The organism is Pseudonocardia adelaidensis (assembly GCF_039543345.1).
GTDB lineage: Bacteria > Actinomycetota > Actinomycetes > Mycobacteriales > Pseudonocardiaceae > Pseudonocardia > Pseudonocardia adelaidensis.
This window is the reverse complement of record NZ_BAABJO010000014.1, coordinates 114,328-171,824: the sequence shown is the minus strand read 5'-3', so window position 1 is coordinate 171,824 and position 57,497 is coordinate 114,328. Positions and strand designations below refer to the sequence as shown.

The 57,497-nt window shown below is 69.8% G+C and carries 52 protein-coding genes and 6 pseudogenes (2 of these 58 only partly in view); 22 read left to right on the top strand and 36 right to left on the bottom strand.

What is annotated here, in order from left to right; translation table 11 throughout:
* A protein-coding gene (locus ABEA81_RS20440; RefSeq protein WP_345606814.1) for an FAD-binding oxidoreductase crosses the window boundary here: on the bottom strand, positions 1–1,110 show its 5' portion. The gene continues 273 nt to the left of window position 1, outside the view; only the first 1,110 of its 1,383 coding nucleotides appear in the window; it begins with the start codon at positions 1,108–1,110; its stop codon lies off the left edge, out of view.
* A gap of 609 nt (positions 1,111–1,719) precedes the next feature.
* Between ABEA81_RS20440 and ABEA81_RS20435 the strand changes: the two genes are divergently transcribed.
* Positions 1,720–2,544 carry an AfsR/SARP family transcriptional regulator gene (locus tag ABEA81_RS20435; RefSeq protein ID WP_345606813.1) on the top strand — a complete coding sequence of 275 codons (825 nt, stop codon included), beginning with the start codon at positions 1,720–1,722 and terminating at the stop codon, positions 2,542–2,544.
* A 218-nt stretch (positions 2,545–2,762) separates the two neighbouring features.
* Here the strand turns inward: ABEA81_RS20435 and ABEA81_RS20430 are convergent, their stop codons facing one another.
* From ABEA81_RS20430 to ABEA81_RS42720, 5 genes are all read right to left on the bottom strand, one after another.
* Positions 2,763–4,019 (bottom strand): cytochrome P450, encoded by a 1,257-nt coding sequence (locus ABEA81_RS20430; RefSeq protein WP_345606812.1) that lies wholly within the window; start codon positions 4,017–4,019, stop codon positions 2,763–2,765.
* On the bottom strand, positions 4,016–5,233 hold the full coding sequence (locus ABEA81_RS20425; protein ID WP_345606811.1) for a cytochrome P450: 1,218 nt from the start codon (positions 5,231–5,233) through the stop codon (positions 4,016–4,018). Before ABEA81_RS20425 ends, ABEA81_RS20430 begins: the two co-directional genes overlap by 4 nt.
* 103 nt (positions 5,234–5,336) lie before the next feature.
* Positions 5,337–6,524 carry a cytochrome P450 gene (locus ABEA81_RS20420; RefSeq protein ID WP_345606810.1) on the bottom strand — a complete coding sequence of 396 codons (1,188 nt, stop codon included), beginning with the start codon at positions 6,522–6,524 and terminating at the stop codon, positions 5,337–5,339.
* The gene (locus ABEA81_RS20415; RefSeq protein ID WP_425570613.1) at positions 6,524–8,116 is read right to left on the bottom strand and encodes an FAD-dependent monooxygenase; all 1,593 of its coding nucleotides are present in this window, start codon (positions 8,114–8,116) and stop codon (positions 6,524–6,526) included. The genes ABEA81_RS20420 and ABEA81_RS20415 overlap by 1 nt, the downstream gene beginning before the upstream one ends.
* On the bottom strand, positions 8,113–8,595 hold the full coding sequence (locus tag ABEA81_RS42720) for a zinc-binding dehydrogenase (RefSeq protein ID WP_425570612.1): 483 nt from the start codon (positions 8,593–8,595) through the stop codon (positions 8,113–8,115). The genes ABEA81_RS20415 and ABEA81_RS42720 overlap by 4 nt, the downstream gene beginning before the upstream one ends.
* Before the next feature lie 1,894 nt (positions 8,596–10,489).
* Here ABEA81_RS42720 and ABEA81_RS20405 point away from each other — a divergent pair.
* The 4 genes from ABEA81_RS20405 to ABEA81_RS20390 all read left to right on the top strand — a co-directional run bounded on the left by ABEA81_RS20405 (position 10,490) and on the right by ABEA81_RS20390 (position 15,608).
* Positions 10,490–11,545, top strand: coding sequence for a PEP/pyruvate-binding domain-containing protein (locus tag ABEA81_RS20405; protein WP_345606838.1), 1,056 nt, complete (start codon positions 10,490–10,492; stop codon positions 11,543–11,545).
* 46 nt (positions 11,546–11,591) lie between these two features.
* The gene (locus tag ABEA81_RS20400) at positions 11,592–13,415 is read left to right on the top strand and encodes a PEP-utilizing enzyme (protein WP_345606808.1); all 1,824 of its coding nucleotides are present in this window, start codon (positions 11,592–11,594) and stop codon (positions 13,413–13,415) included.
* A 381-nt stretch (positions 13,416–13,796) separates the two neighbouring features.
* On the top strand, positions 13,797–14,999 hold the full coding sequence (locus tag ABEA81_RS20395; protein WP_345606806.1) for an amidohydrolase family protein: 1,203 nt from the start codon (positions 13,797–13,799) through the stop codon (positions 14,997–14,999).
* A 360-nt stretch (positions 15,000–15,359) separates the two neighbouring features.
* Positions 15,360–15,608: a hypothetical protein gene (locus ABEA81_RS20390; protein WP_345606805.1), complete on the top strand. Its 249-nt coding sequence runs from the start codon at positions 15,360–15,362 to the stop codon at positions 15,606–15,608.
* 22 nt (positions 15,609–15,630) lie between these two features.
* Here the strand turns inward: ABEA81_RS20390 and ABEA81_RS20385 are convergent, their stop codons facing one another.
* The 11 genes and pseudogenes from ABEA81_RS20385 to ABEA81_RS42715 all read right to left on the bottom strand — a co-directional run.
* Positions 15,631–15,804 (bottom strand): hypothetical protein, encoded by a 174-nt coding sequence (locus ABEA81_RS20385; protein WP_345606804.1) that lies wholly within the window; start codon positions 15,802–15,804, stop codon positions 15,631–15,633.
* Between the two features lie 28 nt (positions 15,805–15,832).
* The gene (locus ABEA81_RS20380; RefSeq protein WP_345606803.1) at positions 15,833–17,311 is read right to left on the bottom strand and encodes a ketol-acid reductoisomerase; all 1,479 of its coding nucleotides are present in this window, start codon (positions 17,309–17,311) and stop codon (positions 15,833–15,835) included.
* Between the two features lie 37 nt (positions 17,312–17,348).
* A complete protein-coding gene (locus tag ABEA81_RS20375; protein WP_345606802.1) occupies positions 17,349–17,813 on the bottom strand; it encodes an MEKHLA domain-containing protein in 465 nt (154 codons plus the stop codon).
* A gap of 15 nt (positions 17,814–17,828) precedes the next feature.
* Positions 17,829–18,017 carry a hypothetical protein gene (locus ABEA81_RS20370; RefSeq protein ID WP_345606801.1) on the bottom strand — a complete coding sequence of 63 codons (189 nt, stop codon included), beginning with the start codon at positions 18,015–18,017 and terminating at the stop codon, positions 17,829–17,831.
* Between the two features lie 199 nt (positions 18,018–18,216).
* A pseudogene (locus ABEA81_RS20365) lies at positions 18,217–18,537 on the bottom strand (transposase); the annotation flags it as partial.
* A gap of 397 nt (positions 18,538–18,934) precedes the next feature.
* Entirely contained in the window at positions 18,935–19,237 is a 303-nt protein-coding gene (locus ABEA81_RS20360; protein ID WP_345606800.1) for a maleylpyruvate isomerase N-terminal domain-containing protein, read from the bottom strand.
* Between the two features lie 36 nt (positions 19,238–19,273).
* Positions 19,274–20,860, bottom strand: a complete 1,587-nt coding sequence (locus tag ABEA81_RS20355) for an AMP-binding protein (RefSeq protein ID WP_345606799.1) — start codon at positions 20,858–20,860, stop codon at positions 19,274–19,276.
* A gap of 213 nt (positions 20,861–21,073) precedes the next feature.
* Positions 21,074–21,334 (bottom strand): aldo/keto reductase, encoded by a 261-nt coding sequence (locus tag ABEA81_RS20350; protein WP_345606798.1) that lies wholly within the window; start codon positions 21,332–21,334, stop codon positions 21,074–21,076.
* A 1,203-nt stretch (positions 21,335–22,537) separates the two neighbouring features.
* Complete coding sequence (locus ABEA81_RS20345) at positions 22,538–22,777, bottom strand: methyltransferase domain-containing protein (protein ID WP_345606797.1); 240 nt, start codon at positions 22,775–22,777, stop codon at positions 22,538–22,540.
* A 47-nt stretch (positions 22,778–22,824) separates the two neighbouring features.
* Positions 22,825–23,034: pseudogene (locus ABEA81_RS20340) on the bottom strand (methyltransferase domain-containing protein); the annotation flags it as partial.
* Between the two features lie 602 nt (positions 23,035–23,636).
* Positions 23,637–23,771, bottom strand: a pseudogene (locus tag ABEA81_RS42715) (fumarylacetoacetate hydrolase family protein); the annotation flags it as partial.
* A 65-nt stretch (positions 23,772–23,836) separates the two neighbouring features.
* Between ABEA81_RS42715 and ABEA81_RS20335 the strand changes: the two are divergent.
* The 3 genes from ABEA81_RS20335 (at position 23,837) to ABEA81_RS20325 (ending at position 27,102) form a co-directional block, all read left to right on the top strand.
* A complete protein-coding gene (locus ABEA81_RS20335) occupies positions 23,837–25,264 on the top strand; it encodes an MFS transporter (protein ID WP_345606796.1) in 1,428 nt (475 codons plus the stop codon).
* Positions 25,265–25,704: 440 nt separating this feature from the next.
* The gene (locus ABEA81_RS20330; RefSeq protein ID WP_345606795.1) at positions 25,705–25,968 is read left to right on the top strand and encodes a hypothetical protein; all 264 of its coding nucleotides are present in this window, start codon (positions 25,705–25,707) and stop codon (positions 25,966–25,968) included.
* Between the two features lie 408 nt (positions 25,969–26,376).
* Positions 26,377–27,102 carry a YwaF family protein gene (locus tag ABEA81_RS20325; protein WP_345606794.1) on the top strand — a complete coding sequence of 242 codons (726 nt, stop codon included), beginning with the start codon at positions 26,377–26,379 and terminating at the stop codon, positions 27,100–27,102.
* Here ABEA81_RS20325 and ABEA81_RS20320 read toward each other — a convergent pair.
* Genes ABEA81_RS20320 through ABEA81_RS20295 form a run of 6 tightly spaced genes read right to left on the bottom strand, consistent with a single transcriptional unit; the run spans position 27,099 to position 33,410 of the window.
* Complete coding sequence (locus ABEA81_RS20320; protein WP_345606836.1) at positions 27,099–27,470, bottom strand: AMP-binding protein; 372 nt, start codon at positions 27,468–27,470, stop codon at positions 27,099–27,101. The genes ABEA81_RS20325 and ABEA81_RS20320 overlap by 4 nt on opposite strands.
* A 33-nt stretch (positions 27,471–27,503) precedes the next feature.
* Positions 27,504–28,988, bottom strand: coding sequence for a tripartite tricarboxylate transporter permease (locus ABEA81_RS20315; protein WP_345606793.1), 1,485 nt, complete (start codon positions 28,986–28,988; stop codon positions 27,504–27,506).
* A 25-nt stretch (positions 28,989–29,013) separates the two neighbouring features.
* Positions 29,014–29,559 (bottom strand): hypothetical protein, encoded by a 546-nt coding sequence (locus ABEA81_RS20310; RefSeq protein WP_345606792.1) that lies wholly within the window; start codon positions 29,557–29,559, stop codon positions 29,014–29,016.
* Positions 29,556–31,001, bottom strand: coding sequence for an MmgE/PrpD family protein (locus tag ABEA81_RS20305; protein WP_345606791.1), 1,446 nt, complete (start codon positions 30,999–31,001; stop codon positions 29,556–29,558). Before ABEA81_RS20305 ends, ABEA81_RS20310 begins: the two co-directional genes overlap by 4 nt.
* Entirely contained in the window at positions 30,998–32,368 is a 1,371-nt protein-coding gene (locus ABEA81_RS20300; protein ID WP_345606790.1) for an MmgE/PrpD family protein, read from the bottom strand. The genes ABEA81_RS20305 and ABEA81_RS20300 overlap by 4 nt, the downstream gene beginning before the upstream one ends.
* A gap of 13 nt (positions 32,369–32,381) precedes the next feature.
* Complete coding sequence (locus ABEA81_RS20295; RefSeq protein ID WP_345606789.1) at positions 32,382–33,410, bottom strand: Bug family tripartite tricarboxylate transporter substrate binding protein; 1,029 nt, start codon at positions 33,408–33,410, stop codon at positions 32,382–32,384.
* A gap of 252 nt (positions 33,411–33,662) precedes the next feature.
* Between ABEA81_RS20295 and ABEA81_RS20290 the strand changes: the two genes are divergently transcribed.
* The 7 genes from ABEA81_RS20290 (at position 33,663) to ABEA81_RS20260 (ending at position 39,927) form a co-directional block, all read left to right on the top strand.
* A complete protein-coding gene (locus ABEA81_RS20290) occupies positions 33,663–34,859 on the top strand; it encodes a CaiB/BaiF CoA transferase family protein (protein ID WP_345606788.1) in 1,197 nt (398 codons plus the stop codon).
* Positions 34,856–35,401 (top strand): FAS1-like dehydratase domain-containing protein, encoded by a 546-nt coding sequence (locus tag ABEA81_RS20285; protein WP_345606786.1) that lies wholly within the window; start codon positions 34,856–34,858, stop codon positions 35,399–35,401. Before ABEA81_RS20290 ends, ABEA81_RS20285 begins: the two co-directional genes overlap by 4 nt.
* Positions 35,398–35,838 carry a MaoC/PaaZ C-terminal domain-containing protein gene (locus ABEA81_RS20280; RefSeq protein ID WP_345606785.1) on the top strand — a complete coding sequence of 147 codons (441 nt, stop codon included), beginning with the start codon at positions 35,398–35,400 and terminating at the stop codon, positions 35,836–35,838. Before ABEA81_RS20285 ends, ABEA81_RS20280 begins: the two co-directional genes overlap by 4 nt.
* Positions 35,835–36,182, top strand: a complete 348-nt coding sequence (locus ABEA81_RS20275) for a DUF7508 domain-containing protein (RefSeq protein ID WP_345606784.1) — start codon at positions 35,835–35,837, stop codon at positions 36,180–36,182. Before ABEA81_RS20280 ends, ABEA81_RS20275 begins: the two co-directional genes overlap by 4 nt.
* Positions 36,179–37,339 (top strand): acyl-CoA dehydrogenase family protein, encoded by a 1,161-nt coding sequence (locus tag ABEA81_RS20270; protein WP_345606783.1) that lies wholly within the window; start codon positions 36,179–36,181, stop codon positions 37,337–37,339. Before ABEA81_RS20275 ends, ABEA81_RS20270 begins: the two co-directional genes overlap by 4 nt.
* The gene (locus tag ABEA81_RS20265; protein ID WP_345606782.1) at positions 37,336–39,117 is read left to right on the top strand and encodes an acyclic terpene utilization AtuA family protein; all 1,782 of its coding nucleotides are present in this window, start codon (positions 37,336–37,338) and stop codon (positions 39,115–39,117) included. The genes ABEA81_RS20270 and ABEA81_RS20265 overlap by 4 nt, the downstream gene beginning before the upstream one ends.
* An 84-nt stretch (positions 39,118–39,201) precedes the next feature.
* Positions 39,202–39,927 carry an IclR family transcriptional regulator gene (locus ABEA81_RS20260; protein WP_345606781.1) on the top strand — a complete coding sequence of 242 codons (726 nt, stop codon included), beginning with the start codon at positions 39,202–39,204 and terminating at the stop codon, positions 39,925–39,927.
* Between the two features lie 285 nt (positions 39,928–40,212).
* Here the strand turns inward: ABEA81_RS20260 and ABEA81_RS20255 are convergent, their stop codons facing one another.
* On the bottom strand, positions 40,213–41,169 hold the full coding sequence (locus ABEA81_RS20255; protein WP_345606780.1) for a LysR family transcriptional regulator: 957 nt from the start codon (positions 41,167–41,169) through the stop codon (positions 40,213–40,215).
* 144 nt (positions 41,170–41,313) lie between these two features.
* Here ABEA81_RS20255 and ABEA81_RS20250 point away from each other — a divergent pair, with 144 nt between their 5' ends.
* From ABEA81_RS20250 to ABEA81_RS20235, 4 genes are read left to right on the top strand one after another with little or no spacing between them, the layout of a single operon-like run.
* Positions 41,314–42,297, top strand: coding sequence for a Bug family tripartite tricarboxylate transporter substrate binding protein (locus tag ABEA81_RS20250; RefSeq protein ID WP_345606778.1), 984 nt, complete (start codon positions 41,314–41,316; stop codon positions 42,295–42,297).
* Positions 42,294–42,809 (top strand): tripartite tricarboxylate transporter TctB family protein, encoded by a 516-nt coding sequence (locus ABEA81_RS20245; protein WP_345606777.1) that lies wholly within the window; start codon positions 42,294–42,296, stop codon positions 42,807–42,809. Before ABEA81_RS20250 ends, ABEA81_RS20245 begins: the two co-directional genes overlap by 4 nt.
* Positions 42,810–42,849: 40 nt before the next feature.
* A complete protein-coding gene (locus tag ABEA81_RS20240; RefSeq protein ID WP_345606776.1) occupies positions 42,850–44,388 on the top strand; it encodes a tripartite tricarboxylate transporter permease in 1,539 nt (512 codons plus the stop codon).
* A 51-nt stretch (positions 44,389–44,439) separates the two neighbouring features.
* Positions 44,440–45,846 carry an MmgE/PrpD family protein gene (locus tag ABEA81_RS20235; protein WP_345606775.1) on the top strand — a complete coding sequence of 469 codons (1,407 nt, stop codon included), beginning with the start codon at positions 44,440–44,442 and terminating at the stop codon, positions 45,844–45,846.
* A gap of 336 nt (positions 45,847–46,182) precedes the next feature.
* Here the strand turns inward: ABEA81_RS20235 and ABEA81_RS20230 are convergent.
* From ABEA81_RS20230 to ABEA81_RS20200, 7 genes and pseudogenes are all read right to left on the bottom strand, one after another.
* A pseudogene (locus tag ABEA81_RS20230) lies at positions 46,183–46,449 on the bottom strand (IS701 family transposase); the annotation flags it as partial.
* Positions 46,450–46,504: 55 nt separating this feature from the next.
* Positions 46,505–47,049: pseudogene (locus ABEA81_RS20225) on the bottom strand (transposase); the annotation flags it as partial.
* Between the two features lie 3 nt (positions 47,050–47,052).
* Positions 47,053–47,350: pseudogene (locus tag ABEA81_RS20220) on the bottom strand (transposase); the annotation flags it as partial.
* Positions 47,325–47,492 (bottom strand): hypothetical protein, encoded by a 168-nt coding sequence (locus ABEA81_RS20215; RefSeq protein WP_345606840.1) that lies wholly within the window; start codon positions 47,490–47,492, stop codon positions 47,325–47,327. The pseudogene ABEA81_RS20220 and the gene ABEA81_RS20215, both read right to left, overlap by 26 nt.
* 133 nt (positions 47,493–47,625) lie before the next feature.
* Positions 47,626–47,958 (bottom strand): hypothetical protein, encoded by a 333-nt coding sequence (locus ABEA81_RS20210; RefSeq protein ID WP_345606774.1) that lies wholly within the window; start codon positions 47,956–47,958, stop codon positions 47,626–47,628.
* A gap of 8 nt (positions 47,959–47,966) precedes the next feature.
* A complete protein-coding gene (locus tag ABEA81_RS20205; protein ID WP_345606773.1) occupies positions 47,967–48,290 on the bottom strand; it encodes a hypothetical protein in 324 nt (107 codons plus the stop codon).
* Entirely contained in the window at positions 48,287–49,228 is a 942-nt protein-coding gene (locus tag ABEA81_RS20200; protein WP_345606772.1) for a TetR/AcrR family transcriptional regulator, read from the bottom strand. Before ABEA81_RS20200 ends, ABEA81_RS20205 begins: the two co-directional genes overlap by 4 nt.
* Positions 49,229–49,418: 190 nt before the next feature.
* Here ABEA81_RS20200 and ABEA81_RS20195 point away from each other — a divergent pair, with 190 nt between their 5' ends.
* Entirely contained in the window at positions 49,419–50,219 is an 801-nt protein-coding gene (locus ABEA81_RS20195; RefSeq protein WP_345606771.1) for an SDR family oxidoreductase, read from the top strand.
* 242 nt (positions 50,220–50,461) lie between these two features.
* Here the strand turns inward: ABEA81_RS20195 and ABEA81_RS20190 are convergent, their stop codons facing one another.
* Positions 50,462–50,647, bottom strand: a complete 186-nt coding sequence (locus ABEA81_RS20190) for a hypothetical protein (RefSeq protein ID WP_345606770.1) — start codon at positions 50,645–50,647, stop codon at positions 50,462–50,464.
* Positions 50,648–50,712: 65 nt separating this feature from the next.
* Positions 50,713–53,742, bottom strand: coding sequence for a DUF2232 domain-containing protein (locus ABEA81_RS20185; RefSeq protein WP_345606769.1), 3,030 nt, complete (start codon positions 53,740–53,742; stop codon positions 50,713–50,715).
* A gap of 541 nt (positions 53,743–54,283) precedes the next feature.
* On the opposite strand from ABEA81_RS20185, the gene ABEA81_RS20180 reads away from it, so the two are divergent.
* Positions 54,284–54,514: a hypothetical protein gene (locus tag ABEA81_RS20180; RefSeq protein WP_345606768.1), complete on the top strand. Its 231-nt coding sequence runs from the start codon at positions 54,284–54,286 to the stop codon at positions 54,512–54,514.
* A 166-nt stretch (positions 54,515–54,680) separates the two neighbouring features.
* Here ABEA81_RS20180 and ABEA81_RS20175 read toward each other — a convergent pair whose 3' ends face one another.
* The 3 genes from ABEA81_RS20175 to ABEA81_RS20165 all read right to left on the bottom strand — a co-directional run bounded on the left by ABEA81_RS20175 (position 54,681) and on the right by ABEA81_RS20165 (position 56,773).
* The gene (locus ABEA81_RS20175) at positions 54,681–55,271 is read right to left on the bottom strand and encodes a DsbA family oxidoreductase (RefSeq protein ID WP_345606767.1); all 591 of its coding nucleotides are present in this window, start codon (positions 55,269–55,271) and stop codon (positions 54,681–54,683) included.
* Positions 55,272–55,352: 81 nt separating this feature from the next.
* Positions 55,353–56,177 carry an alpha/beta hydrolase gene (locus ABEA81_RS20170; protein ID WP_345606766.1) on the bottom strand — a complete coding sequence of 275 codons (825 nt, stop codon included), beginning with the start codon at positions 56,175–56,177 and terminating at the stop codon, positions 55,353–55,355.
* A complete protein-coding gene (locus ABEA81_RS20165; protein ID WP_345606765.1) occupies positions 56,174–56,773 on the bottom strand; it encodes an NADPH-dependent FMN reductase in 600 nt (199 codons plus the stop codon). Before ABEA81_RS20165 ends, ABEA81_RS20170 begins: the two co-directional genes overlap by 4 nt.
* A 130-nt stretch (positions 56,774–56,903) precedes the next feature.
* On the opposite strand from ABEA81_RS20165, the gene ABEA81_RS20160 reads away from it, so the two are divergent.
* A protein-coding gene (locus ABEA81_RS20160; RefSeq protein ID WP_345606763.1) for a TetR/AcrR family transcriptional regulator crosses the window boundary here: on the top strand, positions 56,904–57,497 show its 5' portion. It continues 87 nt past the right edge of the window; only the first 594 of its 681 coding nucleotides appear in the window; the start codon lies at positions 56,904–56,906; its stop codon lies beyond the right edge, outside the window.

Below are 57,497 nucleotides of genomic sequence, written 5' to 3'. Positions count from 1 at the left end.
CACGGGGGAATCATACCGCTGGGCGATCTCGGCCGAGATGCGCAGGTACTCCGGAACGGAAGCTCTGGGCACCACCACATCGACGCTGTCATCTGCGCCGGCCGCCTTGGCGGCCCAAAACGCCTTTTCCCTCGCCTCGAGCAATCGGCGCGCGGCGGACCCGGGCAGCACGTACATGTCGACCGCGCCTAGTTCCGTGAGCAGCGTGCAGAGCCGCCCGGTGTCCTCCTCCAGCCGCTCGGTGCAGCTACCCTCCAGCATCACCAGCAGGTACGCCTTCGCGCTGTCCTTGATCTCGGCCGAAATACCCAGGTCCAACTGCTGAGACTGGGTAATTGCGGCCATCATGAACTCGTCGATGTACTCCAGGATCAGCGGGGCAAGACCGCTGGCCAACACCGGTGGCACCGCCCTGGCCACCTCTTCCACAGTGCGGAACGGGGCCAGCACGGTGGCCTGGTGCGGCAGCTGCGGGGAGAGCCGCAGGGTTGCTTCGGTGACCACCGCGAGGGTGCCCTCCGATCCGATGATCAGCTGGGCAAGGTCGTAGCCAGAGCTGGCCTTGGCCAGCTTGCCGCCGAGGCGGATGACCTCGCCGGTGGGCAACACCGCTTCCAGCCCGAGCACCTGGTGGCGGGTCACGCCGTAGCGCACGGCGCGCATCCCGCCCGCGTTGGTAGCCATGTTGCCGCCCACGCTGGAGCTCTGCTCGCCCGGGTACACCGGGTAAGTCAGCCGATGCGCCGACGCCGCCTCGTCCAGCTCGGTGAGCGTGACCCCTGGCTGGACCACCGCGACGTGGTTGTCTACGTCGATCTCCAGCACTCGGCTCATCCGCTCGAACGAGATCACCAGCCCGGCCGGCTCCGGGATTGCGGCACCGGACAACCCGGTGCCGCTGCCACGCGCCGTGACCGGCACATCCCACGCCGTGGCGATTCGGAGCACCTCCGAGACCTCCGCCGAACTGACCGGACGCACCACCACGGCGGGCGGCTCGGAGAGCATGGACAGTGCCTCGTCGTGCCCGAAGTCCTCGCTGATTCGCTCACCGGTAAGCACATGTTCCGCGCCGACCACCTCGGTCAGAGCCGTCACGAACTCGCTCATCGCCACTCCTCCCGTACCCCGGATCGGCAAGCCTCTCCCCAGGTTCGGTCGCGGGTGCCAACGTCGCGTAAATGGTTGATGAGCGGCAACTGCGTCCGTACGCCGGCACGGCGGTCCGGCTCGTGATCAACGTGCCGAAGGCGGGGCCTCTGCTCGACGGACCCGCCCCCCGTGTCGATCTCGGTCAACGATGATCCTTCGTGGCCAGAGCCATACTCCGGCTTGCCGGATCACCATCTCTCACACGATCTCGACCTGTGCCCAGACATGGAGCGGGCCGCGAGTTCGCTGCATGATTCGCCGCGTTCCGGTACCGCCGTCCGACGTCGAGCCTGGACCCGCTGGCGCGGTGCGCCCGCCGGCGGGCCGGCGGGTCGGGAGAGCCCAGCGCTGTTGGCGGTACTAGAACCAGAAGCACCCCCCCGGCGCCCGTCCCGCCAGGAGAGTGGTGGGTATGCAGGTGCCGCGTTGGAGTCCTACCGCTACGAAGGCGCGCGGAGATGTCCGCACCCCGCCTCAGTGGTCGAAATGCTTCCCGGCCGGAGGTGCCGGGGACGGGAGTCCGCACGTCGTACCGACGGGCCCGCCGCCTTCGAGCCAGGGACGGGTGTGATTTCTGTGACCTTCCGGTTTGAGCTGTTGGGGCCTATTCAGGCTCGCAACAACGATCGGGAACTGAACTTGGGAACCCCGCAGCAGTGTGCGGTGCTGGGCTTGTTGTTACTCGCCGAGGGCCGGTGGGTTTCTTTGGAGCGGATGATCGAGGCCCTCTGGGGGATGTCTCCTCCGGAGACGGCTTCGTCGGCCGTGCGGACGTACGTGTCGCGCTTGCGGGGATTACTGTCGGTGTGCGGCGATGAGTGTCGCATCAGGTCGGGCGGTGGCGGCTACCAATTGCCGGTGCCGTCCGACGCGTTGGATCTGGTTGAGTTCGACCGACGAGTCCGGCGCGGACGCGCGTTGCGTGAATCCGGCGACCGGCGCGCCGCGGTGGCGGAGTTGCGTCGGGCGCTCGCGCTGTGGCGAGGGGAGGCGCTGGGCGGGGCCCGTGGGGAATATGTCGAGGCCGAGCGGGACCGGCTGGAACGGCTGCGGCTGCTGTCGTTGCAGGAGCGGATCGAGCTCGATATCGAGCTTGGTCGGCATGCCGAAGTCCTACCGGATCTGGCGATGCTGACGCGGTCGCACCCGCTGCAGGAGCGGTTGCGTGAGCTGCAGATGCTCGCGCTGTATCGGGCAGGGCGGCAGGCCGAGGCGTTGCGGGTGTATCGGGACGTGTGGGAACTGCTCAATTCTCAGCTCGGTGTGGAACCGGACGCGGACTTGCGCAGGCTGCATGCCCAGGTGTTGCGTGCCGACCCGGCGTTGCGGCCCTGCGAGTCGTTGGCGGGGCGGTTGGAAATGGCCCGCCAGGACGGGGTTGGTGGGCCGTGAGCGGAAGCGGGCGCGGTTCGCAACCACGTTGCGCGACGGTTGTTCTCGCACGGCTCGGCCAGCATCGGCAGATCGACACTGCTGCGTCGGTTGGCCGAAAATGCGGCAGCGGTTGGGCGGCGCGTCGTCGCGGTGTCGTGTCCGCTCGTGGGCTCCTCTCCGGCGCTGGTCGGCGAACTCGCGCGGGTGCGGGCGCGAGCGGGGCGGTCGTCATCCTCCTACTGCCCTGCCGTTCCCATGCGAATGGGCAGGTGGTCGACGCCGCGGATGCCGTTGGCGGTGCCGATGGCCTCGGTCCAGACCGGTTCGCCTGCCGCCACCAGGTCCGGAAACCTGTCGTGGATCATGGTCAGCACGATGCTCATCTCGGCCCGCACCAGCGCCGCACCATTGCAGTAGTACGGGCCGTACCCCATGCTCAGCGTCGGCCTGTTGTCCCGCGACGGATCGAAACGATCCGGATCCGGGAAAACCGAAGGATCCCTGTTCGCCGCCGCGATCACCATCCGCGCCATCGCCCCCGCAGGCAACATCCGATCCCCGAACTCGATGTCGCGGGCCGCGATCCGCGGAATCGGCGTCAAGAGGATCACACTGTCGTACCGCAACACCTCCTCGACGAAAGCAGCCGCCTGCTGGTCGTCGCCACGCAACCAGTGCAGCTGGTCCGGATGATCCAGTATCGCCTGCATGCCACGGTCCAGCCCCGCCGCTGAACTGTCGAAACCGGTCATCCAGAGCACCCACAACAGCCCGAGGATCAACTTGTCGTCCGGACGCTCCAGATCGGTGTCGTGTGCGGCCACCAATGCCGTCATCAGATCGTCTCGAGGCGACCGGCGGCGATCAGCGATCACTCCGCGGAAGTAGGACTCCACCCGCTCGCTCGCTGCATCCGCCGCCTTCAACGCCTCCTCATCGACCGCCTCCAGGCCGCCCGCCACCTCGAGCACGTCCCGAGAGACACCGTGACGCTCGTCGCCATCCACCCCGAAGAGCTCCGCGAACACCTCGAACGTCAGGGGTCGCGACACCTCCTGGTGGAAGTCGACCGCTTCGCCGTCGTGCAACCGCTCGGCCATACCATCGATCAGCTGGGCGCACCTCAGCCGGATGCTCTCGCCCACCTGTGCAACGCGAGTGCGCGCCAGATCCCGGCTCATCATCCGACGCAACGAGGTGTAGCCGGGCTTGCTCTTGGCGGCGAAGCCGTCGAGCGCGACCTCCATCGCCGGATGACTCGCGGCCGCAGGGAACTGCCGCGCCAGATCCTCTCGGTCGGGGACCACGAGCGCATCCCCCGTGTTCCCGAGCGCCCAGTGCGCATCGGCATGCCGGCTGACCAGGAAGAATCCAGCCTCCGTTCGATGCACCGGCTCGTTCTCCCGCAACCAGCGCAACAACGGATACGGATTCCTGCGCGACTCCGGCGCCGCCAACCGTTCCAGAACATTCACTCCCGACGACTCGCTCACCGCGTGCCACCCATCCGGATCGGAAACCGGTCGAGCCCGCGGATGCCGTTGGCGGTGCCGATGGCCTCGGTCCAGACCGGTTCGCCTGCCGCCACCAGGTCCGGAAACCTGTCGTGGATCATGGTCAGCACGATGCTCATCTCGGCCCGCACCAGCGCCGCACCATTGCAGTAGTACGGGCCGTACCCCATGCTCAGCGTCGGCCTGTTGTCCCGCGACGGATCGAAACGATCCGGATCCGGGAAAACCGAAGGATCCCTGTTCGCCGCCGCGATCACCATCCGCGCCATCGCCCCCGCAGGCAACATCCGATCCCCGAACTCGATGTCGCGGGCCGCGATCCGCGGAATCGGCGTCAAGAGGATCACACTGTCGTACCGCAACACCTCCTCGACGAAAGCAGCCGCCTGCTGGTCGTCGCCACGCAACCAGTGCAGCTGGTCCGGATGATCCAGTATCGCCTGCATGCCACGGTCCAGCCCCGCCGCTGAACTGTCGAAACCGGTCAACCAGAGCACCCACAACAGCCCGAGGATCAACCGGTCGCCCCGACGGTCCACGTCTTCGTCATGAGCCGCCACCAACGCCGTCATCAGATCATCCCGAGGAGAACGTCGACGATCAGCGATCAACAGGCGGAAGTAGGACTCCACCCGCTCGCTCGCTGCATCCGCCGCCTCCAGCGCCTCCGTACTCACGGCTTCCAATGCACAGGCGGTCGCCAGCACGTCAGTCGCGACACAATCGCGTTCGACCTCGTCGATACCGAACAGCTCGGCAAACACCGCCAACGTCAGTGGCCGCGATACCTCCTGGTGGAAGTCGACCGCCTCGCCGTCGTGCAACCGCTCGGCCATACCATCGATCAATTGGGCGCCCTTGACCAGGATGCTCTCTCCTACCCGCGCAACTCGCGAGCGGGCCAGATCTCGACTCATCATCCGACGCAGCGCCGCATAACCCGGCCTGAGCATCGCACCGAAGATCTCGAGCGCGGTCCCGATCGCCGCATGGTCGCCAGCCGCGGGGAACTGCCGCGCCATTTCCTCCCGGTCCGGAACGACGAGTGCATCACCCGTCCGACTCAACGCCCATTGCACATCGGCGTGGCGACTGATCAGGAAGAACCCCGCCTCCGTACGATGCACCGGCTCGTTCTCCCGCAACCAACGCAACAACGGATACGGATTCCCCCGCAACTCCGGGGCCGCCAACCGCTCAAGAACATCTCTATCTGACGTCTCATTCATCTGATCCGCACCCCTCCACTCTTTCGATGCCACCCGCGGGAGCAGTCGCCACACCCATTGCTCACCGCTATACCCGCACCCGCGCCCGCAGTGGAAATCGAACTGGGCCGTGGAAGATGATGTCATTGCCGTAACACACCGGTTCATCGGCGCGACTCATCTCGGGCATTGCTTTCAACAGTGCCGCCAGCCCGATCTCCGCCTCGGTCCTCGCCAGATTCGCGCCGAGGCAGTAGTGGATGCCGGCTCCGAACCCGCTGTGCCGGCCGACCGCACGATCGAGACGGAGCTCGTCGGGATCCGGAAAACGCAGTGGGTCACGGTTGGCCGAGCCAATGACCGGCACCACCTTGTCGCCCGGGCGGATGGTCTTGCCACCGAGCGAGAAGTCCCGGTATGCCCACCGGCTGACCATCTGCACCGGGGGGTCGTATCGCACGAGTTCGTCGACCACCACCGGTAGCAACTCCGGCTCTGAGCGCAGTCGGTCGACGAGGTCGCGGGCGTCCAGCAGGATCAGTACCGATTTGCTGATGAGGTTGGTAGTCGTCTCGTGACCCGCGGTCAGCAGGTGCACGCACGTGCCGACGATCTCCTCGGTCGTCGCCTCGCCGCGCTGCTGCGCTCCCGCCATCAGCGAGACCAGGTCTTCGCGCGGGTCGCCCCTGCGCGCCTCGAGTTGCTCGCCGAAGTACTCCTCGAGATCGTGAGCCGCCTGGTCGGCCCGATCGACACCATCGGCCCGATGGCCGATACGGGCCGAGCTCGCCTCCTGCAGCCACATCGCGCGCTGCCGCAACCACATCCGATGTTCCGCCGGCACGCCAAGCAGCTCGGAGATCACCAGAACCGGGAACGGGGCCGCGAACTCTTCGACGAAGTCGACCATCGGTGTGCTGCTTATGTGAGCGACCAGTTCGGCGGCGATTGCGGCGATCCGACCCCGCAGGCCCGCGACGACCGCTGGCGCGAACTCCGCGCTGACCATTCTTCGCAGCTCGGTGTGTCGCGGCGGGTCCAGGAACACCAGCCAGTTCTGCACGATCCGATGCAAAGCTGCTCGCTCCGGATTGACCGGCGCACCGGGGCCACGTCCGAAATCCGGACTCCGTAGGACGGTGTCGACGTCATCGAAGCCGAAGACGTACCAAGCGTCGCCGTCCCCGCGTTGAACCGGGTCTTGATCGCGATAACGCCGATACACCGGGTACGGGTCGGCCAGATCATGTGGCTGCCACCCCCGAATGCTGAACATCAGGCTGCCCCGCGCACCACATCGGCCAGCTTCCCGGGGTCATCCGGCGCACGGTCACCGCGCCACGCCACGTGCCCGTCCGGCCGCACGAGGACGAAAGGAAAGCGGTATAGTTTCGCGATCTCCGCGTCCTCGCACCTGGTGACCTCCAGCGGAACCCGACGTTCGGCGAACGCGCGCTCGACGCCGTCGAGGCGGTCGCTGCCGTCGAAGCACAGCAGCACGAACCCACGACCGAACAGATCGAGCGTGGAGACCCCCGGCCGAACCCAAGCATGGGCGGCGCGGAACCCAGGATCGCTGCCCGGCCGCCAATCTGCCGAGATGTCGACGCTCTCACCGACCACGAGAGGCGAGGAGTAGCCGTGCCCGAAATGCACGTTCGGCGCGTCGAACTCGCTGCGCGCGCCACCTTTCTGCAGTCGGCTGGCCATTTCCGCGCGGGCCTGTTCCCCTTCCGGGGTTGCCGCCCGCAGATCGGCTGGAAGCTCACGATTCATCGTCCGGCGCAGGTTCGTGTTGGCCGCCTCCAGGCTCCTGAGCGCGACGGGCCGGCGCTCGGTCTCGTAGCTGGCCAACATCCCGCTCCCAGCCCAGCCTGACAGCTCGGCGCCGAGCTTCCAGCCCAGGTCGGCGGCGTCACCGATACCCGTGTTCAGGCCGAATCCCCCGGAGGGGGAGAGCGTGTGCGCCGCGTCACCGGCGAGGAGGACCCGACCGTGTCGATAGCGGTCGGCCACTCGATGGGTGAGGTGCCAGGTGCTGTCGGACAGCAACTCGGTCGGTGTGTCGAACGCGATCGCATCCTCGACGAGGGACGCGGGGTCGTCGTCGCCGGAGACCACCATGTTGAAGGTGTCCCTGCCGTCGAGAGAGCGCAGTGTGTAGCGCAGGGCGGCCGACAGCATCAAGAAATAGACCATCGCGGGCCGGCGGCCCTGCGCGGCCAACTGCCTCGGCAGTTCGGGCGCGCGGAAGAGGATGTTCCGGAACACCTGCGCCTCGTGCCGCGCCGGAGCGTCAATACCGCATGCCGTGCGTATCGGCGAGGCCGCACCGTCACAGGCGACGAGGTAGCTGGCGCGGACGGTGAACGACTCGGCGGTCGTCATGTCGGTGATCGACGCGGTGACTCCGTCGTCGTCCTGCTCGAAGCCACCCACCCGGTGACCCAGTCGTAACGGACCGTCGGGATACGTCCCGACAGCCCTCATCAGAAGAGGGTTGAGCCAGTGCGCCGGACAGATCTGGTCAGGCTCCGGGGTGTGCCTGAGCTCCGGCCGAGTGTCCGCGGTGCCCCGTTCGAACCGATAGATCTCGTACCCGCCGACCTGGGTCACCCAGGCGACGTCCAGCGGGTGGTCGCCCGGCCAACCGGCACTGCGGATCTCACCGGCGAGACCCCAGCGGCGGAACAGCTCCATCGATCGCGGGCCGACCGTGCTCACCTTCGGGTGGCGCACCTTCCCGTCGCTGGCGTCGACAACCATGCAGTCGACATTCCGCTGCGCGAGGTCGAGTGCGAGCGCCATCCCCACCGGGCCGCCGCCGACGACCAGAACCTGGGTTGTCTCCTGGCGTAGGCCTGTCAATCCATTCCCCTTTCCTCGGCATCCGCTCGGAAGTAGTCCGGTTTCCCGCCGAAGTGCTGAACCATCAGCTGCCGCATCATTGAATAGCAGTCGTTGAACAGATCGTGCGGTTCGCGCGCACGATCTCGATGACCACATCCCTGCCCCGCGCCCGTAACCAGGTCGAGCTCCCTGATGTATCTCAAGGTGTACCGATGCCTGGTCGATATGCGCATGGCACCTGGCTCGGCATAGGGCGCCGACGACCCTGATCCGAACCGATGGGTATGAATACGGCCGCCGCGCCCCGGGTCCGTGAAGGTGTGCGTCGCTCCCAACTCCCGGGCCTTCTCCAGCTTGAACGGCACGGGGTCGACCACGACGACGTTCTGCGCCCCGGCAGAGAACGCACCCTGCACCGGGTTGGCTCCGACGCCCCCGCAGAACCGGAAGCTGTCGTCCAGCAGCATGCCACTGAACGCCGTTGCGGCCTGCGTCACAGAGATTCTGGCGGCCTTCCCCCGTGAGACCGGCGGAGCACGACGGCCTCGCCCAGCTCCTGACCCGCCAGACGCCAGCGGAGGTCCGGATGCGCCCGGAGGATCCGGGGTCCAGAACTCACCGGCGACGTCTTTTAGCTCCTCGCCGGAGAAATCGTGAACCTGCACGACCCTCTCCTGCGCTGCCATGCCGCCACGATTCATTCCGCGTCACCGGGGGCGAAAGACGGCGCTGCCACTAGCAGCCGCACCACCAGGCCGTGTTCCAGCCTGCGAGCTGCCTTTTTACTGGACCAGGCGTGCGAGCGTGGCTGGATGAGTTCGGGCCCGCGGACCCGGACGACCTCCCGCCCAATCCACGAAGAGCCCTGACGAGGAGCGATCGATGCTCGCCCGCACGAGCGATTTCAAGTAGTCGCGCTCGGCGCCGGTCCCCGTGACCCGGACAACTTGATCGGCCCGCACACCCGCGTGCTCGGCGGCTTGGGGACCACCGTCCTCCCTGCGTTCGTCAACAGCACGATCACCTGATGATCACCGACCGCACACGCGCTCCCCGTGCCGGTCTCACCTGCCCCTACGACCGGCGAGCTCGTCGCGGCCGTCCGGGAGCGCGCCCGGCCGACGCCCCGGGCGAACGGCTCGTCATCGCCGGTGACGGGCACGAAGCACACCTCGTCGAGTGTCGGATGCCGACCGGGGTGAACTCGACGCGGCGACAAGCGACCCTTCCGTGCCAGCCATCCGCAGCCCGTAGTGCGCAAACCCCTCCGGCCGGTATGTGACCTGGGGTTCAGGTGCGGTTCAGCGGCTCGTCGGTACTCGTTGATCATCCGCCGCCGTCGGCAAGCAGTACCGCGCAATTGGTCAGGACCCGGCCCGGCACTTTCGCGCATTCAGGACCGTGTTTGCCAAAATCAAGTCCCTACTGGGACAGCCGGGCCAACCATACGGGTTCAGCTGTGGTCACGGAACGAGCTCTGATCGGAGGCTGGGTGCGGCGGGTCAGATCATTGTGCGCACCTGCACGGCGTGAATGGCCAGCTGATATGCGGACTGGCCCCGACGACCGACTGCCACTTCCGAGTGACCTGCACGTCTCGCTCGACCGCGACCTGGGGATCGCCGACACCTACCCGTCGTCCTCGTCGCACCGGATGAGATCGAATGAACGGGAGGAGGAACTCGCGCGCCGCTGGTAGCGCGGCTACTAGTGGCGGCGCCAACTTCGACCTCGGCCGTCAGGGATGGACAGTGAGTGCATGAAAAGAAGTGGGATCACGAGGACGCTGACGGAGGACGCGGTACTACGGGCGGCTGCATGCCGGCAGTGATCGCTGCCGTGGGTGCAATCAGGGCGCGTCGCCAATCCGGTCCCACCATGTGCGCCCGCACATCGTTCACCTGTGGCTCGCCCACGAATCGAAAGCCGGTGCGATGACAACGTTTGACCTCGAACTGATCGAGAACCTGGAGCGCGCGTCCGCGCTCGTCCTCTCGACCTAGGGCGAACATGACGAAAGCGGAAGGCTGAGCCCGTTCGACTCGGTGATCCATCAGCCCGGACTTTTATCCGCGGCCCGCGCTCTCCCCGCTCGCACCCCCGAGGACGTGCCGGCACTCAGGCCGTGACCGCGAAGTAGCCGCCTGTCATTTTTTGAGATTTACCTGACCTGCGAAAAGGTGATTCTGACTGCCGTTCGACACCGACGACGAGGCCGTCGCGCTCGCCAACGACTCCGTGCACTGCCTGGCCGCCACATTGTGGACCAACAACGTGGACCGGGCCCACCGGGTCGCCCAGAGTCTCGACGTCGGGTTTGCCTGGGGTGAACACCTGGAGGCCGCGCGACCTGACCAAGACGACCGATCCAACGATCAACCGGAGCCGCACGTGACCGCCCCGTACATCGTCCGCATCGACAACGCCGGGGGCGCCGACGCCGACCTGCTTGGCGGGAAGGGCGCGAGCCTGGCCCGGCTCACCGACGCCGGCCTGCGGGTACCGCCTGGTTTCGTCGTCTCGACCCAGGCCTACCGGCACGCGGTTCTCGACGGTATCCGCGACCAGCTCGATGCGGCCGTCGCGGCCGTCCCGGCCCACGCGTCCTCGGACGAGATGGACGCCGCGTGCGCCCGGGTCCGCGCGCTCGTCGCGGCCGTCGAGCTCGACGAGGCGGTCGCCGAGAGCATCCACGAGGCGTACCTGGCGCTCGGCGACGACGTCGCCGTCGCCGTGCGGTCGTCGTCAGCTGTCGAGGACTCCGTCGAGCACAGCTTCGCCGGCGAGCACGACACCTACCTGTGGGTGCGCGGCGTCGACGAGGTCATCGCGCGGGTGCTCGACTGCTGGGCCAGCATGTTCACCACGCGCGCGATGGAGTATCGGCGCAAGGCGGGCCTGTCCGGCGGTGGCGACGCGATGGCCGTCGTCGTCCAGGAGATGGTCGAGGCCCGCGCGGCCGGCGTGTTCATGACGCTCGACCCCGAGAACGGCGACCGCTCCAAGATCGCGGTCGAGGCGATCTGGGGCCTCGGGGAACCCCTGGTCTCCGGCACCGCGACGCCCGACAGCTTCAAGATCGACAAGGTCACCGGCGAGGTCGTGCACCGGTCGGTCGTCGACAAGCCGATCGAGATGGTGCGCGCCGAGCACGGCACCGGGACGGCGACCGTCGAGGTCGCGGCCGACCGCCGCGAGACCCAGTCGCTCACCGAGGACGAGCTCGCCGAGCTGCTGCGGCTGGCCCGGATCGTCGAGAAGCACTTCGGCTGCCCGCAGGACGGCGAGTTCGCGATCAAACAGGGCGGCGGCGCGGACAGCGTCTATCTGGTCCAGTCCCGCCCGGAGACGGTCTGGTCACATCGTTCCGTGGAAAAGGCGTCGACGGGGGCGACTCTCATGGATTCGATCCTGTCCCACCTCGTTCCCGACCGCGACGCGAAGTAGGGCTTCGCGAGTTATCCCACCTCTCCCGCCTCACAGGAGCCGAACGATGAGCGACAACAAGTTCCCGAGCCCGTTCGAGATCGAGACACCGCCCGGTGCCGAGGGCTGGCAGAAGATGTACAACTGGTACCACCTCTTCGGCGAGGAGCGCCGGGAGCTCGACGAGAACCGATTCTGGTTCGCCGACCGGCTGCACCACCCGGACGTCATGCACCCGTACGACGAGATCCAGTGCGAGTGTTGGTGGCAGGCACTGGGTGCGTTCAACACCCGCATCTTCGCGATGCCTCCGGCGCACGGTGTCGACCAGCGGATCCTCAACGGCCGGCTCTTCATCACCGCGGTCGCGGCGCCCGCGGAGGACATCCCGGCCCGCGCCGAGGAGTTCGCCGGCCGCGCGTCGCACTACTACGAGAACTGGGAGTCCATCTACATCGGGTGGAAGGCGAAGGTCACCGCCAAGCTCCACGAGATCCGCGCGATCGAGTTCGCTCCGCTGCCGAACCTCGAGCCGGTCGAGACCGTCGAGCAGCACGTCGGCCACAGCGCCGGTTTCCGCATGGTACGTGATTTCGAGCGTCTCGTTACCACGATGTACGAGACGTACCAGTACCACTTCGAGATGCTGAACATCGGCTACGCCGCCTACCTGAACTTCTTCCAGCTCTGCAAGTCCGCGTTCCCGGGAATCGGCGACCAGTCGATCGCCCAGATGGTCGGCGGTCTGCAAGTCGACCTCTACCGACCGGACGACGAGCTGCGCCGATTGGCCAAGGAGGCCGAGCGGCTGGGCATCGCCGAGACGGTGCTCGACGGGTCGATGAACGTCGAGCAGCTGTTCGAGCGGCTGTCGGACGACCCGAACGGCAAGGCGTGGGTCGCCGACTGGAACGCCACGTCCGACCCGTGGTTCGTCATCAACACCGACCCTGGTCACCCCGGCGGCTACCACACGTACGACACCTGGGCCGACATTCCCGACATCCCGATGGTGTCGGTGCGGGAGTACCTGCGTCGGTTCCGCGGCGGCCAGAACATCGACCGCGACACCGCGGGCGTGCTGCGCGAGCGTGACCGCATCACGGCCGAGTACCGCGACCTGATGTCGACCGAGGACCACGCGGCGTTCGACCAGGCCGTTGCGCTCGCCCGGCTCGTGTTCCGCTACATCGAGGAGCACGTCCTCTACATCGAGCACTGGATGTGGGCGACGTTCTGGCGGAAGTCGAAGCAGCTCGCCCGCACGATGGCCGCGATGGGCTACTTCGACGAGGCGGAGGACATGTTCTTCCTGCGCCGCGGCGAGGTCACCGAGGCCATCTACGACCTCGTCGTCGGCTGGTCGGTCGGCACCGCCCCGCGCGGGCCGGGCTACTGGCGGCCGATCATCGAGGAGCGCAAGGGCATCTTCGAGGCGCTCAAGGCCTGGGAGCCGCCGCCCGCCCTGGGCCCGCCGCCGGAGGAGGTCAACGAGCCCCTGACCGTCATGCTGTGGGGCATCAACAGTGACCTGGTCCGCGAGTGGGGCCAGAACGACGAGGGCGACGGCAAGACCCTGCGCGGTGTGGGCGCCTCGACGGGTGTCGTCGAGGGCCGGGCGCGCGTGCTCAAGCACGTCAGCGAGATGAGCTCGGTGCAGTCGGGTGAGATCCTGGTGTGTCCCGCGACCTCGCCGGCCTGGGCGCCGATCTTCACCCGGATCGCGGCCACGGTCTCCGACGTCGGCGGGATCATGAGCCACACCGCGATCGTCTGCCGCGAGTACGGGATACCCGCCGTCGTCGGCACCGGCAACGCGGTCGCGACCATCACCACCGGCCAGCGCCTGCGGGTGGACGGCAACTCCGGGGTCGTCACGCTTCTGGACTGATGCCCCCGGACCGGCCACACGGGCCCGAACGCCTGCACCACGTGGACCGACCCCGACTGACGTTTGCCGGCGAGATGCTGCTCGCCTCGGTGTCGGACTCGACTCAACCCGACAAAGCACTACTGGCGATCCGGACCAGCCCACGGTCGACTAGCCCCCGTGGTTATCGCACCCATGAGGTCTCCGGTGGTGATGGTCAGCTCGCCGACTAGTAGCGCCGCCGCTCTGGTAGCAGCACTGCTAGTTGCAACGCCCTCTTGGTCCGCGGCCATACGGCGCGGAGGATCGAACGTGGACACCAGCCCGTTCACGCTATCCTCCGATCAGCGGGTGCAGCAGACATAAGCATTTCGGGTGGCGGGCAGGCGTGCGGAGGACAGAATGAGTCGAACCGTGATCGCCGGGGCCCGGGTCTTCGACGGCCAGGACATTCTCGGAACAGTCGACATCCATGTGGAGAACGGAATAGTCACCGCAGTCGGGGACGCGGGCCATGAAGGCTCCGAAGTCGTTGATGCCGCTTGCGCGACCCTTCTTCCGGGCTTGATCGACAGCCACAGCCATACCGCCGATGATCAGTCGCTGCGTCAGGCCATCCACTTCGGAGTCACGACCGAACTCGACCTGGGAGCTCTCCCCGAGCTCATGGTCGCGCTGCGCCGCCGAGCGGCCCGGAACACCGAGATGGCCGATGTCAGGAGCGCGCTCATCCCGCTGACGCCGCCCGGCAGACATCCACACCGGCTCCGGAAGAACCTGGACGATCCCGATTGGCCGACGGCCACGACGGCCGCGGCCGTGCCCCGATTCGTCAGCGAGCGGGTCGCCGAAGGCGCCGACTACATCAAAGCCGTCGTCGAGGACGGTCATGCGCTGAATACGCCCGTTCCCGCCCTGCCCGAGGAACTGATCAAGGCGGCCGTCGTGGCAGCCCACGAGCAGGACCGGATCGTCATTGCGCACGCACTTGCCCTCCACGCCGCCGTCCGAGCGGTGAACGCCGGAGTCGACGGGTTGTCGCACCTCTTCCTCGACCGACCGCACACACCCGAGCTGATCGCAGAGATCGCATCACGGGACATCTTCGTCATCCCAACCATGACGGCACTCGCCTCGATCGCCGGGGTGCCCGCAGGAGCGGAGCTGGCAGCACACGAGCGGGTCCACCCCCATCTGACCGCGCCGCTGCTGGAGAACCTCAAAGGCGCTCGGAACGCCCTGCCGAAAAAGCACTTCGATTACGCGCTCGCCAGCCTCGCCGCACTGCGAGAAGCCGGGGTCGACGTGCTGGCCGGAACGGATGCGGCCAACGCCGAGGTCCCCGGTACAGCGCACGGCGCCAGCATGCACGACGAGTTGAGGCTGCTCGTCCTCGCGGGATTCTCCACCATCGAGGCCCTGCGCGCGGCAACGTCCTTGCCTGCGCATCGGTTCGGGTTGGACGATCGAGGACGCATCGCCCCTGGCATGCGCGCCGACCTGCTCCTCGTCGACGGCGACCCCGTGACGAGCATCGGGGACACCTTGACAGTGCGGCGCGTCTGGCGGGAGGGCGTGGCACTGTCAACCCGGGCCGGACGGTGAGGGGCGATCCCGTTGAACGGCACGTGGCGCGTCACCGCCAGCCGCACCGCCAGCCGCGTCACCGATCTCCGTGGAACTGACAGCTAGTGGCTCGACACGCGGTGTGTCGACAGGCAATTGATCTGGCCTGCTGGTCTCGGGAGGCTGCCGCACGTCGAGTGCGGGAGGTGGTCGTGGCGCGCAGACCGAGCGTGGTCGCGCGGCCGTTGTCGATGGACGAGGGCCGCAAGCGCTGGATCGAATTCCTCGACCTGCTCAAGGCGCTGCGCGCCCGCCGGCCGGGCGAGACGCTCTACGTGGTCTGCGACAACTCTCCCCGCACCGCCACGCCCGTGTCCGCGACTCCTGCGTCCGCGACTGGTGCGCCGCGAACGCGGTCGAATTGGTGTTCCTGCCAACCACGGCTCGTGGTCGAACTGGACCGAGGCCCAGTTCGCCGCGCTGCGCTACTTCGCCCTCGACGGCACCGACCACCGCGGCCACCAGGAGCAGAACGCCGCCGTCGCCAGCTACGTCCGCCGGCGCAACGCCCGCGCACAACCCAAGACCGGCTTCGCCGTCAACTCACCAATCCGGGCCTGGACGAGTTACCCGGTCAAGGCTGCGTGACAAGCCACTAGCTCGACGCGCGCTACTCGTCCCGGGTGCCGTCGGCTTCGTCCTCAATTCCAATCAACCGCCGCAGGAGTCCCTTCGGCTGCGCTTGCTCACTCGGAGTGAGGCGGGCGAATACGATCTCTTCGGCGAGACGCGCCTCGGACATCGTTTCGCGGACGAGCCCCAGGCCTTCGTTGGTGATCGTCATCAGTTTGCGGCGACGGTTGTGCCGTTCGTCATCCCACGTAGATGTCGACGGAGGGCCGTAGTTCAGCACACACGCGCAGCACGTCGTGCAGGACGTGGCCCTCGAAGGCGTCGAAGGAGGTGCGGTCGACCGGCTCCTTGCTGTCGATCGCGGGGTAAGCCTGCTGGGTGAGCAGGTAGTCGAAACGCGGTGCCCATTTGCGGGCGCCGAGCCGTGCGGTGGTCGAACAGTTGTCGACCATGTAGGCCACACCGCGCGCATGCATGTACGGGTTGAGTGAGTCCACGGCCTCGATGACCGATTCGTTCGCGATCTCCGAGTAGGGGTGACCGAACTCGATCAGGGTGTCGACCTGGGCCATCATCACCCCGCAGAACACTCCCGCGGTGAACGGGTCGAGCGGTATCTCCGAGGGCACCCGGTCGGCCCTGACCTTCTGGCCGACCTGCCACATGGTGGCATCGTCGATCTTGCCCATCGGGAATCGGGCCAGTCGCCGGCCGGCCATGACGACGCCGCTGATCTCGTTCCCGGATCGCACCTCGTCGTAGATCTCGTGGGTCAGCTCGAGCCCGACCGGGTAGGCCGCCGAGTAGGCGTCGGCGAAGACCTCTCGCCCGTCGGCGTCGAGACTGCGGTACAGCCCGTCCAGGCCGCTCTTGGAGATGAGGGACGAGATCGGCCCGGTGACCGACTCGGCGGAGTGCCGGAACGCGTCGTGCTCGCTGAGGCCCTGGTCCCGGTACCGGCGGTAGAGGCTCTCCACGATGCCGTGCACGCCGGCGAGCAGGACCGCGCGTTCACCCGAGAGGTCGGACAGGTACTCGGAATGCAGGGTGGTCTGGAACGTGTACGGAGCGCCCAGCGCGACCGACCAGCCCAGTGCCCGGTCGGTCGCGTGCCCGGTGCGGTCCTGGTGCACCGCGAAGCTGGCGTTGATCCCGGCGCCGTTCACGTCGGCCCCCTGCACGTACAGTGCGCGGACCGACGCGCCCATGCCCTTCGGGCAGACGGCGATGACATCGACGTCGGTCGGGAAACCGGCACCGATCTGGGAGAGGTGGCCGAGCAGGAACCCGTGCGAGAGCCCCAGCGTGGTACCGGGTCGCAGCGCGGCGAACACCTGCTCGTACAGCGTGGCGAGCGCGGAGTCTGCGATCAGTAGGAGCACCATGTCGGAGGCGGCGATGACCTCGTACATCTCGCCCAGGGTGCCGTCCTGCTCGCAGAACCCGGCGGCGCGCGCCTCCTGCATCGAGCTCGACCCCTCGCGCAGGCCGACGGTCACCCTGACGGTGTTCCCGAGCGAGTCGCGCAGGTTCTGCGCCTGCGCGGAGCCCTGCGGGCCCCACCCGATCACGCCGATCTGGCGGACGCCGTCGAACGCCTGAGGAAGCCGTTCGAACAGGTGCCGACCGCCGCGCACGATGGCCTCGCGGCGGTCACCGAGCGTGATGTACTCCTTGTCGAAGACCGAGGTCTCGAAATCCAGCGTCTGGTCCTGCATCGTGCTTGCTCCACTCGGTTGTGCGCGAGAGCGCCGGTCACAGGTCGGTCCATCCGCCGAACATGGCGGCCTGGCCATGGATGTTGGTGTCGCGGTCGAGCACGTTCCAGACGACCGCCTGCTCGATCCGGAAACGCCTTCCAGATTTCGTCACCCGCACTCCTGAGTAATCCTCGGAGAACCCGTAGCGCCGCACGCGCTGCATGAATGTGTGCCGTTCGTCTCGGTTCGGCGCCTCGGCCGACAGTCGTGAGGGCATTCCGACGAACTCGTCCCAGCTGTACTCGAACCGCCGCTGGGCGGCGCGATTCGCGTAGCAGAAGAGGGGATCCGGCGACGTGTCATGGGCGAGCAGACAGAACGGTGCATCCTCATACAACCAGCGGCTCGCGGCATGGCCGCTGAGACCGGCCGTCGGCAACGGTGTGCCGAGCAGCCGAAGGTAGCTGCCGCTCAGCATCTCGAGGAACCGCAGGTCATGCGGTGAGCGGACCAGAATCACAGTGCCATGTCCGCATCAAGCGGTCGTGGATGGGCGAAGCGTTCGACATTCTCCCCAGCGCGACCGATAGAGCGGCACGGCCTGGCCCAGCCCCTGAACCGCCACCCGCCCGCCGAGGTCCGGATGCGGCCAGACGATCTGTGGCGTGAAGAACTCACTGGCGACGTCTTCCAGCTCCTCACCGGAAAAATCGTGGATCTGCACGACCCCGATGTTAGCTCCGGCCATCCACCCAGGTGGGGTGCTCTGAGCACCAGGTGGTGACACGGCCGCCGCGACGGGCAGAGGCTCGGCCGCAGACGAGCAGCCCCCATCACGTCCAACGGTGCTACCCGCCGACGCGCCCGATGGCCACCTCCGCGGAGGTGGTGTACAAGATCCTTCCCGCGTGATCTTGGGAAGGTCATGCGGGGATTGCCTCGGTTGTCACGGGCAGCTCGCTGGCGGCGGGGTCGGGTTCGGTGGCGACGATGCGGATGCGGGACTTGGCCAGCAGTTCCATGCCCGAGTAGCGGCGGCCTTCGGTCCACTCATAGCTCTGCTCGGCCAGCACGGCGCCGACGAGGCGGATCGGGGCGTCGCGGCCGGGGAAGATCCCGACGACATCGGTGCGGCGGCGGATCTCCTTGTTCAACCGCTCCTGCGGATTGTTGGACCAGATCTGGCGCCAGATCTCACGCGGGTAGGCGGTGGAGGCGAGCAGCTCGCCGCGGGCGGCCTCGAGATACCCGGCTGGGCCAGGTCCGCGACCGGATCGGCGAGCGACGTGGCCGCAGCATCGGCGTGGTCGCCGCCGCCCGCGACCCGACCACGCTGGTGTTCCACGGCCTACGCGATCACCACATCCGCTGCCTGCCCGCCCGAACCGCGTGAGCGGCCCGCAGACCTCGCGCTGGACGCAGATCGTGCTGGTCATGACCCTCGGTGCCGACACCGGACCGGCGCGGTCGTCGCTTCTGATCGATCTCGTTCACCGCGAACCCTGTCGCAGCCCACCATGCCGGCCACCACACGCGGCGAAGGGATGATCGACACCCCCCGCAACGGGCCTGTCCACCAGCCGGAACGACATGGCACTGGAACAGCCACCACGCCCACAGCCGGCCAAACACCGGAGCCGCTCACCCGTCTTGATCCTCCGCCCGTGAACAGCATGCGCCGACCGGCGTCGGCGTCACGGACCAAGCGATCGCGGCCCACGCCGCCCTCGCCTCGATCTGCTCCAGCGCGGCCCGGAACGCGTCCGGTTCCACCGCGGACTGCACGGCCGCCGCGTCCAAGTGGGCGAGGTGCGAGGCCTGGTCGGCGATCGTCCACCCTGCGGCCGGGGTGGCACGCCGCCTCGCCAGCTCGTCGAGTCCGACCAGGATCTCGCGGAGAACGGCCGACTGGTCCTCGGCCAGCACCGTCATCGACACCGGCACGGCTGAATCCTCGTCCTGGCCGAACCGCCGCCAGACTCACCGCGAGCCGCGGCGCCGCCGGCCACTATCCCAGGTGGACGCGCTTCGGCCCCGCGCGCGCAGCGCTCCTTTGCGGACCTTCTCCGTTGACGTCTTGGGAAGCTCCGAGAGGATCTCCACGAAGCGCGGCACGGCGAAGTAGGCGAGGCGCGGTGCCACAAACTCGATCAGCTCGGCGGGCTCGAGTGGCTCGGGACCCTCGACGACGACGGCGGCCATGATGTCGTCCTCGCCCATCTCGCTCGGCACCGCGTACACCGCGGCCTCCGCGACGCGCGGATGCGCGAGGAGAACCTGCTCGACCTCGAACGCCGAGACGTTCTCACCGGAGACGCGCATCGCGTCCTTGACCCGGTCCACGAAGTGAAACCAGCCGTCGGCGTCCTGAGCCAAGAGGTCGCCGGTGTGGAACCAGCAGTTGCGGTGTGCCTCCCACGTATTGTCGGGCTGACGCCAGTACCCGAGCTGCCCGACGAACGGTTCCAGCGGCCGGGTCACGAGCTCGCCGGACACGTCCGCCGCCACTGGTTCATCGTGCTCGTCGACGAGGGCTGCCTGCCAACCGGGCGCCGGGACGCCGCACGAGCCAGGGTGGCGCTCACCGTGCGGGACGCCGAGGGGGATGCCGGTGTCGGTCGACCCGTAGAGCTCCGTGATGCGGCAACCGAACCGCCCCTCGAACTCCTCGTGGTAGTCGTTCGGGAACGGGACCAGCATGGCGAGCCTCAGTCGGTGCGCCTGCTCCGCCGGGGAGCGTTGCTGCTTCCAGAGGATCGCGCTCATCGCACCGAGCATGTTGGTGACAGTCGCACCCGACTCCCCGACCTCCTTCCAGTAGCCGGCGGCGTTGAACCGCGCCGACACGACGATCGACGCACCCTCCTGCAGCCCGGCGAGGAAGGCGGTGAAGAGCGCGTTGATGTGGAACAGCGGCAGGCAGGTGTAGACGACGTCCTCGGCGTCGTAGCCCATGACCCAGGTGGCGTTGTCGGCGAACCACCCGGCCATCTTGTGGCTCCACATGACGCCCTTCGACCGTCCGGTAGTGCCCGAGGTGAACAGGATCGATGCCAGGTCCCATGGCTGCGACGGGTGGTCTGCGTCCAGCGCCGGACCGGGCAGCAACTCCTCGAACCGAACGGCCCCGTCCGGAGTGGGCACCGATCCGGTGGGCACGCACCACAGCCGTTGCATTCCGCCGGCCGCGGCGACCGAGGGGACGACATCCGCCGCCAGGCCACTCTCGAACACGAGCGTGGCCGGGCCCACCGCCTCGAGCATGTAGGTGAGCACGTCGCCCCGCAGGGCGGTGTTGAGCGGCACCGAGACCGCCCCGAGCATCGAGACTGCGAGGTACGTGGTCAGGAACTCCGGGCGGTTACCGAGGATCATCACGACCCGGTCGCCGGGACGAACGCCCGCGCGGCGAAGGCCGCCCGCGACCGTGCGCGCCTGTGCGAGCAGTTCGCTCCGCGAGAAGGCCGCGCCGCCTACGAAGGAGACTGCTCGGGCGTTGGGGTCGTCTGCCGCAGCGGCCTCCAGGACTCCGTGGATGGTGGCGGAGCGGAAGGAGCGGTATTCCATCTGGTGTGGCGTCCTTTCGTTCAACCGGCAACAGGTCTCACCGGGCGGATTCCGGCGGATTTCTCGCGCTCTCCGAAGGCCAGGACGAGAGCCTGCAGCCAGGCCGGGTAGATGCTGCTGCGCACGGGGAGCATCGGCGCGAGCCTGTCGAGTTCGGAACCCTTCTCGATCCCGGGGTGCCGCCGACCACTGCCGGACTGAGCGCGACGAATCTCAACTCCCACGGGCGGTCGATGGCTCGTTCGCCCCTGGGGTGAACTCGGCACGAGAGATTCGGCCGGCTCTGGCCGGAGACCGGCAGGTGGCCCCTATCGCCCCGAGGTGAGCTCGGAGCAGGTCGGCGGCGACGAGATCAGCCATGACACCGACAGTCTCGTCGACCGGGACCGTCGGATCTATTCGCGCATAGTAGAGAAGATCGATGGTCTCGACACCAAGTCGGCGTTGGCTGTGCCTCACAGGCGGGCTTGACATACTCGGGTCGGCCGTCGATGACTATACTCGTCTGGCTGTGAGGCGACACGCAGCGTTGCGACTGATTCCGAATCGTCCGCCGGCCCGTACATCTGAGACATTCCCATAGCCCCAAGGCCAACCGGGCGTACGGACAGGCCAGAGCCGCCGAGCCGAACCCGGTTCAACCCAGCGATGCCTCCGCGAGCGTAGCTGCGATTCACTGTGTACCTCCGGGATGTGCTGGCCCAACTGCTCAATGACATCGGCACGGAGGCGGAGATTTGGCCCAGCTTGCGCGATGTTGGCTACGCCGTTACTGTCCACCATCAGGCTTGAGTGCCGTCCGTTGTCACGATCGCCACAGATCCTGATCTGGCGCAGTACCAGCGCATCGCACACCGACACGTAACGGAACAAGTTCGTCGGCTGGGCGCGACACCGACCACCGGAGGACATTCTCCGAGCGACAGTTCTCGGCGAAACGGCTGGCGCTGTACTGGTGAGCGCCTTGCATACATGGCAGCCCGGTTCTCCGTACACCTTGGCGCGCCCCCTGATTGCTTCAGAACCCACGGCGCGATCACTGCCGGCGAACGGCCGCGCGTAGGACGGCGTCCGCCCGTGATCGTCCTCGTGATCTCATCTCCTTCATGCCTCACTGTCCATCCCTGACGGCGAGGTGCGAAGTCGGCACCGCCACTAGCAGAGGCACTACCAGTGCCATGGAAGTTCCTCCTCCCGTACATCGATCTCGTCCGGCGCGAATCGGTGACGGATGCGACCTCGATGCCGAGGACCTCAACGGAAGTCGTGGCGTTGAACCGTGACCATGCTTCAGTTCGACGAGAACAGTACGCGGCGTATCGAGCGAATGTATGCAAGCCCTGATGTTGTGGCGCAGCGGGAACGGGTGCTGCCACTGCTCGCGCCACGGCCCGGAAAGCGTGTGCTCGACATCGGCTCCGGGGCCGGACTACTTGACGGCGTCGATCGGCGAGGCAGTGGGCCGGACGGGTGTATGGCACGGTCTGGATCCGAGCCCGGCGGTGAACGCGATCGCCGCCGACCGCGCCGGCGAAATGCCGTGGGTCCACATCGACGACGGCGACGCCGTCGCGCTGCCCTACCCCGGCCCTACAGGCGGCTTGACACAACGCCGCGCTCCACATTCGCTAGGAGGTATCGGCCAGCGTCTTCAGACCGTCGATAAAAACGGTGAGCCTACGTTGCCGTCGGCAGGAATAGGTATCGATTCATGCTGAACACGTAGTCGCCCTCGTCGGCGCGCCCACGAAGGTTGGCGAGCCACGCTTCGGCGTCGGCCTCGGTCAGGGCGAGTCGCCCGGTGACGAACCCGGCGACAGTGTGCATGTGGATGGCGCTGAGCGAGTCCGGCGTCAATTCACGATTGAATATCACATACACCTGCGGATCCGTGACGCGGAATCCGGCGCGGCGCAACAGCCCGGCCAGCGTCGGGGCAGGCGCGGGTGCACGAGGTGCCCCTCCTACGCTGCGTCGACTCGTCGGTGCAGTTCCCGGTCGGCTGTGTGCCACACGAGTGAGTCCGCGTCCGTGTCGAGGATCAACACCCGCCCGCCGGGTCGAAGGACCCGCCGCCGCTCGCCGAGCGCTCCCGGGATGTCGGCGACGTGCTCGTAGACTTGGGTCGATACGGCGGCGTCGAACCGGCTCCAGCAGCCGCTCCAGCAAGGGCGTGGCCGCCGCCGATCCGACGCAGCACGCTCAGCCGGGCCGGACCGACTAGTGCGTTCACCACATACGTTCGCCGGGTTTGATCATGCGGCGCATCAAGAGCACGACTGCTTCGAAGACTGCCGCGCGGTGAGCACCGTCGCGACGAGCGCGTCGACCTTCTATCACTGGCGACGAGGACAGCCGATACGTCGACGCGCCTGAGGCGACGCTGACGTGGTCGCATTGGCGACGCCGCACCCTACGCTGTGACCCCTTTACCCAGACTGGGACGCGAACGGCGTGGCCAGGCGAGCCCTGCCGGCCGACCTGTACCGACCCGAGCCGACCCGTGGTACCAGAACCACACGTCGACCTGGAGCAGAACCTGACCCCATTTCGGCCTCGCCCGACGCCGTGCTCCAGTTTTGCTCCAGTTGGGCATGAATCGGTGCCTGCCAGACCAGGATGCAAGATCAACACTGGCGGATAGGTAGGATCAACAAAAGCCTGTTTGCGCACCGTGGCCTGCTCAGTCCACTCACCGACCCGGTTCCACGAGATTCCCGCGGTGGACGCCACGGGGCGAACGGAATTGCTGGTGCGCCGGACGCTAGTGACGCCCTTACTCCGCGACGTCGTTGCGCAACTGGCCGATCTCGCTGATGTCGACGGTGACCACGTCTCCTGGCGACAGCCACAGCGGTGGCTCGCGGAACGCTCCGACACCTCCGGGCGTCCCCGTCAGCAGGAGGTCGCCGGGGCCGAGGGCACCCGTGTTAACGTCCGCGGCAGATACCCCCTACTGGTAAGGAGTACCAAGCAGTGTCCACTTCTGCACCAGCGCCCGCACGCCGCCGGCTCGGGCTCCTGGTCATCGCCACCGCCCAGTTCATGGTCATCATGGACACCTCGATCATCGGGGTCGCCCTGCCGAAGATGCAGGCCGATCTCGGCTTCTCCCCCGAGGGCCTGTCCTGGGTCTTCAACGCCTACGTCGTGGCCTTCGGCGGCCTGCTGCTGCTCGGCGGCCGGCTGTCCGACCTGTTCGGCGCCCGCCGGCTGTTCGCCCTCGGTTGGGCGGTCCTGCTCGGCGGCTCCGTCCTCGCCGGCGCGGCCGGCAACGCGACCTGGGAGCTCACCGGCAGAGCGGTCCAGGGTGCCGGCGCCGCCCTCATCGCCCCGGCCGCCCTGACCCTGCTGATGATGCTGTTCGGCTCGGAGCCCGAAGAGCTGACGAAGGCGCTGGCGCTCTACGGTGCGGCCGCACCGGCCGGCGGCACCGCCGGCGTGTTCCTCGGCGGCGTGCTCACCGAGTACCTCAGCTGGCCGTGGGTGTTCTACCTCAACGTGCCGATCGCGATCGCCGTCCTCGCGATCACGCCGTCGGTCATGCCGGCGGGCGGGCAGCGCCGCGGCTCGGTGGACCTCGTCGGAGCGGTCACGGTGACCGCCGGGCTCGCGCTCGCCGTGTACGGCATCGTCCGCGCACCGGACGCGGGCTGGCTTGCCGCCGAGACCGTGCTCGCCGTCGGGGCCGCGCTCGTGCTGCTCGCCGCGTTCGTGGCCATCCAGGCCCGCCGCCGCGACCCGCTGGTGCGCCTGGGGATCTTCCGCGCCCCCGACCTCGCGGCGGCCAACACCGCGCAGCTGCTGCTCGGCGCCGCGTGGATCCCGATGTGGTTCTTCCTCAACCTCTACCTGCAGCAGGTACTCGGCTACACCGCCTTCCCGAGCGGCGCCGCGCTGCTGCCGATGACCATCGTGATCATGATCGGGATGATCGCGCTCGCGCCGCGGCTGATCGGGCGATTCGGCCCGAAGGCGCTGACCGTCACCGGTCTGGTGTTGCTGGCCGTCGGCATGGCGGGGCTCGCGTTCGTCCGGCCCGACGGCACGTTCTGGGTGGACGTCCTGCCGGCCTCGATCGTGGCCGCAGCGGGCATGTCCCTGGCGTTCATCCCCAGCCTGGGCACGGCCCTGTCGGCGGCCCGACCGGAGGAAGGCGGCCTCGCCTCCGGCATCGTCAACACCAGCTACCAGGTCGGCTCCGCGCTGGGGCTCGCGGCGATCGCGGCGCTCGCCGCGGTCAACGGCGCGGACGCGCTCGGTGACCCGGTCACACTGACCAGCGGCTACTCGGCCGCGTTCGCCGGCGCCGCCATCGTCGCCCTCGCGGGCGCGGTGCTCGCCGCGGCCACCCTCCGCAAGGCCCCGAAGCCGGCGAGCGAGCCCGCCGAGGCCGGCGTCTGACCCATCCATCGAACGTTCGCCGCGCCGGCCGCCACCCTGCGCCGGCGCGGCGAACACCCACCCGAGGAGCCAACCATGCGCCGCCTCCACCCCTCGACCCCGAACAGGCCACCTCGGCGGCGAACACCCTGCGAATCCGTATCGCCCGCCGCTTCCTCCAGCTCGACGGGCGTACGGCCGCGACATGGGACGATCCGCCGACGCCGCCTGCGGGAGTCACGTTCGAGCGCTGACCCGACCGCGACGCCGTGACCCGGACCCGCCGGCGGGTGGCGAGCAGGGCGCGGCCCGGTCAACGCACTAGCGAAGCGGGGCGAGCGATGGTCGACCATGCGGGGTACTTCACCTGGACCTCGGGGCGTCGCAGTGGCCGTCGAGCACGTCGACCGTTCCGCTCGCGCCGGCTTTTCCGAGGCGCGGCCGCCGATCGCCGGCGGGGGATGTCGTGGACGGCGAATCCGGAGATCGCACGGGGGTTCGCGCGCTACCGTCAGCCGCCCGGGGTCGATGATGACGGGCAGGTCCGGGTTGGGGTGTTCGCGCCATCGCGGCTGCTCGCGTACCTGGACTACGACGCTGCTGGCGTCGACGCCCAGCCGTGGTCGCTCGACGACGGCGGCGGCTGGCACGCCGCCGTTGAGGCGGGTGAGCTGACCGGTACGCCGATCCCAGGAGCAGCCTGCCTTGTCGACGGTCATACGTAGCCTCTCCGGCTGTGACGCGCACGCCGCACCGGGATCTGATCAGCACCACGACCCGCGGGCCGTTCCGCGACTTGATGACGGACGTCCCGGTCGGTGCGATCACTACTGCGTTCCAGGACGAGAGGCTACGACCTCGAGGCGGGCGAGATCACCGGGACCGGGGCTCGGCTGTCCGGTGGGCCTCTGACCGGGTTGCGCGATCCCGCGGCGATCCTCGAGCGCATCCAGCGGGCGATGCAGCACGATCCCCCGCTGGTTGTGGGCCTGCGAAGGAGCTCATCGAGAGCACTGCGAAGACGGTGCTCGGCGAGCGTGGCCTGCCCGTCGACGACAAGGCCGACGTCCCGGCTCTGGTCTTCGTCGAGCGCAGGCTCGGTATGCGCGCGCAGCCGGGCCTACCGTGGTGCGGTGGACCAGCTGGTGGGTCAGCGCTCGTTTGAGGCGTACGGCCCTTCGCATTGGGCGGTCTTGGTTCTCTTGACCGCAGTTGCGGGGGTGCTCGCCTGGCTCGGACCCAGGTACGGCGGCACGCGGACCGCATTGGCGGTCGGGCGGATTCTCGCCGTGGTGCTGGTCATCGTCCACGTTCCGCTCCTGATCTACGACCTGTCCCCAGCGGGGTTCGATATCCAGCATTCGCTTCCGTTCCACATCTCGGATCTCACATGGATGACGGCCGCATACGCGTTGTGGTTCAGGCGGCAATGGGCATTCGCGCTGACGTACTACTGGGGGCTCACTCTGGTTCCCCAGGCGATCATCACACCTACCTTGGCCGGACCTGATTTCCCCAGCTTCGACTTCATCAGTTTCTGGGGTCGGTACGTGCTGGTGGTGTGGGCAGTGGTCTACCTGACTTGGTGGGTCGGGATGCGCCCGAACTGGGGCAGCTTCGCCTTCGCCGCGACAGTCACCGTCGGATGGGGGCTTCTGGTACTGGGCTTCAATGCGGCGGCCGGCACCAACTACATGTTCCTGAACGGCAAACCCGACAATCCGTCGCTCCTGGATATCATGGGGGAATGGCCCTGGTACCTGGGGGTGGCGCTCGCCATCGGGCTCGTCGCATGGGCGCTGCTGACGTGGCCATGGACCCGGCATCAGGACAAGGGCGGCGACCGGGCGGCAGCCTAAAGTACCTGGTCAAGAGCTCGCGCCGGTGAACCGTTCCGGTCCCCGTACGAGGAGTTCGCCGCGCTCCCCCGTGGCACCGCTGCCCCGTCCTCGTCGACGATCTTCAGCTCGGTGCCCTCCACCGGCCGCCCGTCGGTATCGGCGCGCCGGTCGAGATCGGCGCTGTGCGTCAGCCCGTGGACGAACGGCGTGGCCGCAGTGGTGAAGGTGCAGCGGTGCCGCTCGACCAGCCGCAGCGCCTCCGCCGGCTCCCAGACGTCCTGCAGGACGACCGCGCTGCCGAGCATCGCCGGCAGGTGAACGCCGTAGAGCAGACCGGTCACGTGCGTCAGGGGCGACGGGATGAAGATCCGGTCCGCCCCGGTCAGGCGGGCGCGTAGGCGAGGCGTCGTCGATCGGCTTCAGGCGACCCGATGCCTTTTGTGCATCCTGCGGCGCTGCAGGCTAGGTCGGACCAGTACCAGCACGATGAGCAGGATGATGACGATCGAGACGGGGCGCGTGACGAACTCCAGCCACGGTTGCCCGCCGGAGAGCTGGACGACGCGGGAGAGGTTCTCCTCGGCGATGGGCCCGAGAATGAGTCCGAGCACGAAGGCGACCGGCGAGTAGCCGAAGCGCACGAGCGCGAAGCCGACGAACCCGAGGACGACCGCGGACCAGATGGTGGCGGGGCTCAGTTCCTCGGCGTAGACGCCGATGAGGGACAGGCACGTGACGACGGGGATCAGGATCGAGAGGGGGATGCGGCTGAGCAGTGCCAACGGCCGGGCGAGGCCGAACCCGAACAGGAAGGTCAGGACCCCGCCGACGAGGACGGTTCCGATGATGACCTGCACGAGGACGAGGTCCTCCTGGAACAGCTGCGGTCCGGGCCGCACGCCCTGCAGGAGCAGGGCGGTGAGGATGACCGCGGTGCTGCCGCTGCCGGGGATGCCCAGGCCGATGGTCGGCACGAGGGCGGCCCCGATCACGGAGTTGTTGGCGGCCTCCGGACCGGCGATGCCGGCGGGATGCCCGGTCCCGAAGCGCTCCGGTTCCTTGCTGGCCTGTTTCTCGGCGGTGTAGGCGAGGAAGTTCGCGACCGCGCCGCCCTGGCCGGGGATGGCTCCGACGAAGATGCCGATCACACTGCCGCGCAGCATCGAGCGCCAGTGCCGCATCGCGTCGGTGAAGCCGTGGCGGCTGCTGCCGGAGGCGGTCAGCAGGTTCGACGTGATCGCTTCGCGCTGCGCGGCGAGCCGCAGCATCTCGGCCAGGGCGAAGATGCCGATGAAGGCCGGGGTGAGGCTGATGCCGTCGTACAGGTACGGGTTGTCGAAGGTGAACCGGGGCGCGGCGCTCAGGGTGCTGACGCCGACGGTCGCGATCAGGGCCCCGAGCGCCGCGGCGATCGCGGCGCGCCGCAACGACCCGTCGACCGTCGAGACGATCGTGGCGAGACCGAGCACGGCGAGCAGGAAGAACTCGGGGCTGCCGAACGTGAGCACGATCTGGGCGATCGCCGGGGCGACGGCCAGCAGGAACAGCCCGCCGATGAGGTTGCCGACCCCCGACGCCGTTGCGGATATCCCGATCGCCCGCGCCCCGAGGCCCTGCTTGGCCATCGGGTAGCCGTCGAGGACGACGGCGGCGGACGACGGCGTCCCCGGCGTGTTGATGAGGATCGCCGGGATGCTGCCCGAGTACTCGCCTCCCACGTAGCAGCTGATCAGCAGGATGACCGTCTGGGTGGGGGTGAGGGTGAACGTGAACGGGATCAGCAGCGTCATCGTCAGGACGATGTTGATGCCGGGGATGGCGCCGCCGATCGCGCCCACGACGAAGCCGAGGATTGCGTACCCCAGCGCGGTCGGCCCCAGCAGTTCGATCAGGAACTCGGGCATCTCACTCCCTCTCGGTCGCCGGCGGTCACCAGATCGGGATGCCGGCCAGCTCGGCGAACAGGAGGTGGAAGGCCACCACCACTCCCGCCGTGACCAGGCCGATCCGGACGATGCTGCGGCTGCCGGCGGCCCACTGGTAGACGGGCAGGAAGACCAGCGTCGCCCAGCCGAAACCCGCGGTCAGCGCCGTGACGGCGAGCCCGAGTAGCCACGCGGCGTAGAAGGCGCGCCGGCGCGCGGCCGTCCCGGGTGCACGGCCGGCGGAAGCCCCGTCCGGCCGTCCGGCCCGGCGGGAGACGAGCACCCGCCGGGCCTGGACAGCGGCTTCCCAGAGCGTCAGCACGAGCAGGGTCACGACCAGCAGCCACGGCCATGTCGCCGACCGCCCGGAGATGTCGCGCGCCGCGAGCGCCGCCACCACGGCCAGCCCCACAAGACCCAGCACGAGCAGGAGGCGCGCGAGGTCGCCCGGTTCCCGCTCGGATGCCCCGACCGCTGCGCCGGTCCCGGGCTCGACCGGGTCGCCGGAGCGGGGCGTCGGCGGCGCCCCGGGGCGCCCGTCGTCACTCACCCGAGCCGCCGGGCCAGCTCGCGGACGTCGTCGACCGAGTCGGCGTCCAGCACCATCGCGAGCGCAGCCGCGGCCATGTCGGCGGGTATCGGCCGGGCGGCGTGGCGCAGCCCCTGGTGGTAGACGGCGATCATGTCCTCGCGGGTGAGGGGGTTGTCGGGGTGCCCCTTGCCCGCGGTCACCTCGTCCGACGTGGTGGTGCGTCCGGCGGAGTCGACGACCTCGAGGACGACGCCGCTGCGGTCGGCCTCCATGACCACCTCGACGTGCTGGGCGAGGCGGCGCAGGTCTTCCCCATTGAGCGCCTCAGGCCGGAGATGGTCGAGCCGCAGGTCTCCGTCGCGCAGGACGCATGCGACGACCCAGGGCAGGCTGAACTGGGCCTGGATCGGGCTCACGGGGTCGCGCTTCGCGTCGATCGGCTCCGACATGATGTGCAGGGACCGGGTCCCGTACACCCGGATCCGCGCGACCCGCGTGAGGTCGACCGCGTCGCGCACCGCCCGGGCGGCGTCGAGGACGGGATGGGCGACGACACCGCAGGGGTACGCCTTGAACCCGAGGCGGGCACCGAGGAGCTCCCGGCCCAGGTCGCGGACCAGCCGGTCGAGGTCCACCTGCGCACCGGGGAAGTGCAGGTCGTAGAAGCCGTGCTTCCCGCTGATGAACTGGCGGGCGCCGTCGATCCCGCGCTGCGCGAGCCCGACCGCGGTCAGCCCGTTGCGCACGACGAAGCCGGCCTGCAGGCGGATGCCCAGCACCCCCTCCATCTGCCCCTGGAAGTTGCCGCACGCCTGCGCGTGGGTGAGCCCGAGCGCGTTGACGAGCTGGTCGCGGTCCAGACCGGCGACCTTCCCGGCGGCGACCGCGGCCCCGTAGTTCGAGAACAGGTAGGTGGGGTTCCACGGTGTGCGGGTGGGGCTCAGGGTGAGCGGGTCCGCCACGACGGCTGCCTCGAGCATGCGCGCCTGGACGTCGGTGGCGAGCGCGACGGCGGTGAGCAGCGTCCGCCCGTCGGCGCCGGCCGCCCGCTCGGCGGCGCCGAGCGCGGCCGCGACGACGGCGTACCCCATCGCGTAGCCGCCGCCCGGGCTGAGCCAGTACTTGTCCTCCCACTCGTGGGCCTTCGCGAACGCAGCGTTGGCGAACGCCGCAGCCTCCGGTGAGGTCGTCGTCCCGGTGCCGAGGATCGGGGCGTCGCCGCTGCCGCCGAGATCCGCGGCGTAGGCGGCGATGGCGTCCGATCCCGGCGCGCCCGAGCCGGCGACAGCGGTGGCGAGGAACCACAGGAGCGCGCTGCGCGCCGCCTCGACCGCGGCGTCCGGCAGGTCCGCGAACCCGGTGCCGGCGATGTGGTCGACCAGCGCGCGTTCGAGCGCCGGGGCCTGCGCGAACGCGCCCGCCGCGGGGGTGTCGTGCGTGGTGTCGTGCACTGCGGTCATGGCTGGTCCCGTCGCGTGAGGAGGGAGGCGAGCACCGACACGTCGTCGACGCGTTCGAGGTCCTTCGCCGCGGTCAGTGCCTCGGCGTACCGGCCGGGTCCGATGCGGGAGCCGAGCAGCTCACGCCATTTGCCGTCCAGGTCGTCCCAGGTGACGGGGCCGCGGTGGGCGTGCCCGCGGGGGTGTTCGATCCGCACGCTGTGCCGGGACCCGTCCCCGGTGACCACGTCGACGGTGGCGCCGCGAGCGTACGGCGGTGCCTCGTCGATCCCGGGGTGGCGTTCGATCGACACCCGGGCGGCCAGCGCCGCCACCCGCGGATCGCGACGCAGCGGCTCGGAGTGGGCGTCCTCGAAGCCGAGCCCGCCCGCCACGAGGGCGACGCCGAGCATGTGCTGCAGGTTGATCGTCGGCATCCGCCTGCCGTCGACGATGTCGGCGGTGCGCGCGGGCAGGTGGACCACGACCGCGTCGATGTCGGCCGTGGCGATCCCGGTGTCGGCGACGATGCGCAGGGCCGCCTCGACGGGGGCGTGGATCGGGTAGCCGGCCGAGTAGAACTTGACGTGCGCGCCCAGGACGGCGTGGTCGTCGCCCAGACCGCGGGTGACGCGATCGCGCCGTGCCGGGTCCGCCCACGCGTCGAGCACGCCGCCGGGAGCCTCGAGGACGCTGTCGTTGCCCTCCAGCCCGGCCTCGGCCATGAACGCGCCGGTCACGCCGGCGGCGGCCGCCTGCCCGTTGGCGAGGGCCTTGCTGATGTGGCGGTCCTCCCCGAACAGCGCCCGCAGCCCGATCGCGTGCCCCGCCGTGAGCGCCGCGGCGTGCCGGTGCCGCCCGGCGTCCAGCCCCAGGAGCCTGGCGGCGGCCGACGCCGCGCCGTAGGCGTGCAGGAAGTCCGAGTGCAGGTGGTGGACCGACGCGATCCGACCGGCTCCGCCGACCGCGTCGACGAGGCGGGTGCCCACGTCGTAGCCGAGCACGACCGCGTTGATCAGCTCCGCGCCGCCGCGGCGCAAGCGCTCCGCGGTCGCGAACGCAGCGGGGACGATCACGGCGCCCGGGTGCCCGCCCGTCACGTGGACGCCGTCGAACTCGTCGGCGTGCCCCGCCGTGCCGTTGGCCAACGCGGCGAGCGGCGCGGGCAGCCGGTCGGCCGTGCCGAGCACCGTGGACTCCGGCGCACCTCCGGACCGTGCGACGTAGGCGGCGACGAGCACACCGGGATCGAGCTCCCGCCCGAGTACGGCGCACGCGAGCTCGTCGAAGACGATGATCTTCGCCCGGTCCACGACCTCGTGGGGCAGCCGGTCGTACGCGGTGCCCGCCGCGTACTCGGCGATCCGGGCGGTGGGGGACTCCGTCATCCGCGTGCTCCCGTCACGAGCCCTGCAGGATCTCGGCGGCTCCCGGGATGGAGTCGATGTCGGCGAACATCTGGTCGATGAGGCGGTCGACGTCCGCCGGCGGCGAGTAGTCGAGGGCGACGGCGTTCTCCGCGGCCCACGCCGCCGCCTCTGGGCTCGTGAGCGCCTTCTCGAAGATCTCGACGAGCCGGTCGCGCAGCGCGGGGTCGAGCCGGGACGAGGCGACGATGAGCCGGTGGTTCTCGCCGGAGCCGGTCGCGGGCAGGCCCGTCTCGACCGCCGACGGCACCTCGGGTACCTCCTTCGAGCGCTCGCTCCCGAGGGTGAGGATCGGGACGGCCGTCCCCGCCGCGAGGGCGTCCGCGGCAGAGGTGTCGGAGACCGCGCCCGCCGGCACCTCGCCGCGCGCGATCGCGGCGAGCAGGTCCGCACTGCCGTCGTAGGCGACGTACTCCGTCCAGCTGAGCCCGTAGTCGGCCTTCATCCGGTGCGCCGACAGCTCGGAGCTGCCGCCCGGACTGGCGCCACCGATGGGGAGCTGCTGGGCCTGGTAGAGCGCGGCGAGGTCCTCGATCGTGTGCACCCCGAGGGCCGGGTTCACGACGAGGACCGCGGGCAGCCGGCCGTAGCCCGCGATCGGTGTCATCTCGCGCATGTCGACGGCGGCGTCCTCGCCGCGCGCGTACTGCGCGTAGAGGGTCGTCGTGTTGACGAAACCGATCACGGCCTCGTCGGGGTCGGACCGTTCGACCGTGCTGAGCCCGAGCAGGCCGGCGTCGCCCTCGTCGTTGCGCGTCACGAGGGTGGCGTCGGTCTGGGGGCGGACGAACCGGTCGAGGATCGTGCGGGCGAGCACGTCGGTGCCGCCGCCCGCGCTCTGCACGATGATCGTCTCGAGCTGGTCGAAGTCCGCGGGGTCCGCGGGCTCGCCGGCACCGCCGCAGGCGGTCACCGTGCCGAGTGCGACCAGGCCGGCGACGGCGGCGCGCAGCGTCCGCTTCCTGGTCCGGACGGGGAAGGTCGTGCGGGTCAGCGTTGACATCCACAGCTCCTGTGCGTATATACGACCGCTGTGTCGCAGATGCGAACGGACTGTAGCCAGGCCCTCTGAGGCTGTCAACGCGCCCCCTGTTGGCTCGGGCGGCTTGACACGACGTCGAAGAGCAGGTGTTCTGTTCGTACATCCGCATAGTCAGTCGTATATACGAACAGGATCCTCGATGGCGAGATCTGCGCAAGCGGCTCCGGACAGGCCGCCACGCGGCACCACCGCGATCACTGCGAGAGGTGCCAAGTGACGGACGCTCTGGCCGGCCTGACCGTTCTCGAACTCGGCCAGATCTACAACGGGCCGTACTGCGGGCTGCTCTTCGCGCAGCTCGGCGCCGACGTGATCAAGCTGGAGCCGATCGGCGGCGAGCGGCTGCGGTTCCGCTCGACGGCCGGCACCGAGACCCACGAGTTCGTCATGTTGAACTCCAACAAGCGGTCCGTGACCGTCGACATCACGCATCCGCGGGGGCGGGAGGTGCTGCTCGACCTCGTCGACGGGGTCGACGTCGTGATCGAGAACTTCGCCCCGGGCACGATGGACCGGCTCGGGTTCGCGCCGGAGGAGCTGTGCCGCCGCAACCCGCGGCTGGTCTACGCCAGCGGGAAGGGCTACGGCAGCACGGGCCCTTATGCGGGGATGGCCGCGATGGACATCACGGTGCAGGCGATGGCGGGAGTGATCGCGTCGACCGGGTTCCCCGACGGGCCGCCGGTCAAGACCGGTCCCGCGTTCATCGACTTCCTCGGCGGGATCCACCTCTACGCGGCCGCCGTCACCGCGCTGTTGCAGCGCACGGTCACCGGGCGCGGTCAGCTCGTCGAGGTCTCGATGCACGACACCGTCTACCCGACACTCGCCTCCGCGCTGGGAGGGCTCTTCAACGACCCGGACAACCGCCCGCCGGAGCGGACCGGGAACCGGCACAGCGGCCTCGCCATCGCCCCGTACAACGTCTACCCCGCCGCCGACGGCTGGCTCGCCATCATCTCGCTGCACGAGCGCCACCTCGCGGGTGTCCTGTCGGTCATCGGGCGCCCGGAGCTGATCGACGACCCCCGGTTCGCCGACCGCCACACCCGGCGGACGAACGTCGAAGCGCTCGATTCGGCGATATCCGCGTGGACCTCGCAGCAGCTGCGGTGGGACGCGGTGAAGGCGCTGGACGCGTCCGGCGTGCCCTGCGCGCCGGTGCTGGGTGTCGCGGAGGTCGCGGAGGATCCGCACCTGGTCGAGCGCGGCATGATCCGCACGGTCGAGCACCCGCGTCTCGGCGCCGTCCCGGTGCCGGGCTGCTCCCTGCGGCTGAGCGACTCCCCCGGCCCGGAGCCCGCCGCCGCGCCGACACTGGGGACCGCGACCGACGAGGTCCTCGCCGAGCTGTGCGGCTACTCGGCGGACCGGATCGCCGCCCTCCGGGGCGCGGGAGCGGTCGCGTGACCGCCCGGGACCCTGCCGGCACGGACGTCGGGGGCGGGCTGCTGCGGCGGTACTGCGACGCGATGCGCGCACGCGTGGGGGAACGCGCCGACAGCGCGATCGGCGTCGTGGACGCGCGCATGATCGCTCGCTACGCCCGGGCGATCGGCGCGACCGACCCGATCCACTACGACGCCGACGCGGCGCGCGCCGCCGGGTTCGCGGACGTCGTCGCGCCGCCGAACATGATCACCGCGGTCGTCGACTGGGGGGCCGGGGCCCCCGAGTCCGAGCTGGGCCCGGACGGCACCGCGGCCGGCACCGCCGTGCCCGGCCTGCGGATCATGGGTGCGGGTGACGACGTGCGTGTGCTTCGCCCTCTCGTGGCCGGGACGGACCTGGTCGAGGAGCGGGTGGTGGCGGAGGTGACGCTCCGGCACGGGCGCAGCGGGCCGTCCGCTTTCGTGACCTTCGCCCACACGTTCCGCACCCCCGCCGGTGAGGTGCTCACCGAGAACCGGCGGACCATCGTGGTCCGGCCGCTCCCGGAGGACCGGCGGTGACCGGGGCGGGCGACGATCGCCCGGTCGCCGGTGCACAACCCGCGGAGCTCGTCGTGGTGCCCACGGCTCTGCAGCTGTTCCGCTACAGCGCCGTCACCTGGAACAGCCACCGCATCCACTACGACCCGGCCTACGCCGCCGCTGAAGGCCACCGCGGGGTGCTGGTCCAGTCGCACCTGCACGCGGCACTCGCCCTGCGGGTCATGACCGAGTACCTGGGCCCCGCCTGGAGAGTGACCGCTTTCGGCTACCGGATCCGGCACCCGGCGGCTCCGGGCGACACGCTCCGCTTCCGCGGCACCGTCGTCGAGGCCGACGACGACCACGTGCGGGCGGAGCTCACCGAGCACAACCAGGACGACGTGAGATGCCTGGAGGGCACCGTGGAATTGGAACGCGTGGAGCCGGAACGCATGGATCCGGAGCACGGGAGATGAGCGGCCTTGCGATCCGGGCCGGGTGGCAGAACCTCGACGCCGCGGCCGCCGCGGCCCTCCCACCAGCCACCGGGGTGTTCGAGATCGAGCGGGGCGGCGCCGTGACCCACATCGGGTACGCGGGCGCGCGCAGCCGCTTCGGGCTGCGCGGCGTGCTCGGCGAACGGGTCGCCGAGGAGCCTGGCGCCCGCTTCCGGGCGGAGTCGACCACGTCCTACCTGTCCCGGTGGCGGGAGCTGCTCGGTGCGCACCTGGCCGCGCACGGCGCGCTGCCGCCCGGCAACGCCGAAGAGCCCCCTGCCCGGCTGCGCCCCATCGGACCACGAGGAGCGACCTCGCGATGATCGACTTCACGCCCACCGAGGAGCAGCAGCTCCTCATCGATACCGTCCGCCAGTTCGTGCGGACCGAGATCGTCCCGCTCGAGGACGAGCTCGACCCGGACGCGGAGAGCCTCCCACCGCCCGAGCGGCGCCGGCTCGCCGAGCGGGTCGAACAGATGGGGCTGCGGGCCTGGGACGCGCCCGCCGAGGTCGGCGGGCCCGGCCTCGACGTCGTCACGATGGCGCTGCTCGCCATGGAGATGAGCCAGCACCGCGCCGGCCTCTACGCCCCGTGCTACGGCGTCTTCGGCGGGGCCGGCCTGGCGCACCTCTACGAGGGGACCGAGTACCAGAAGCAGCGCTACCTGTACCCGACGCTGCGCGGGGAGCGCAGTGGCTTCTTCGCCCTCAGCGAGCCCTCCGGTGGCTCCGACCCGGCGCGCGCGATCAGGACGACCGCGGTCCGGGACGGCGATGACTGGATCCTGAACGGCCACAAGCTGTGGATCTCCAACGCCGACCGCGCCGACTACGGCATCGTCGTCGCGCGCACGGCGCCCGGCCGCAAGGGGATCACCTCCTTCATCGTCGACGCGGACTCGCCCGGCTTCACCGTGGACCGCATCGTGCACACGCTGCGCTCCGCGCACCCCGCCACCGAGCTGTCGTTCGACGATGTGCGGGTACCCGACCGCAACCGGCTCGGCGCGGAGGGAGAGGGCTTCACCCTGGCCGCCGCCCGGCTGGTCCGGCAGCGGATCCCCTACGCCGCCGGCTGCGTCGGCGTCGCCGTCGCGGCCCACCGGATGGCGGTCGACTACGCCAAGATCCGCGAGACCTTCGGGAAGAAGCTTGCTGAGCAGCAGGGCATCCAGTGGATGCTCGTCGACAACGAGATCGACATCCGGACCGCGCGGCTGCTGGTCCTCCAGGCTGCGCACCGCGCCGACCGCGGGGAGGACGTACGCACCGACGCCGCGGTCGCCAAGCTCGTCGCCACCGAGGCGGCCTCCCGCGTCGTCGACCGCTCCATGCAGATCCACGGTGGTCTCGGCGTCGCCAAGGAGCTCCCCCTCGAGCGCTGGTACCGCGAGATGCGGATCCGCCGGATCGGCGAAGGCCCCAGCGAGGTCCAACGCCTGATCATCGCCCGTGACGTGCTCGGCGGCGCGGCGTGACCGCACCATCCCGGCCGATCCGCATCGCCAACTGCTCGGGCTTCTACGGCGACCGCCTCGGCGCGCTCGCCGAGCAGGTCCGCGGCGGCGAGATCGACGTCGTCACCGGTGACTACCTCGCCGAGGTGACGATGCTGGTGTTGGCGAAGGCACGCGAGAAGGATCCGTCCGCCGGCTACGCCACCACCTTCCTTCGGCAGCTCGAGCCGGTGCTGAGCGAGGTCGCCGAGCGGCGGATCAAGGTCGTTGTCAACGCCGGCGGATTGAACCCGCGCGGCCTCGCCGAGGCGACTCGGGCCCTGCTCGCCCAGCACGGTGTCGCGTTGCGCGTCTCGTGGGTGGAGGGCGACGACGTCCACGCGATGATCGCGGGACCGCACGCCTCCGATGGGGAGTTCGCGCACCTCGACACCGGCCGGCCGTTGTCCTCATGGGGACACGACCCGCTCACGGCGAACGCGTACCTGGGCGGGTTCGGCATCGCCGCCGCCCTGAGTGGCGGCGCCGACATCGTGATCACCGGGCGGGTCGCCGACGCCTCGCTGGTCGTCGGCCCGGCCGCGTGGTGGTGGGGCTGGACGCCCGACGATCACGACTCGCTGGCCGGTGCCGTCGTGGCCGGTCACGTCATCGAGTGCGGGGCGCAGACCACCGGAGGCAACTTCTCCGGGTTCACCGGCCTCACCGACCTCGTCGCCCCCGGCTTCCCGATCGCCGAGGTCGACGCCGACGGCTCTTCGGTGATCACCAAGCATCCGGAGACGCCGGGCACCGTCCGGGTCGACACGGTAACGGCCCAGCTGCTCTACGAGATCGGGGCGCCGGCGTATGCGAACCCCGACGTCGTCGCTCACCTGGACACGGTGCGGCTGACCACCGCAGGCACCGACCGGGTCGCCGTCACCGCCGTTCGCGGGTCACCACCACCAGCGACGACCAAGGTCTCGATCTGCGCCATCGGCGGGTGGCGCAACTCGGCGACGTTCGTCCTGACAGGTCTCGACGTCGACGCGAAGGCGGCCCTCGTCGAGCGGGCCGTACGCGAAGGGCTGGAACGCGACCCCGGGGTCGGAGAGCTGCGGTTCCAGCGCATCGGGGTGGCCGTGGCCGATCCGGACGACCAGTTCACCGGATCCTGCCTGCTCGTCGTGAGCGCCACCGGCGAGCGGGCATCGGTGGGACGGCCCTTTTCCTCGCGGCTGGTCGAACTCTCGCTCTCCAGCTATCCCGGCATCTACGGCGTCGGCGCGCCCGGACTCGGCGGCTCCTACGGCGTGTACTGGCCCACCTTGATCGCCCAGGCCCGGGTGGAGCACGTCGTCGTCCACCACGATGGCCGCCGGGAACCCGTGCCCCCACCGTCGCGGACGGTGCCCACCGTGGCCCCGCACACCGGTCCGCGGGCCGGGCCTGCGGTGACGCCCCCTGCTGGGGCGACCCGGCGCGTGCCGCTCGGCGCGATCGCCGGCGCCCGATCGGGCGACAAGGGGGGAAACGCCAACGTCGGGGTCTGGGTCGGGTCCGACGAGGCGTACGGGTGGCTCACGACGACGATGACCACCGAGCGGCTCCGCCTGCTCCTGCCCGAAACGGCGGCACTGCCCGTGGAGCGCCACCTGCTGCCGAACCTGCGCGCGGTGAACTTCGTGATCCGCGGTCTGCTGGGCGGCGGCGCCACCGAGACGCTGCGGTTCGACAAGCAGGCCAAAGCGCTCGGCGAATGGCTCAGGTCGCGGCACGTCGACATCCCGGTCTCGCTCCTGCCCCCTGCCGGGTGAGCGGCAAGGCACCGCCGGCGAAACGTTTGCCAGACTCTGGCCACCGCGGCCACCACGACGAGGACCGCAGCAGGGAGTGAGTACGTGCCCGCACGCCATCACCGCACGGTCGACCGGATCACGCAGATCCTCGAGCTGGTCAGCTCGCGCCCGGAGGGGATGACCCTCACCGAACTCACCCGTGCGCTCGACGCGCCGAAGTCGTCGGTCCTGGGCTTCGTCAACGGCCTGGTGGCCACCGGCTACGTCGAGGAGATCGAGCGGCGCTACACCCTGGGGCCGGGCCCCTACGTGCTCACCCTGCGTGCCAACCGGGGCCCGGCGGGCACCGTCACCCACGGCGATCTGGTCACGCTGGCCGAGGAGTCCCGGTGCAGCGTCCTGTTCGGCATCCGGGTCGGCGAGTCCGTCGTCTACGTCGATCACATCGGTGACTCCGCCCGGCTGCTCTACGTCGCCCAGTCCCGGCGGCGGCGCCCGCTCCTCGAGACCGCCGCCGGGAAGGTGCTGCTGGCGGAAATGGATGACGAGTCGCTGTACCGCTACCTGGACGAGCATCCGCGGCGCGACCTGGTCGACGACTACCTCGCCGAGCTCGCGAGCATCAGGTCCACCGGAATCGCGATCAACCCGCGCAGCCCGGAGTCCGCCACGGGTGCGATCGGCTGCCGCGTCCGCGACCGGCACGGCCGTGTGATCGGCGCCGTCGTGCTCGCCGCGATCGAGGATGTCACCGCGCACCAGGAGCCGCTGATCGCGCTGCTGACCAGCACGACCGAGCGCTGGGCATCGCGGGACACGTTCGTGTGAAAGGGCCGAGCACCCGACCCGGCGTCTACGTCCAGTGGATGGTGCCGCGTGGCCGGTAGATTCTCGTGCGACGTTCCCCCAAGGCTGACGGCTTTTCGAGCCATCCTGCGTGGATTGCGCGTCGCTGATGCACTCAGAGCGGGCAGCGGAGCCGAGTGTGCGGGCCGGGCCGGCGAGAACGCGGACGAGTGCGGGACGTCGAAACCGAGAACAATTCCGTCATCCGATCGGGCCCTGCACACCGCGCGAAACCCCCAGTGATCCGTCGCCCCCTTGTCCCTCCGATCACGTGGGCTCGTCCCGTCGCCCCGCGGGGCTCGGGAGCGCCTCCTCGGCGATCGACAGCACTCGCCGCACGGCGTTCGATGTGGTGTCGGTGCGCCAGGCGAGAAGCAACGGGATCTCGATGGGGTTGCCGGCGATCGGACGGACGGCGATGCCGGCGAACCTCCTCGCGGACGGCGCGGTCGTCAGCAGCGTGACGCCGATGCCTGCCGCGACGAGCCCGCACATGGTGTCGGCGTCCCCTGTCTCCTCGACGATCCGGGGATGGAAGCCGGCCTCCTGACAGGACCTCAGCAGAGCCTCCCGCACCGCCGACCCGCGCATCGCGGGAAACGTGATGAACGGCTCCGCTGCCAGGTCTGCCACGGCGATCTCATCGCGGTCGGCGAGGGGGTGTGTGTCCGGCACCATCGCCGACAGCGGGTCGAGACGGACGATCCGGGCGCTGATCTCGGAGTCACGAGGGGCGTCCCTGACGAACGCGACGTCCAACTCATCGGCGCGCAGAGCTGCGAGACCCTCGGTCGCCTGCACCGATCCGTGCAGGTCCAACCGCAGGTCCGGCTCCTGCTCCTGCACCGCCCGGACGAGCCGCGGCATCATGTCGGGGGTGCTGGCCCGGGTGAAGCCGATGGCCACGGAGCCCGACGCCCCGCCTCGGGCGGCTGCGCTGCAAGCCAGGGCGAGCTCGCGGAGGACCCGTTGGACCGGGTGGTAGAACGCTTCACCAGCCTGCGTGAGGTGGACGCTGCGCGTGGACCGGTCGAAGAGCCTCACCCCGAGCTCCCGCTCCAGATGCATGATCTGTTGGCTGAGCCCCGGCTGGCCGATGTGCAGCCTATCCGCCGCGCGGTGGAAGTTGAGCTCGTCGGCGACTGCGAGGAAGGCAGTCAGGTGCCGTAGCTCGATGCCACGCCATTCCCTCGGCCGTCCGGAGCGATTGCGTGCGCCTATCACTGTGAGTCCGAGGCCGTATTGGACACCATCTTCCGCCCCTTGCCACGATCAGTACCCAACAGACGGGCGTTTTCGTCGCCATTGTGCACCGCGGCCGGGTCAACAGGCGGTGCAAGGACGGCCCGTCGGAGACGGAGGACGGCCATGCGATGGAGCAAGGTCACGTCGGTCGGAGCGATGGTCTGCGTGGCCGGCATCCTCGCCGGCTGCCAGAGCGCCGGCAGGGACGGCCTCGAGACGGCGAGCTACCCCGCCGAAACCCTGGAGTTCGCGATCCCGGGTGGGCCAGGTGGTGGTAATGACATCATGGTCCGCACGCTGGTGCGGATCCTCGAGGACGAGGGCCTGTACGGGGAGACGATCAACCCGACCAACCGCCAGGGTGCCGCGGGCGGCACCACGGCCTACCAGGACCTCCTGGCAGCGGCGGGAGATCCCTATCAGATCTCGTCGACGTCGTCGTCGTTCATCACGACGCCCCTGGTGAGCGAGGTGGGATGGACGACGGCCTCGTTCACCCCTGTCGCGCTCCTCGCGCAGGACGACTCCCTCATCGTGACGAAGTCCGGTGAGGGCCTCGACACCTGGCAGGACTGGGTCACCCACGCCACTGCGAACGGCTCGGTCACGGTGGGAGGGATCGCCACCGGAGCAGATTTCGTGCGGCAGGTGAGCCTCGCCGAGCAGGCGGGCTACGAGATCGACTACGTCCCGTTCAACGAGGACGGCGAGCTGATCAACGGCCTGCTCTCGGACTCGGTCGACGCGATCATCGCGAGCCCCGGTGACATCGTCGGGCAGGTCGAGGCAGGGAACTTCGAGGCCATCCTCTGGACCGGGCCGCACCCTCTCGCCGACCTTCCCGACGTGCCGTCGGCGAACGCCGCGGGCCTGCACGGCCTTCCGGGGACACCGCGGGGTCTGATCCTGCCGCCGGGCGTTCCGGCCGAGGTGGTCGCCTGGTGGGAGCAGACGATCAAGATAGTCGTGGAGACCGAGGCCTGGGCGGTCTACCTGGCGGAGAACCGGCTCACGGCCGACGCCCGCTACGGGGACGACTTCGGCGCGTTCCTGGCGGAGACCTCGGGCGAGTTCGAGCGGATCATGCGTGAGCACGGGGCGCTGTGACCAGGCGGCTCGAGTCGACGGCAGCCCGGCCGGCGCGGGTCGTTCTGGCGCCGACGGTCGCGCTGGTCGTCGCGCTCGTCGGGTTCACGGCCTACACCGTCGAGGCGTTCCAGCTCGAGTGGCTCACGGCCCGCGGCAACATCGGGTCCGGGAGCTTCCCCCGGTTGATCGGCATCGCCGGCATCGTCGCCTCGGCCACCGCCCTGGTGCAGGGGCTGCGCCGGCAGCATGCCGGCGGCACGAGCGGGCAACCCGACCAGGATGACCACGGCCCGCGGGCGCGGCGGGCCACGCTGGTGGCAGTGGCGTCGTCGGTACTGCTCGTCGCGATGCTGGAGGTTCTCGGCGCTCTCGTGGCCGGCTTCCTCTTCCTCCTGGTGAACCTCGAGTTCCTCGACCGGGGACGGCGCATGGTCAACCTCGTGGTGGCCATCGGCTTCGTCGCCGGGGCCTACGGCCTCATGTCCGTGTTCCTCGACGCCCCCTGGGCCGTCGGCCTGCTCGGCTTCTGAGCGGGCCGGGCCGACGAGACCGAAAGGTGCAGAGCCGACGATGGACACCTTGTCCCTGCTCTGGGACGGCATCCTCACCAGCGTGACGCCGACGAACATCGGCCTGCTCGCGCTGGGTGTGCTGATGGGCATGGTGGTGGGCGCGGTGCCCGGCATCGGGCCGTCGGCGGGTATCGCCATCCTGCTGCCGATCACGATGGACCTCGACCCGGTCGCCGGCATCATCATGCTCGCCGCGGTCTACTACGGCGCCATGTACGGCGGCACCATCACCTCGGTGCTCGTGAACGTGCCGGGCGATGCGGGTTCGGTGGTCGCCACCTTCGACGGTCATCCGCTGGCGAAGCTGGGGCGGGCCGGCCCGGCGCTCGTCATGGCGGCCGCGGGCTCGTTCGTGGCGGGCACGGTCGGCACCGTCCTCATCGTTCTGACGGCGCCTCCGCTGAGCGCGCTGGCGTCGCGCCTGGGACCGGCCGAGATTTTCCTGATCATCATCACGGGCCTGCTGACGATCGTGGTGGTGCTGGGTCGCAGGAAGCTGCTCGGGTTGATCTCGGTGCTGGCCGGGTTCGCGATCGGGACGGTCGGCGTCGACCTCGGAGGGCAGCAGCGGTACACCTTCGGCCTGCCCGACCTCACCGGCGGCATCGATCTGGTGATCGTGGTCATCGGGGTCTTCGGCGTGGGCGAGATGCTGCACTCCCTGTATCGGGGGGATCACGTCGGCCCGGTCGAGCACATCAGGTTCACGATCCGCTCCCGATCGTTCTGGCCCACCAGGACCGACGTGCTCGAGTCGCAGGGACCCATCGCCCGTGGCTCGATCCTCGGCTTCGTCGTCGGTGCGATCCCGGGCGCGGGCGCCGTGCTCGCGTCGTTCATGTCGTACGGCGTCGAGAAGGCGGTGTCGCGCCGGCCCGAGACGTTCGGGAAGGGGGCACTGCCGGGCCTGGTGGGGCCGGAGACCGCCAACAACGGTGCGTCGACCGGCGCACTGGTGCCGCTGTTGACGATGGGCATCCCGGGCTCCGGGTCGACCGCGGTCCTGCTGACCGGCTTCCTCATGTGGGGGCTCCAGCCAGGGCCGCTCCTCATGGAGCAGAACCCCGAGTTCGCCTGGGGCCTGATCGCGAGCATGTACGTCGGCAACGTGATGCTGCTCCTGCTCAACGTCTTCTGCATACCCCTGTTCGCCAACATCGCCCGGACGCCGCTCACGGTGATCGCCCCGGCCGTGATCCTGCTGTGCGTCCTCGGGACGTACGTGGTGCACGGGAGCCTGTTCGAGGTCGGGCTCATGCTCGCCTTCGGCGTGCTCGGACTGGCCATGCGGATCTACGGCTTCTCGGCGGCCGCACTGGTGATCGCGCTCGTGCTCGGCGGAGAGGCCGAGCACGCGTTCCGCCAGACGATGGTCATCTCCGGGGGCGACCTCGGCATCTTCCTCGACCGGGCCCCGTCGCGCGTCATCCTCGCGGTCATCGCCGCCCTGCTGGTCGCGCTGCTCGTGGTCGCGCTGCGCAAGCGGCGGCGTGCCGCCGAGCCGGCGAGCGTCGACGCCGCAGCCCCGGGCGACTAGGCCGTCGGTCGAATCACCGCTCACGAGCCCATGAAGAGGAAGAGAAGACCAATGGACACCATCGGGGCGGCTCCGCCACCGCCGGCCACCACACCGGAGATCACCGCGACGCTGGCGGAGTACGTCGCCGCCAGCCCGACCCGGGCACTCCCGGAGGACATCGTCGAGAAGGCGACTTTGCACGTGCTGGACACGCTCGCCGCCATCATCGCCTGCCACGACCTCGAGCCGGCCCGGGTCGCGCGGGCCTACGCCGCACGGAACTCGGGTGCCCTCACCACCCCCATCCTCGGAGCCACGCAGACCGCGTCGCTCACCGACGCGGTCTTCGCCACGGCGATGACCGCGCACGCCGCGGAGATCAACGACTTCTGCCCCTCGTCCTATGTCCAGCCCGGCCCCGCGGTCGTGAGCACAGCGCTCCTCCTGGGGCGCGAGCAGCGGATCGACGGGGTCCGGCTGCTGCGTGCCGTCGTCGCCGGGTACGAGGTGGCGTGCCGGCTGCCGAAGGCAATCGGCGCGGAGGCGATGCGCGGCACCGGAGTGGCCAACCACGGGATCGGCGCGATCTTCGGGGCCGCCGTCGCCGCCGCGTCGGTTCTGGGCCACAGGGCCGGCGAGGTCGAGCACCTGCTGTCGCTGACCGCCCAGCAGGCCTCGGGTTCGTGGCAGTGGTTGCTGGACGTCGAGCACGTCGAGAAGGCACTGGTCTTCGCGGGGATGGGTGCCCGGTCCGGGCTGCAGTCGGCACTCTTCGTCGAGGCGGGTTTCACCGGCGTGCCGGGCAGCTTCGACCACGACCGGGGTTGGCTGCGGTCCACCTACCTGGCCGGTGGCCCAGCGTCCGCCGACCACGACTACCTCGTGAGGGACCTCGGCACCCGGTTCGAGTTACCCCTCGTGGGCCTCAAGCAGTTCCCGGTCGGCGGACCGACCCAGCCCGCTGTGCAGGCCCTGCTGGACGTGGTGCCCGACGTGCAGGTGCCCGACGTCGCACGGGTTCTCGTCGAGCTGCCGAGCCACAACAGCCGTGCATTCGCCGAGGCCGGGATGCCGGCGCTCAACGTCCCGTACCTGACCTCGATCATCCTGCTCGACGGGCGCCTCGACTTCGTGGCGGCCCAGTCGCTGGCCCGCATGGCCGGTGACCCCGAGGTCCGAGCGCTCATGCGGAAGGTCGAGGTGCGTGCCGACCCGGCGCAGAACGCGATGCCACGGGTCGAGTCCGCCCGGGTCACGATCGTGCACGAGGACGGCAGCTCGCGCACCCGGTTCGTCGAGCACGTGAAGGGCTTCCCGAGCCATCCCATGTCGAAGGACGACGTCGTGGCCAAGGCGAAGTCGCTCGTTCAACCGCACCTCGGCCCCGCACGCACGACCGAACTGTGTGACGCGGTCCTCGGTATGGCAAGGCTCGAGCGACTCGACCCGCTGATCGATCTGATGGCCCGGGTCTGACGCGGCCGGCGCCCCGCGCCGTCAACCAGAACCTGAACGTCGTACACCGCACACGGAGGCGAGGGTGGCTGTAGGACCGGCTGGTTGATCCATGCCTGCTCGGGCAGGCGTGGCGGGCGGGGCCGGCGGGTGAACCGTTCGGGGTGCTGTGCGTGAGCGCGGTCGAGGTGGCCTGACGGTTGGCGCGGATCTCGGTCGAGGTGTCCTGGTACTCCAGCCGCACTTCGTTGTTCAGTGCCTGTCTCCGCTGGTAGTGGGCTTGTTGGGTGCGGTATTGATGGCGGCGGCGCCAGTGGGACCAGGTCCAGGTCGCGACGCGTCCGGGGAGCGTGGTGATCAGGTGTGCCAGAAGATCTTTGACCTCGCCCAGTGTGACTGGGATGAGGCTGCTGCCAGTGCTCTTGGGGTGATCGCGGCGGTCACGGCGAGGTAGGTATGGGTGAGCATGGCCAGGGTGATGTGTCGGTACCAGGCGTCGTAGCGGCGGACTCGGTAGTGGTCGAGCCCGACTTCGGTCTTGGCGGACTGGACGCAGTCCTCGATGGCCCGACGGCGCCCGGCGACGCGGGTGAGGTCGTCGTCGGTGGTTGCGGTGGGGGCGCAACCGTCGGCGGCCCGGGCCTGTCAAGAAGTCTGTGTAAGTCGATCTAGAAGTCGGTCAGGTCAGGTAGGGGTTGATGCGTTCGGGGTAGGCCAGGGCGAGCGAGCCGAGGGCTTGTTTCCAGCCCTGGACCACGGCGCCTTCGACCAGCCGGCCCGGGGCCTTGCGTTCGTTGGCCGGTAGGCCCTTCTCCTTCGCCCGGGCGCGTTTGTCCTCGATGTCGCGGATCGCCAGCCACGACAGCTTGATCGCGGCCTCGTCGTTCGGAAAGCGCCCCCGGTTCTTGATGATCTTCCGCAGCTGGTAGTTCAGCGACTCGATCGCGTTCGTCGTGTAGATGATCCTGCGGAGCTCGGGCGGGAACCCGAGGAACTCCGATGATCCGCTCCCACGCGTTCTCCCAGGCCATCACCGCCGCCGGGTAGCGGCGGCCCAACTGGCGCGCCGGCGAAGGCGTCCAGCTCGAGCCGGGCGGCCTCGTCGGTGGGCGCGGTGTAGATCGGCCGCAGCGCGGCCGCCACCCGCTTGCGGTCTTGGTAGGAGACGAACCTCATCGCCGCGCGCAGCAGGTGCACCGTGCAGGTCTGCACGATGGTCTGCGGCTTGATGAGGGTGTAGATCTCGCGGGCGATGTAGCGCTTGAGGCACCGGATGGCCTCGCGGCGGGTCTTGCCATCGGCGAGGCGTCGTTGCAGGTAGTCGGGTGCGAGGGTCCCAGCGCAGCCGGGACAGGGTGATCCGGTAGAGCGCGGCGTTGGCCTGGCGGTCGCCGCCGCGGTTGAGCCGCAACCGGTGGGTCTTCCCGGACGATGCTTCGACCGGGCTGGCTCCGCAGAGCGCCGCGTAGGAACCCTCGGCGCGCAGTCGCTCGGGGTCGTCACCGGCGGCGATGAGCAGCGCTGCGACGCTGTCCGGGCCGACCCCGCGGCGCTGCAGCAGCTTGGGGGTGTGCGGTGAGCAGAGTGCGCAACTGCTTGTGCAGCTGGTAGGCCTCGGCCTTGAGCGCCACGATCCGGGCGGCCAACGTGCGCAGCGTGAACACCACCGTCCGGTCGACCTCGCTGGCCTCCAGCGCGGGCTCGGGCAGCTGCGCGCAGCGGCGGATCGAGGTGGCCGGTCCGAGCCCGGCCAGCGACTCGCGCAGGGCGGGATCGGCGCCGACCAGGACACGCTGGTTGTCACGTCGACGCGGGCTGATCCCCCTCGGGCGAAGCCTTGGTCTTCCGCCAAGGCCAGGGGTTGTTCCGCCAGTTCCGGGCGTGGATCAGACCGACCACGAGCACACCCGCCGCCGCGGCGGCATACCCCGGCATCGGATCGGCTGGCACGACGGCGAACTGCCAGCAGATCATGGCGACGACGAACATCGCCGATCCCACCACCACGTTCAGCACCGCGGACTCGCCGAACGGCCCGGGGTTGCCGCCGTCACCGGTGCTGCCCGCCACGAAATACGGAAGCCCGTTGCCCGCGCAGAACCCGGCGGCGAAGGCCAACAGGACCGTCGTCAATACGTCGCTCAACTCGCTTCTCCTCCTCCGCGGAGCAGGCCGCGTCGCCCGCGCCAGGGGTTGTTCCGCCAGTTCCTGGCGTGGATCAGACCGACCACGAGCACGCCCGCCGCCGCGGCGGCATACCCCGGCATCGGGTGGGCGGCCACGTCGGCGAACTGCCAGCAGATCGCGGCGACCACGAACATCACCCACCCCACCACCACGTTCACCACCGCGGACTCCCCGAACGGCGTCGGATTGAGCCCTCCGGTACTGCCGAGGTTGTAATAGGGAAGCCCGTTGCCGGCGCAGAACCCGGCCGCGAGCGCCAGCAGGACCGTCGTCATCATGAGACCCCGCCTGCCCGGTGACGGAGTAGCGGCAGCAGCACCTGGTCGACGAGCTCGATCAGGAATGCGTCGTCGAGCGGCCGTCCGGTGACGAACGCACGCGAGAACAGCATCGCCGACGCGACCTCCGCGAGCAGTTCGCGGCCGGTCGCGGCAGGCAGCTCTCCCCTGGTCACCGCTCGGTCGATCACCGGGTCAAACGCCTGCCGTTTGTCGTCGATCATCCGCGCTCGAACGGTGTCCGCCAACTCCTCGTCGTGGGTCATCGCCGTCATGAGACCGAGCAGCAGGCCGGCGTCCTGCTCGGTCAGTCCGTCGCGCATGGCGCGCAGCGTGCCCAGCAGGTCCTGGCGCAGATCTCCAGGATCCGGCTGTTCGGCCATCTGCCGGCCCGTGCGTCGCTCGACCGCGGTCACGACCAGTTCGGCTTTCCCGGACCAGCGGCGGTAAATCGTGGCCTTGCTGGCGCGGGCGCGGACGGCGATCGAATCCATGCTCATGCGGTCGTAGCCGACCTCGGCCAGCAACTCCAGCGTTGCGCGGAGGATCGCCTCCTCGCGCGCTTCCCCACGCCCGTGGAGGACCTCGTCACCCGGCACAATCACCTCGTCAGTTCTGAACGGAACGGTTTCGTTCACCGTACCGCCACCCCCGTCCGCGCGCCACGGGCACATACGTCCCTCGCGGGTCAGCCCGGGTCCTTCGGAAACCGGCGCCCGCCGCCCAGCCGCGACGGCGATCCCGACGTCGTTCGGGTCGATTCCGTGGTCCCTGGCCTGGCTGGTGTCGTTGAGCCGCAGGTCGTCCGCCTCCTGCGCGCGAGGCGCGTCCAGTTCGGCGTGCCGGCGCGGCGGAGCAACCGCAGGAACGCGACCCAGCGGCACCAGCGCGCCCAGCACCACGGAGGTGTACGACTTGCACGGCTCAAGCAGCGGCATCGCCCCACCAGCGTCACCGCGAGCGCCCACTCCGGCGCCAGCCGAGCCGCCACGACAAGTAGGCGATCCGCACGGTCAGCCCGTTCGGGGAGGTCACCGTGGCGGCCGGTGTCGCAGTTGGTCGCGCCGCGGACGGGGACAGCCGGATCGTGGGTCCGGTCATCGGCGCGCACAGCAGGGCGGATCAAGCATGGGAACACTCGACGGCACCACCAGCCTCGTCACCGGCGCGAGCCGGGGCCTGGGGCGCGCGATCGCCCTCCGGCTCGCCGCGGAAGGATCACTGGTGATGGTGCACTACGGCGCGAACGAGCGTGCTGCGCAGGACGTGGTAGCCCGGATCACCGGTGCGGGCGGCGCCGCCTTCGCCGTCGGGACGCAGCTCGGCACCGCCGGTGACGCCGACGGGCTCTGGGCCGGCGTGGACGCGGGGCTGGCCGAGCGCGGCGCGCGGCCCGGCATCGACATCCTGGTGAACAACGCGGCCATCGGCGGGGCCACGCCGACCCTGGCCACCGCGCAGCCGGACGACTTCGACGCGCTGTTCGCGGTCAACGTCAAGGCGCCGTTCTTCGTGGTGCAGCGTGGCTCGGATCGGATCCGGGACGGCGGCCGGATCGTCAACATCTCGTCCGTCTCCACTCGGATCGCGCTGCCCGACGTGCTCGCCTACGCCATGACGAAGGGGGCGATCGAGACGTTCACCGTCACGCTGGCGCAGGAACTGGGAGAGCGGGGCATCACCGTGAACGCGGCGAGGCCGGGAACCAGCGCCACCGAGGCGAACCTCGCGTGGTTCGACGCACATCCGGAGGTGCGGGCCTTCGTCCAGGGCATCTCGGCCCTGCGGCGGGTCGGGGAGCCGGAGGACGTCGCGGACGTGGTCGCCTTCCTGGCCTCCCCGGCGGCGCGCTGGGTGACCGGCCAGGTGATCGACGCCTCCGGTGGGGCGCACCTCGGGGCCACCGTCGGCCTCAGTCCGGGGACGTGAGGTGGCGAACGGCCGCAGCGCCTCTCACGTCGAGCGTGACCAACCGATCGCCGCCGCGTCCGGCGCGGGGTCGGCCCACGCCGTGCCGACGCGCACAACGGACGGGACGGGGCCGTACCGTCCCACGTAGTCTGGGTCGATACGGCAGGGACTTGATCTGGGCCGGCGGGTTCACCCGCGTGCCACGACGCGGCGGCGCGCACCAGCGCCACGCTCGCTCCGCGATGCCGCCCGCGGTGGCGTCAGTCGTGCCTGCGCGTCGTCATCATGGCCAGGGAGTGGGATCGCGCCTCGTCATCCCGCCGCACGTGGTAGACGGTCCAGGTGGCGCGGTGTCTGGACACGACGTCGACGACCCGGGCGGCGACCGCCGCGATGTCGATCGTGCCTGCCGCGGCGGGGGCCCGGCCGAGCGCGCTCGCGAGCATCGCGTCGATGTCCCGGCTCTTCCGTCACCGGATCGGATCGGGAGTGGGAGGTCGCCGGGCTGGTGTCATAGCAGCACCCCTACGGTGAGGATCCCCGCGGCGAACAGAGCGGCGAGGCCGTCGTGGATACCGGGACACTGGTCCGGGCCGGCGATGGTCCCGATGCCGCCGCGTGCGGTCAGAGCATCGCCGGTCTCGGCGGCGCGCCGGACGGCAGCGGCGCAGGCGATGAACGCGCCGTGGGTGAACTGGCCCAAGCGCTGTCGCCAGGACTCGCGATCGCCGGGTCTGCTGCGCTGTCGCTGCCCCAGCAGGTGCAGGATCGTGCGGCTGTCGTCGAGCAACATTGGTGCCAGGCGAAGGCCGAGGGCGACCGCTGCCGACGACCGCGCCAGGTGGATTCGGAGATGGCGGCCCCACCGCGTGAGACGTTGGAGCAGCGGCGGGATCGCGCTGATCGGGGTAGTCCAGACCAGGATCGTCACGCCGATCAACGACATCAGACCGATCCCGAGGAACAGCGCCGCCTGGTTCAGGCCGCCGAGGCTGATGGTGAACCCGAGCACCGAGACCAGCGGGGGTTCGTTGCCGAGCGCGACGAGTGCGACGCTTCCGAACCAGAGCAGCAGCCACGGCGACGGCTTCGGCCAGGCGCCGCGAGGCACCCGGCCGGCGACGGCCCACGCCGCTAGGACGAGAGCGGCCGCTGCGAGCGTGGGCCAGGAGGGATCGACGGCGAGGACGACGGCGATGGCCAGCAACACGCCGATCTTGGTGCCCGCCCAGAGCTGGTGAGCCGGTGAGGAGCCCGGCAACGTGCGCATGACGGTCCGGACCCGCCGGGGTCGGCTCCACGTGGGTTGGCTCGGGAGGGCAGGCGTGGCGCCCCGGTCGAGGGCTGTCCTGTCGGGGGGCGAGGCGTCGAGGGGCGGGGCGGCCGGCCGACCGTCGACCCTGCCATCGGCGATGGTGAGTGTCATGTCCGCGAGGTCGGCGAGCGCCGCTGTGTCGTGCGTGACGATGATCAGGGTGACGCCGGCGGCGCGGAGCGCGTGCAGGGCCTCCCGCACGACGTTCTTGGCGGCCTTGTCCAGCCCGGCGAGCGGCTCGTCGAGCACCAGGACCCGGGGGTGCGCCGCGAGGAGGCCGGCGAGCACGACTCGGCGCTGCTCGCCCCCGCTGAGTTCGTGGACCGGGCGGTCGCAGAAGCGATCGGGATCCAGCCCGACAGCGCGCAGGGCGGCGTGCGCGGTCTCCTCGTCGGTTCCCGCGGCGTCGCGGACGTCGTCGCACGCGGTGGCGCGCAGCATAGCCAGGCGCGGGTGTTGGACGCCCAGCAACGAGCCGTCGCGCCCGTTGTGGAGGGGCCGGCCGTCGAGGGTGACCGTGCCGGCGGTGGGCGCGAGCAACCCGGCGAGCATCCACGCGAGGGTGGACTTGCCAGCGCCGTTGGGCCCGGTGACGAGCACGGTGTGGCCGGCGGGTATGTCGAGATCCACCCCGGTCAGGACCTGGTGCTCCCACGGGGTGCCCGCATCGTGGACGAGATTGGCCCCGCGGACCTCCACGCGCGCTCCGCGGATGTGCTCGACGGATCGCCACGACGCTGCCCCGATGGTCTTGGCCGGTGGAAGCTGGTCGTCGCCGCAATGCCTGGTGCCCAGATCGATGGTCTGGTCAGCGGCCGGCTCGTCGGTGTGGGAGATGTGCACGACCGTGACACCGTCGTCGCGGACCAGCCCGTGCATCAGCTCCAGGACATCGGCCCGACCGGCGGGATCGAGCATGGCCGTGCTCTCGTCGCTGATCACCAACGAGGGTCGGCGCGCGAGAAGGCCGGCCACGGCGAGGCGCTGGAGCTCGCCGCCCGACAATGTGGACGTCTCCCGGTCGGCGAACCCGTCGAGCCCGACGCGCGCGAGCAGTCCGTCGACGTCGGTGCCGGGATCGTCGGTGTCGGGATCGTCGGTGTCGGGATCGTCGGTGTCGGGATCGTCGGTGTCGGCGTTGCCGGTTCCCCAGAGCAGGTCGTCGACGACACGGACCCCCAGCACCTGGCTCTCCGGGCGCTGGAAGATCACACCCGTGCCTCCCGGTGCGCCGAGCCCAGCCGATCCCGGCCGGTCCACGCTGCCCTCGCTGGGGCTCTGACCAGCGAGAACCCGTCCCAGCGTCGACTTCCCCGACCCGTTCGGGCCGGTGACCACGAGGAAGCGCCCCTTCTCCAGCGTCAGGTCGACCCCGGCCAGGGCCGTTCTCGCCGAGCCGTCGTAGCGAACACCGACCCCCGCCAGCCGTAGGGGCAGCGGCGCGACCACTGTGCCCGGGGTAGCCGGCGCGTCGAGGTCCCCCACGGTGGTGCGGGGCAGCAGTGGCTGGACGCGGCGCACCGGCGACCGGAACGCCATCGTCGCCAGCAGGACCCAGACCAGCACTGCGACGGTCATGAGCACAGGCAGTAGGAGCCACCACCGGGTGACGGCGAACGAGACGATCCCCTGCCCCACATCGAGGACCGGGCGAGGCAGGCCCGCGGCCTCCGCGAGCCGCACGACTCCGGCCCCGGCGTTCGTGAGCTGGGCCAACGCCAGGACCCGCAGGTCGGTGAATACCGAGAGAACCCCCACCGCGAGCCCGGAGGCGGGCACCCCGATCGCCAGCGCCCCTGTTCCCACGATCCTCGGAACCGACCAGCCCCTCCGCAGTCCGATTCCGATCAACGAACCCAGTGCGCCCGCCCCGACCGCGGTGGTCGCCGAGTGGATCCCGCCGCCGAGGAAGGCGACCGTGAACGCCGTCGTCACCGCGATCGCACAAACCCGCGCCCGACGGCGGTAGCCGAGGACGGCCAACGGGAATGCGGCCAGCAGGGTGCCGGCGTCCCCGGCCGGGACCAGCCGCGTGAGCACGCACATGGCGGCGGCCAGGTCCCCCAAGGCCGCGCCCTCGGCGATCTCCATCGTCGTGGCCGGCCGTCGGCGTCGACCCGCGAACCCGGCCGGCCCCCGAGGTATCGCCGACGACGGGCCCGGCGGGTGCGGGAGCACGCCCGCGCTCACCAGGACGCCCGCCGACCGGTCAGCCCGGCGCAGCACATCTCTCGGGCAGCCACGTCGCCCATTCTCGGTCGAGGGGGCTGAGATCGGCTCAGGGGAGACCCCGACTCGAGCCCTGATCACCGGGACAATCGGCGCGGCGCGAACGGGCCTCGGCCAGGCTCGACACGAGCGAGAGCGTGTGCCAGGCCTGTACGTTCTGAACGAACGAGGCACCGCCGGTTGCCCAGGCGGGGCTCATGCTGCTCGTGATATCTCCCCCGCTTGCGCGGGGAACGTTGGGCCGTCCTCCACGAGCGACCCACGCACCGGTTCGTTCCGAGTGAGGACGCCCTGTTCTGGCCCCTGCTGCGCAGACTCTTCCCGAACCGCGACGAGGACCTCACCCGCCTGACCGCGGAACACGTCGACCTCGATCGCGAGCTGCAGGCACTCACCGACGTGATCGACCAGCTCGACACGCCCGATGGGCTCCGGCCGGCGAAGCGCGCCAGCTCACGGCCGAAAACCGGCCACCAGGCCGCGCCCCGCGCCCCGCGCCCGGGAGAGCCTCGCAGTACATCTCGACGACGAGGAGCCGGTGCTGCGTGAGCTGTTCCCAGAGACCCCGCCCGCAGACATCGTCTCGCTTCGCAAGGCGATCGTGGCCACCGCCCCGAAGTCGGCTCCGGACCTCGTGCTCGGCCTGCTCGTCGACCCCGATCCGGCGCCGGGGTATGACCGCATCGTCACCAACTTCCCAGCGCCCGTGCGGTGGATGCGTCCGCTGCTGCAGCGCTACCGGACGAGGCGCAGGTCCCTCGGGCTGTGACCTCGGTCTTGCGACTCGGCGAGCTAGTCGACGCGGAGGCGCAGGTCGTCTCGGTGACATGCACCCCCGCCTCGACCAGCTGCTCACGCCACCGCTTCCGCTTCGGACCGTCAGGCGCGCAGCACGCGATGTGGCACACCACGGCGCCAGGCGCCCGCTACGGCACTCATCGCGTCAGTGCGGCGGCCCAGTCCTCGAACCACCGCCGGGGGTGCACCCCGGAGATCCTTTGACTGCCGGCGATCCAGGTGGGAGTGCTGGTGACACCACGCTCGCGGGCGAGATGCTCCGACTGGACGAGTGCGGCTTCTGCTGAAGCTCGTGCGGCGCGAAGCGCGTCGCCGTCGCCTCCGGCCTCCTCGGCCAGCCTCACGAGGAGATCGTCCGACTCGATGTCCAGGCCCTCGCCGAAGTAGGCGTCGAACACGGCCGTGGCAAATCGTTCGGCCACCTCCGGTCGGGACCCACGGAGCCATTCGAAAGCGGCCAGCGCGGGGCGCGAGTAGGGGATGCGATCCGTCCAGCGCATCGGTAGCCCGGCGAGCTCCGCCTCGCGCGCGAGGAATTCGTAGGTCGGGCCCGAGCGCGGCCCGACGAACGCCCCACCGGGCCCGATCTCGGGGTGGATCTGCAGCGCGTGCCCGACCAGGTGCAGTCCATGCCGGCGGAGGATCCGGTTGCGGTCCTGCGCCACGTAGCAGTGCGGGCAGATGAAGTCGAACCAGTGCTCGACGGTCACGGCGGGGACGACGGACATCCCGATCTCCTCACGGGGCAGATTGGAAACATGGATTTGATGTAACGAATCCGAGCCCGACGTAGCCAGCTGACCGGCACATCAGCCCAGCACGGCTCGGAGCCACGCCGCCGTGGCGGCGAGCGTGGCGGGGCTGTCGAACTCCGCGTCCTCGTGCCCAGCGCCGGCCAGTAGCTCGAAGCGGGACCGTGCACCGGCACGGCCCAGTGCGTCGTTGAGGGCGACACCCTCCGACGGCGGGACGATCCGGTCCCGGTCCCCATGGGCGATCAGGAACGGCGGCGCCTGCGGCGACACCCGCGACAGCAGGCTCAACCCCCGGGCCCGCTCGGCCAGCTCCTCCGGCTCGACATTGCCCAGCAGGTCCGCCTCGAACGGGAACGGGAGGAGCCGGATCTCCAGCCGGCTGCGTGCCGCGGAGGCCGCCAGGTCGGCGGGGCCGAACCAGTGCACCACGGCCTGCACCGCGCTGGACTGCTCGAGGTTCCCGCCGACAGCACCTTCCAGCTCCCCGTCACCCTCGGACAGGGCCAGCAACGATCCGAGGTACGCCCCGGCGGAAGCGCCCCACACGCCGAGCCGCCCGGTGGCGAGCCCGAGGCGCGTCCCGTTGGCGCGCAGCCACCGCACCGCCCCCTTGACGTCGTGCAGCTGCTGCGGGAACACCGCGTGGGGTGCCAGCCGGTAGTCGATCGAGACCACGGTGATGCCGTGCGCGGCGAGCGGAGCCAGCCGCGTGGCGGCTTCCGCGCGCTTGTCGCCCCGGCTCCAGCCACCGCCGTGCAGGTAGACCACGACCGGGCTGCCCGGCCCGGCACGGTAGATGTCGAAGCGGAGTTCCGTTCCACCGACGGTGGCGTAGATCAGGTCCTGCTCGACGGCGACCCCCTCACCTCCGCCGGTCACCCCTGCCCCGCGGACGCCATCCGAACGGCAGGGATCCCCGTCGAGATCGCCGCCAGCATGGCGTCGGCGCTCGACTCCACGACCTCGTTGGGCACGAAGCGACGCTCGTCGCCCGAGCCCTCGATGAAGGTGGACACGAACGGGATGATGACGCCCTCGGCCACGGGGATCATCTTCAAGAACGCCAGCACCGGCTTCAGCGCGTGGACGGCCCGGACGCCGCCGGAGACGCCGCCGTAGCTCACCAGGCCGATCGGCTTGTGCGCCCACTCGTGGAGCAGGAAGTCCAGCGCGTTCTTCACGGGCGCCGGGTAGCCGTGGTTGTACTCGGGTGTCACGAGGACGAACGCGTCCGCCCGCGAGATGATCGCGCTGAAATCCTCGGTGTGCCCCTTGGTGTACTGGCGGGCGCCGGGGTGGTTGGGCTCGTCGAGCATCGGCAGGCCGATCTCCGCGAGATCGACGATCTCGACCTCGAACCGCCCCGTCTTCGCGGCGTACTCGGCGATCCACCGGCCGACCGGAAGACCCGCCCTTCCGGGCCGAGTGCTTCCGATGATCACTTCCAGTACGGGCCGATCCTCGTCGTGGTCCATCCAGGTGCCTTTCTGGCCGAGCGGAGAAGGTTTCGTTACATTCTCTACGTGTAACTATACACGTAACGACCACTGGTTGTAACGGATCGGATAGACTGGGCCGGTCGACACCGTCCACGAGGTGGGATTCATGGCGCGAGCACGCGAAGCGACGAACGAGCGCTCGGATGCCGACGCCCCGCGCCCCGGCGGACGGCCCCGCGATGCCGCGCTGGACGAGGCGATCATCCTGGCCACACGCGAGCGCCTCGCGCGGGACGGCTACTCGCGCATGACCATCGGCGACATCGCCAACGACGCGAAGGTCAGCCGCCCCACGCTCTACCGACGGTGGAGCAACAAGTTCGACCTGGTGGTCGACGCGCTGGACTACGGCTTCCGCAAGCAGCGCGACATGTACACCATCGACTTGAGCCAACTTGAGCCGCAGGAGGCTCTCGTCGAGGCCATCGGCCGCCTGGATCCCGCCTACTTCAACCCGGACGCCATGGTGTTGATGGGCAACTTCGCCGGTGAGGCGATCCGCACCCCCGAGCTGCTCGAGATCCTCCGCAAGCACGCGGTCGAACCACGCGTCACGTTGGTCGAGAACGTTCTGTCGCAGCTCGCGGAGCGCGGTGCCGTGCGCGACGACGTCGACAAGCACACCATCGCCACCATGTGTTTCGGCAGCTACTTCGGCGCGTTCTACCGCGGCGAGAGCAAGGAGGAGATCCCGGAGGCC

What these genes read in the sequence shown, in the direction of transcription:
- ABEA81_RS20400 (WP_345606808.1), top strand. Translation starts at nt 11,592, where the DNA reads ATGAGCGACAACAAGTTCCCGAGCCCGTTCGAGATCGAGACACCGCCC.
- ABEA81_RS20205 (WP_345606773.1), bottom strand. Translation starts at nt 48,290, where the DNA reads ATGATGACGACGGTCCTGCTGGCGCTCGCGGCCGGGTTCTGCGCCGGC.
- ABEA81_RS20295 (WP_345606789.1), bottom strand. Translation starts at nt 33,410, where the DNA reads ATGTCAACGCTGACCCGCACGACCTTCCCCGTCCGGACCAGGAAGCGG.
- ABEA81_RS20315 (WP_345606793.1), bottom strand. Translation starts at nt 28,988, where the DNA reads ATGCCCGAGTTCCTGATCGAACTGCTGGGGCCGACCGCGCTGGGGTAC.
- ABEA81_RS20270 (WP_345606783.1), top strand. Translation starts at nt 36,179, where the DNA reads ATGATCGACTTCACGCCCACCGAGGAGCAGCAGCTCCTCATCGATACC.
- ABEA81_RS20195 (WP_345606771.1), top strand. Translation starts at nt 49,419, where the DNA reads ATGGGAACACTCGACGGCACCACCAGCCTCGTCACCGGCGCGAGCCGG.
- ABEA81_RS20250 (WP_345606778.1), top strand. Translation starts at nt 41,314, where the DNA reads ATGCGATGGAGCAAGGTCACGTCGGTCGGAGCGATGGTCTGCGTGGCC.
- ABEA81_RS20240 (WP_345606776.1), top strand. Translation starts at nt 42,850, where the DNA reads ATGGACACCTTGTCCCTGCTCTGGGACGGCATCCTCACCAGCGTGACG.
- ABEA81_RS20330 (WP_345606795.1), top strand. Translation starts at nt 25,705, where the DNA reads ATGTCGTGGACGGCGAATCCGGAGATCGCACGGGGGTTCGCGCGCTAC.
- ABEA81_RS20355 (WP_345606799.1), bottom strand. Translation starts at nt 20,860, where the DNA reads ATGGAATACCGCTCCTTCCGCTCCGCCACCATCCACGGAGTCCTGGAG.
- ABEA81_RS20305 (WP_345606791.1), bottom strand. Translation starts at nt 31,001, where the DNA reads ATGACCGCAGTGCACGACACCACGCACGACACCCCCGCGGCGGGCGCG.
- ABEA81_RS20385 (WP_345606804.1), bottom strand. Translation starts at nt 15,804, where the DNA reads ATGACGATCACCAACGAAGGCCTGGGGCTCGTCCGCGAAACGATGTCC.
- ABEA81_RS20190 (WP_345606770.1), bottom strand. Translation starts at nt 50,647, where the DNA reads ATGCTCGCGAGCGCGCTCGGCCGGGCCCCCGCCGCGGCAGGCACGATC.
- ABEA81_RS20395 (WP_345606806.1), top strand. Translation starts at nt 13,797, where the DNA reads ATGAGTCGAACCGTGATCGCCGGGGCCCGGGTCTTCGACGGCCAGGAC.
- ABEA81_RS20200 (WP_345606772.1), bottom strand. Translation starts at nt 49,228, where the DNA reads ATGCCGCTGCTTGAGCCGTGCAAGTCGTACACCTCCGTGGTGCTGGGC.
- ABEA81_RS20165 (WP_345606765.1), bottom strand. Translation starts at nt 56,773, where the DNA reads ATGGACCACGACGAGGATCGGCCCGTACTGGAAGTGATCATCGGAAGC.
- ABEA81_RS20235 (WP_345606775.1), top strand. Translation starts at nt 44,440, where the DNA reads ATGGACACCATCGGGGCGGCTCCGCCACCGCCGGCCACCACACCGGAG.
- ABEA81_RS20380 (WP_345606803.1), bottom strand. Translation starts at nt 17,311, where the DNA reads ATGCAGGACCAGACGCTGGATTTCGAGACCTCGGTCTTCGACAAGGAG.
- ABEA81_RS20300 (WP_345606790.1), bottom strand. Translation starts at nt 32,368, where the DNA reads ATGACGGAGTCCCCCACCGCCCGGATCGCCGAGTACGCGGCGGGCACC.
- ABEA81_RS20175 (WP_345606767.1), bottom strand. Translation starts at nt 55,271, where the DNA reads ATGTCCGTCGTCCCCGCCGTGACCGTCGAGCACTGGTTCGACTTCATC.
- ABEA81_RS20420 (WP_345606810.1), bottom strand. Translation starts at nt 6,524, where the DNA reads ATGTTCAGCATTCGGGGGTGGCAGCCACATGATCTGGCCGACCCGTAC.
- ABEA81_RS20350 (WP_345606798.1), bottom strand. Translation starts at nt 21,334, where the DNA reads ATGTCAAGCCCGCCTGTGAGGCACAGCCAACGCCGACTTGGTGTCGAG.
- ABEA81_RS20275 (WP_345606784.1), top strand. Translation starts at nt 35,835, where the DNA reads ATGAGCGGCCTTGCGATCCGGGCCGGGTGGCAGAACCTCGACGCCGCG.